The sequence below is a fragment of the Geodermatophilus siccatus genome, from assembly GCF_900103785.1.
Classification (GTDB): Bacteria; Actinomycetota; Actinomycetes; order Mycobacteriales; family Geodermatophilaceae; genus Geodermatophilus; species Geodermatophilus siccatus.
In genome coordinates this window covers 112,157-169,827 of record NZ_FNHE01000003.1, presented here as the reverse complement: position 1 = coordinate 169,827, position 57,671 = coordinate 112,157, and the positions used below count along the sequence as shown (strand labels likewise).

Sequence of the window (57,671 nt, the reverse complement as noted above, 5' to 3'; positions counted from 1 at the left end):
GCACGCGTTCGCACGTTGGTGTCCTCCCCCGTGAGTCTGGCGCTCGATCGCGCACCACGCTTCGTGCGCGGCGCACCGCCGAAGGTAACCGGTCACTGCCTGGAGTCTCGGGATCCGGATGGGGCGGCGCTGGCTCCTACAGTCTGGCGGGCAGCAGTCGGCCAACCCTTGCGCCTCGCGGCGAGCGTGCGCGCTCGGCTCTAAGCGTCAATCGCAGTCAGGCCCTGACTCCTCTGCCTGGGCGCCATACGGGGCGCTCCGCCAGATGAGCAGACACCCGCGCTGCGACCCCCTCAAGACTCGAAAAGACAGGTCGCTCCCATGCCCTCGGCTGCCATGGGCTAGCGAACGGGCACTCGCTCCATCCGAGCCACTCGCGGCAGGAACAGAGGACGTCGAACTTGTCACCGGAGGACAGTCGCGCCCGCGTGACGGAGGTGAGCCCGTCGTCACTCTGGAACTCTCCGCCGAGCCCGAGCAAGATCGCAATCTGCTCGGTCGTGGGCGTCGTCACGGCATCGGTCTACCCCACCGCTTCTCCTCTGCCAACCACTGGCGGGCCGGTAGGGGCTCCCGCTATGCCCGACTGCCCGCCAGACCGACCGTCAAGGCTGAGACTTCTCCACTGCTTCCACGAGCGGTCGCCACAGTGCGTGGACTTCTGTCCCGCATACGATGTGTGCTTCTTGCCGGGCCCTTGTCATCACCACGTACAAGAGACGTGAACCCTTGGGGAAGGGCTCCCTCTCCCGGCCATGCCATTCGTCCTCCTGAAGTAGGAGCAGAGTAACGTCCGCTTCCCGGCCTTTGGTCTGATGAAGGTTCATCACCTGGACTTGCCGGGCGGCCTGGCGATGGCAGTTGAGCAAGGTGTCGTCATGCGCCTGTCCGAGTTGAGCCTCGACGGCAGCGATGCTGCCGGTGCTGACGTTCAGCAGGTTGAGGGCACTGCGAAACTGGGCCGACGCTTGAGTCCAGGTCTCTTGTCCGCGCTCCATACCGACATGGGCGTATGCCTCTCGGACGTGCTGGGCAAGGGCTTCTACGTCTCTTAGGTCCCCGGCGGTGACGAGGTTGTTCGCGAGGTCTTCGATCTGCCGTTCTAGGGCTGGATTGGTTCGGTCAAGCACCTGCTGCGCAAGGTCAGGCAGGGTCTTGCCGCGATAGTTGGCGGTCATGTAGACGGCTAGCGCTCGGCGTGGGGCGGCCTCTTGGCGCCAGGCGTACCGCAGGAGTTCTAGTTGGGCCGAAAGCGCCTCGCCATGCGCCTCGCCGAAGCCGACTTGCTCGTGCCGCACGTCTGCGTCGGTGAGGGCGTCGGATAGGTCGGCCGTTGCATTGTTCGTGTGCGTGAAGATGTTGACCGTTCTGCCTTCGTGCCGTGCTCGGGCGGTCAGGTCAACTATCTCTGCATAACCCTTCGGGCTCCTCTTCCGGGTCACTCGAAGACGCCCTGAGGATGCCGCCGTCGCGACGTATGGGTGTGAGAACTTCCGGCGCAGAGCAGCAGCGGCGGCGGCGGGCAGGACCTGGCTTGGGTCCCGATGACTCTCGGCTGACAGGTCAACACGTTGGGCGCCCGGCAACGCGCACGCGTCAGCGATACGGACCTCCGGATCAATCCTCTTCATGTCAGCGTAGATGCATTGGTTGGCATCGCCGAGCAGCATCCGTGGCGCTGCGGGGGCGATCTCCTGCATGAACTCCCATTCCAGGTCGTTCGTGTCCTGAAACTCGTCGCAGATGACAAGGCAGTAGCGGTCGTCGTAGTGAGCGCCAACGTTTGACAGCGCCAGCAGTTTGCGCGCCGCAGGGATCAGTTGCTGGTAGGTGAGCCCCTGCGGGGCGCCGGGCACCTTGGCGCTGGCGGCGGAGACGACCGACTGCGGCGGCGGGTATCCGTAGTGGGCGCCGAAGTCGTTGATCACCCTCCACGCGAATCCGTCAAAGGTCGCCACGTCGAGGCGCTGGAGCGTGGGGCCGATGACACTGCTGGCCCGATCGATCACCTGAGCGACAGCGGTGCGCGAGAACGACAAGAAGAGGGCTCGCGCCGGAGGTCGTTGTTTCGCTCGCTTGCCACTGAGCAGAGCATCCCGCCTCACCCGGAGGCGTTCCGACTCTGCATCCTCGATGCGCTTCCTAGCCGCAACGGCTGCCGTAGTGGTCTTCCCCGTACCGGCTCCACCCAACACGACTAGCACAGGGTCCGTGGCGTTGATGACCTTGATCTGCTCAGGGGTGGGCGTGTACGTCACTGGCTGTCCGTCGTCTCTAGCGCGGAGACGAGCAGGGTCTTCGCGCCCGAATGTGAGGGATTACTCCCCTGGGCGATCGCGTCCAGAGCACGGCAGGCCAGTGTGGGGAGGAGGCGTGTCTCAGCGACCAAGGCTGACAAGAACTGCTCGTGGTAGCCGTACTTGTGCAGCGCCTTGATGATCGCCGTGAGCGCCTCGGCGTCATTCGTTACCGCAGCCAAGGGATCTGTGAAGCCATAGAGTGGCAGCGTCGAACTCGCTGCACGAAGCGCTAACGAATCGAATCCCATCACGATGGCCGCTTCGATCGCGACGCCGTCAGGCAAGCGAACTACCGCATCGCAGGCTGCCTCGATTGCCTTCAGTTCTGCGTCTGTCTGTGTCGACGACTTGTCGCCATCCACTACGGCAACGACGTGGAATCCCAACTCATGAGCCAGTTGGGCAACTTTGGGAATCTGTGCAGTGCCTCCATCTCCGCCCATGCCCGCAGCAACTAGGCGAACCCCATGAGCAGACATGCGGCGCTGGGCCTTCCGGTGCCGGTCGACAAAGCCGAACGCGGCCACGTCGTGAGGCCCCTCTGTTATAGCAACGCTCGGCGAGGTGACCGCGGCCAACAGTTGCGTATGGAGTTGGCGGAGAGCAATGAGGTCCTTCTTGTCACGGGGACGCCCCAGTTGGTGGTGCTTTCGTGCACCGTCATGCCGCGTCAGGCGCACCAATTCGGCAGGTAAGAAGGCCCGGACCACGTCAGGGCGCCTTGTCGAGAGCCACGCCTGTCCAGCCTTGGAACGAATGATCCCGGCCAGGTGCTCTGCTGTCGGAGCATCCAGTTGATCTCCGAAGTCATCAGACAGAACGACCGCGCCCGGAACCTGTGCCTGAAGGACGGCTTCAGCGGCCGAAATAATGGCAGCGACCGTGCTTCCGTGGCTTATCAGCGGAAGGGTGCCAGCACCATCCAGCCGGAGCGCTGGCTGGACCGCCCGCAGAAGGGCGCTCAAACTGCCGTCCTCCGCGGCGAAACTGACATGCTCCGACGTCGTCTTGAAGTCTCCAAGTCGGCCGCCAAGTGCCGCCGCATCTAGGACTGCGTCTACGGCCTCCGTGACGGTCGGCTCGCTTCCAAGCATGGAAGTCGCGACGGCAACCGAGTCGGCCAGACGCTCAAACGCGGCCAGCGTCTCCGCGGGGTCGCGATCCGACAGGATCCGACGAAGCGCGCCCTCGGCTCGCAACTGAAGCGGCTGGCCAGGCTGCAAAATCACCACAGGAAGTGCTCGACGGACGGCCGCAGGAACTCGAACGAACTGCCCCGATGCAGGATTGCTCCTGACCGGGTAGTAGACGAAGTGATCAAGAGCATCGGTGACAGCGTCATACGTCAAGCGATACGCGAGACGGACACAGAACCTCGCGCTCGGCGCCGGGTCCCCAGTAGCCGCCAGCCCTTGCTCGTCCTGGGGCTCCAAGAACCCGTCGAACAGTTGCTGCACCTCCGGGTCGAGGTCGATCAGCGTCACCTCGACGAGGCACTCATCAGCGCGGTAGACGGTCTCCTCAGGGACCGCGTTAGCGGCAGCACTCTGAAGTTCCGACTCAGCGATGTCGGATGCGTCCGGCTCCGTGGCTTGATGCAAGGCCGAGGCGGGAGCGGCCCCACTGGAGCCCCACTGGTGGAGGTCGCTGAGACGAGGCTGGGCGCGTGTGCTTCCCGCATCCAGTACACAGCGGAGGGCCGCGATGATGTCACTGCGTCCCGACCGAGGAACGCCAGCCAGGACGACATGACCGCGAGGCTTCAGGTCGAGGGACGACCACCCTCGGAAGTCGTGAACCTTAAGTTGCGAGACGCGCACCATCAGGTTCTACGCGGTGTCACCGTCTCAGCGCTCGCTGTTCCGGTGGCGTGTCGCCGCTCGGGGCTTCACCGAGTGACGAGTGACGTACAGCCGCGCGGTGGCAGACGCGCTCGGCGGGCGCCTTGAGCATTGCGGCGGCGCCAGAGACGGTCCCGGTCCCGGAAGCGCCTCACGGCAGGACGACACCTCCCGCGAGAAGCCTCAAGAGGTCCGCATCGAGTCCGACGCCTCGCAGGACGACTCCGTGGACCTGGGAGCCGTGACCGATCACCAGACGGAGCACGGCCGCCGGGAGCGGTGAGGGCTAACCCTCCGGGCGCCGCGTCGTTAGGGCCGTATGCGACAGCAGGCGCCGGCCACGCCGGGCGCCTCGTTAGTCCGGCATCAGGGTCCGAGCCTGCACTTGGAGCGCGTCCCCGATCGCGTAGATGGTCGCGACGGTCGGGTTGGCGGCCCCGCGTTCGATCCGCTGGATGTGTTCGGCCCCAACGCCTGACGCGTGGGAGAGCGCTTCTTGGGTCACCTCTGCATGCTGTCGTGCCTGGCGAACTCGCTCTCCTAGGGCCTTGCTTCTCTCGGGAGACAGCCTGACGTGAGGCGTGGACTTGCGGCCGGGCACGACATGTAACCGTCTGCGGACTCCCAGCCGGTCACCACAGCATTTATGCTGGGTTCGGGTGTTGATCGTCTCCTTGGATCGTTGCTGGGGAGGCGGGCGCTCGCGACCGTGAGGAGGCCCATGCCCCACGCATCGGACGGCTGCACCTGCTGGCGCGCGGCGACGGAGACCGGCGAGAGCCACACGGCTGCTTGGCTAGGTATGCAGGAACGCATCGTCGTGGTCACGAGGGATGGACAGCGAGTGACGGGCCGCCCTGTAGGCCCGATCTGGTTCCGGGACGAGGGTGCGCCAGAGGGGGAGGCACGCCTTCCCGGATTGGATGTCGAGTTGGATGACGGGGCGTACTTCGGCATTCCCCTCGCCGACGTGGTCTCAATAACGCCGCTCGTCTCTCCAGACCCCCTCAAGATCGTGGAATCGGTTGCGCACGTGCTTCGCAACCCCCTTGACGTCGAGGACGGCATGACGGGGTGGACGGCCATCGGTGGGCCTCATGAGGTCGTGCAGATCGAGGTGAAGGTGCGACGCGTGGGGTGCCAGGCCACCACGCCTCCGCCACCTCACTTCCAGATCCTGGCGGAAGACCTTCCACCTCGTTGAGCCGACCCCAGGGTGAGTGGCCGCACCCTGGGGTCACGGGCCTCCTGGAGCGGACCAGGAGGCTGCCCGAGCCGCGGCGACCGCGGGCGGGACCGCCCCGCCCTAGCCAGGACCTGGCCCGAACTGAGCCCATCCCGCGAGTCACCGTGACCCTTGGTCGAGCCGCTTCTTGTTGCCGACGTCCGGAACTTTCCTTGCTACGCAAGGGAAATGTGGGATTCGTACCGGCAGTGCTTGACACAATGGCTGCATAAGGCCGGTACGCGCAATCCGGGCGCATGCCGGAATGGGTTGCCCTTGGCGCAGTGGGTAATGTAGAAGAGCCCCATGGATGCGCCATCACTCGCTCTTCATTGGTCCGGTCCCATGTCTCGCTCAAGACGTGACACTCGCAGGCCCGACAAGGCGCGTGATGGCCTTCCGACCGACCCCGCCGACCGGGCCTGCTGCTCCGAGGACCAGCGACTCGGGCTCCGTTGACCCGCGGCAGCGTCACCGATCATGGAGATGTTTCACACCGACCCCGACGTGCTCCGAGCGTCCCCGACGCTGGGTGATCCGGTCGAAGGCAAGCGGCTTGCGTCCGTCCTGACCGATGCGCTCCTAGTCCCACCGGGGATGCCCTTCTTCATCGGGGATGACGGCTCCTACGACCTCCGGCTCAGCCAGTGGACGCGCTCACTGCCCACGAGCGGAGCGCCAGCGGCGAACACGTGGAAGGCATACGGCAGGGACGTTCTGACGTGGGCGCGCTTCCTCCGAGAAGCGCGAGGCAAGGGCGTCTGGGAGGCGAACGAGGATGACCTTGTCGCCTACTACGCGGCGCGGCGCCTGGTGAAGCCTCCCGACGGCAAGGCCATCTCTTCGACGACCTGGGACCGCGGCATTGCAGCGCTGGACAACCTCTACAACTACGGGAGGCGACAGGGCTGGACCGCCGACTTGCCCTTCCACTACAGAACTGTCCGCTATCGGCTGGCGTCGGGAGGATTTGCGTCCCGACAGGTCAATAGCGCCTATGAATTGAACGGTGACGTCGAGGGGGCCAGGTATCTGACTGTTCCCGAGTACCGCCACTTCAGAGACGTTGGAATGAAGGGGAAGTTGCTCAGTGGCGCCGATGACCCTCGGTCCCGTTTGAGAAACGCCGAGCGGAACGCTCTGATGTGTCAGACGCTAGCGATGACCGGCATGCGGCTACGTGAAGGCGGATCCCTCACAACGGCGGACTTGCCACCGAAGATTCCTGGCATGGTCCAGCGCACGCAGGTTTTCCGGCTCGCTTCGGCCGTCGCCAAGCGCAGGCGGGGGCGTCGCATCCGGCTACCGTGGCGCATCTATCGCGGGCTGCATGAGTACCTCTCCATTGAGCGTGGGAATGCGATCGCGGTCGGGCGTGGGCGCGGGATCTACCTGACGGACGATTGGCTGGCGTGTAAACGCGTGGGGGCTGGCCGCGTTGAGATGAGGAGTGGCGACGGAGGGCTCAAGGTCTACGAGTTGCGGGACCTTGATGTGGACGAACGTCTCCGACTGCTACTCGTCTCCGACACAGGCGAGCCGGTAGAACCGCTGGCCCTCTGGCTCGGCGAGGACGGTGGTCCGATGGCGCTCGACACGTGGGAGGGCATCTTCCAGTCGGCGAGCGCTCGATGTCAGCGACTCGGGCTAGACATCGGAGCAACGCCTCATACCTTGCGGCACACGTTCGCGGTTCACATGCTCAGCCGACTGGTAGAGGCCCACGCGGCGCTGGCTCGGGAGGGAAGGCGTAGCGCGTATGCCCGACACCTGACCGAGCCGTTGAAGAAGTTGCAGAGCATGCTTGGCCACCGACACCCGACCACTACCTTGCGCTACCTCGACACGTTGGCTGAGGCCCAGGAGTACCTCGACGACGCAGTCGAACAGTGGGAATCCTTAGTGGCCGAGAGTGAGGCCGCGTGAGGAGGGCAGTCGAGCGCGGTCGGCGCACGGTTCGATTCAGTCCGGCCGTCGCTGAGGAGCCCGAGTCGGCCCCGAGGGCGCTGGCATTACTGGTCCTCACGGTCCGGCTTCCTGGTCGAGCGGATGTGGTGATCCACTTCACGGACGCTCTCTGTCTGGTGCTGGTCCGCCAACTGGTCGAGGCGCTGGACTCCTTGACAAGGGTGGCCCAACGACTCAAGACCCCCGGCTCTATCGCTCAGTACGCGGTCGGGATTCGCACCTTCGACGCATGGCTAGCGCACGACCAGCCCGACAACGCGTCGATGTCGACCCGCGACCTGACTCCGGCTCATCTAGCGCGATTCGAGAACCACCTACGCGAGGAGGCGTCCTCGTCGTCCGCAAAGAACCCGTACGTCCGAACGAGCCAGGTGGTCACGCTTCTTCGGGAAGTAGGCCGCCTACGGCCGGAGGCGTTGACCGACGAGATGAGGTATCGGCTGCGCTACAACGCCGAGGGCGAAGTCGGTGAGGACGGCCACATCGATCCCTACTCCGAGGCTGTCGGCCAGCGGCTGCGCGCCGCAGCCCAACGGGACATCGTGGCGGCGATTGAGCGGATCACCGTTGAGGGCGCGGCCCTACTCGCGGAGGGCAAGGACCCGGCTCAATACGGGTACGAGAACCGCAGCAACTTGGTGTGGCTGATCCATGAGCGGGGTGTGTTGGGTTGGGCCGGGCTCCGACCGCATGTCCCTGCCAGATGGCACAACACCAACTCCCTCCAACCGCTCAACCAACTTGTCTATCCGACCGGGCAGGACCTCCTGGCCCTCTGGGTCGCGCTCTCGCTGGCATGCGGCCTGGAGATCGAATCCGTCAAGACCCTGAAGGCTGACTGCCTCTCCAACCCGGAGCGCGGCTACGTCACGGTCACTTACCTCAAGCGACGTCGACACGGTCATACGTGGAACACCTTGCGCGTTCGGGACGGCGGCCTTCGGACTCCTGGCGGAATCATCCGGACGGCGTTACGCCTAACCGCCACGGCCCGCAAGCACTGGGAAGAGACCAACACCGACGAAGAGCACCACAACGCCCTATGGATCTACTACGACCGAGGGGCACTGCGGCGAGCCAGGTTCAGTAGTTTCGGCCAGAAGCAGCGCCAACGACGAGCGGCAGGCGAACTCGTCCAGGCCGACGCGATGATGCGCTTTGTCGAGCGACATGGCCTCAGGGACGACGACGGGCGCCCACTGGTCCTGCTATTGCGCAGGCTCCGGAAGACCTGGAAGGCCAGCCATTACCGTGCCGTGGGCGGCGACCCCTCGCTCTGGGTCCAAGGACACAGCGTCGAGGTCGCGGTCAACCACTATGCCGACGTTCCGGCCCTGGAGGCTGCTCACGACCAGGCGGTGGCCGACGGCATCCAGATGCTTATGGACTCGTGCACCGTGCTCACTGTCGAGAAGGAAGCGCGGTTACGTGCTGCCCCGGAAGATGCTGCCGCGGCGCTCGAAGTGAGCAGGCAAGTCGCCGCCGAAATGATGAGCGGCGGACATAACGTCTGGGTCGCGGACTGCAAGGACTTCTTCAACAGCCCGTTTGCTCCAGCAGGCACCGCCTGTCCAGCCGCCGTCTGGGGTTGCTGGGAATGCAGGAACGCGGTCGTGCACAGCGGCAAGTTGCCCGCCGTCTTGGCCTTCGTGAGCATGGCCGAGCACCAGCGCGAGCGCCTCAACGAACGAGAATGGGAGGCCACCTACGGCAGGCCCTACCGCCGCGCCGTCACGCAGATCATCCCTTCATTTCCCGAGTCGCTCGTCATTCAGGCAAAGGCGATAGCAGAGTCCGACGCCAGCGTGCTTCACGTGCCGCCCCTTCTCCCAGATGCAGAAGCCCGCCGTGGCTGACGACTCCTCGAACTGGACGGGGCTCCGGCTCGTCTATGGAGGATGGAAACCTAGCGCTGCGCCGCAGTCGGCTCATGTCCAGCCCGACGCCTATGTGCTCGCTGGCCGCGTTCTCCGCAAGGGCCACGCCACGCCCCTGCCGGTCTTCGGCGACGACTACTGGAACCTGACTCCAGCGTCCCACCGGACCAACTACCCTCACGACTACTTCATTGACTTCACCGAGATCGAGAACCCGCATCACCGGCTCCTCGCCAAGGAGTTCACCTATTCCCGGCTCGTTCGTCGAGAACGGCAGGGCAGGCGGCTGCCCTCGATCGTCTCGGTCTACACCGACCATGGGCGGCTGCGGTTACTCCTGTCATTCCTGGAGCAACGCAGCCTACGGTTGGCTGACCTCACTGAGCAGGACCAGATCGATTTCCTCAACCTCCTAGGAGCGAGGAACCAGCCAGCGACGGTGTTCATCCGCCGTCATCGACTCGCCCTGCTGAAGAGGATCTACGAGCATGGCCACTGGCTCACCCATGACCGGCTCAGTGTCTTCCCCTGGGACGGCCTGTCGCCAAGCGCTGCGGTAGGGGAGCCCAAGCCGGAAGAGAACAGGACCCCGCGTATCCCCAAGGAGGTCATGGAGCCCTACCTGCGCGGGGCGCTCTTCTACGTCCTGACAGCCGCTCCGGACATCCTGGCGGTGACGCACGAGTGCAGACGCCTCGATGAGGTGGACGCCAACCCCCCACGGGACGAGGCCATCGCCGTGCTGGCCAGATGGCTGGAAGCCCGGCAACTAGCGGGGCGCGGACTGCCCATGCTGCCGATGCGGATTGCACGCGCAAAAGGACGCCCCACGCCCGACGAGGGAGGAACACTCAACACGGCTGTCTGTCTCGGCCTGGCGGGGCTTCACAACAGAGTCGGCAGGCGCTCCTACATCGCCGCGATGCTGAACGACGCCACCGCCCGATTGGGTCTTGAACCTGGCGGGCTCGACACCCCCATCACCATTGACCCCGAAACTGGTCAGCCGTGGCGTGCTCGGTTCGACCGCATCAGCGCCTTCCAGGAGCGACGACTTTTAATCGTGGCCTGCTACGTCGTCACCGCGTTCCTCTCTGGCATGCGCGACAGCGAAGTGCAGGCCATGGAGCCGGGATGCTATTTCACCGAGGACCTTGCTGACGGCACCATCAGACACAAGGTCGAGAGCACTGTCTACAAGGGACGGGCTAGTACGGGCCAAAGGGCCACGTGGGTAGTCGTAGAAGAGGTCAGCAAGGCACTGGACATCCTTCAGCGGATCAACCCCAGCGCGACTCTTCTGTTCACCCTCCCAGACCGGAGACAGAACATCCTGGGCAAGCACATCAACGACCTGCTCAACGAGTTTCGCGACCACCTCAATCTCACTCGTCCGCACGACCCAGTTCCCAGCCCTGGCGATGCACCCTGGCGGTTCACCACAAGTCAGTTTCGGCGCACGCTTGCATGGTTCATCTCCGAGCAACCGTTCGGCTTCGTCGCCGGTAAGCGCCAGTTCAAGCACGTGCGAGCGACGACCTTTCAAGGCTATGCCGGAACCAGCGAATCGGGATTTCGCGCCGAGGTCGAGGCCGAGGAGGCGGCTGCGCGCCTTGCGGACATGGAGGACCACTACGACGACATGATCGCCGGGGTGATTCCAAGCCGCGGAGGCCATCAGCGACTCTTCGCCGATCTGGCTGCCATACGAGAAGAACTTGGCGACTTCCCCGGCTACGCGCCGGTCGACGAGCGCCGAAAGAGAGCCATGCTCGCGAACGTCGCGCACAACTACTACGAAGGTCCATTGAACGCCTGCTACTACGAAGAGGCGAATGCACTCTGCCGCCACGATGACGAAACTGCCCCCGTCCTCGTTCGATGCACACCTGGGCGCTGCGCCAACTCGTGCATCACTAGCGCCCATGCACCGGCCTGGAGGCGTATTGAAGCAGACACCATGGTCATGCTCGAACTAAAGGGTCTATCAGCACCGCAACGGGCGATCCTGCACAACGAACTCCGCGAGGCTCAAGCGGTGCTCACAAAGATCGAGGGTGAGGGCGATGCAGATCAGTAGGTCGGCGGCAGAAGCGTTGGCTTCCGCACATGACCGCATCTTCTCTGGAACCGCCAACCAGAATGGCAAGAAGACACTCGCGGCCTGGGCGGACGAAGCAGGAGTTAGCCTATCTACAGTCCACCGCTCCGGTCACCTCAAGGCCGCCTTCCTCGCTCAGGCGGCCGAGTTTTCCAAGGCCATCGAGGAACCGGCGCGGGCCGCGGCCAAAGACAAAGTGGCGGAGTTGGAGCGGAAACTCCGCGAACGGAACGAGCAGCATAACGCAGCGGTGGAAAGCATGAACGTTATGGCTCAGCAGATCCAGGTGCTTGCGCTAGAGAATCAGAGGCTGCGAGAAGCACTACAGAGGGCAAAAGGTGATGTGCTCGTCCCCTTCCGCCAGCCGCGCTCCGGGCGAGCGTCGAAGCCATGACCGCCGAGGAAGTATGAGCGCAGAGGGTTGACGCCATCCAGGCGGGCGCTGCCGCCGGTGTGCCGACTGAAGCGGCTACTGACCCGCCTTGGCGTACGACGGCCACCGACCCGCTGAGCCGCTCGCCGAGGAGAGCGAGGCACAGGGCCTCTGATCCGGACTGGAGGTGCGGGCTTCGGCGGTGACGTGATGACACGCCCGCCAGGCACCCAGATAAATGCCGGGCAGCCCGGAGTTCAGCGCGATCAGCAGGTCGAGGCACTCCTCCTGCCGCACCTCGCCGACGACGATGCGGGAGGGCCGCATCCGCAGCGCCTCCTTCACCAGCCGGCGCAGCGGGATCTCCCCGGCGCCCTCGAGGTTGGGCTGGCGGGTCTGCATCGCCACCACGTCGGGCAGCGGCACCCGCAGCTCGAAGCCAGTCCTACTACACAGGTGTTCCACTCGGACGCGGCGACCGCGGCGGACTCAACTACCTCCGTTGCCACGCAAGGTAAGCACCCCGGCACACTGTGCCCGTGCGCCCTCGCTGGTACCTGCCCAACTCTCAGCCGCGACGAGTCAGCGAGACCACCGTTGAGTTGCCGCGCATGCGAGTCAACGTCAGTGCCGTTTGGGACTTCGCCGAGGAGCTACAGGCACTGACGGGATTGCCCGTCCTGCGTGTGACTGACAGCCAACACCGCCTCATCAGGCGCGGAGAAGAGAGCACCCTCAGCTCCGAGCACCTGGGTCACGTGAGAGTCATGCTAGGCATGCATTGGGTCCCCCAGCCCATCACTCCCTACGCGCCGGAAGGGGGGCACTGGGCTGGTGTGGAGTCTGTCCAGGCTCCGCCGGTGGGAGCTAACGCCTTTCTGACGGCCGACATGCCGGGGAAGGTGGGCACCTGGGGAGCGGCCGAACAAGTACGGGAAATTGCGCCGAGAGTCGATGCTGCTATTGACCGCCTAATCCGGGACAGCGGCTATCGGTTCGGACTTTGGCCGGTCATCGCACTAGGCTGGGCCGTACTCACGGCCGTTGTCGTTAGTGGCACGGCCTATGCTTCAGCCCTCTCCATTCGTAACGGGACCGCATGGTTGATCGCGCCGGTCACCGTCGTCACTGCCACCACCCTCGCCGCCGTGACGACTTGGGCTCAAAAGCTACTGCAGGCCGACCTCGGCCGCCGAAACGGTGTCCTCATCGACGCGACTCCTCGAGACAAGGTCCGCTACGACAGAGAGAACCGCCGCCAGAACGCGAAGTGGGCTGTCATTGGGAGCTTAGTTGGCGGCGTGGTGCTGTTCCTGATCCAGGAGTCACTGAAGCGCCTCATCTAACAGTCGAACCGAGAGACGAATGACAGAGCTAGTGCACCCGTCATTCCCGGGGGATGTGGCAACTCGGGCTAACGAGCCGCAGATAACCGACGGAGCTCTCGATCGAGACGCTGCGCCGGCCAACCGCCGAAGACGTCGAGCGACAGCGTCTGATGCACCAGGCCTGCTGTCAGCAGCGTGCCCTCTCCGGTCGGCCCTCCCACCCGATGTTCGTATGCCGACGCACGGATCATCGTGTTCATGGGGTTGTCAGCGTCGTACGGGAACAGCTCTAGGTAGTTGACCCACGTCCCGCCGAAGAGCCGCCGCAGGCGTCGCCGAACCAGCGTGCGGCGCCAGGCCGGGAGATCGAGCATGACCGAGAGGATCTTCGTGACGGCTTCGGCGTCAGTCGCGACCGGCTGGCCGGGTTCGCGTTCTCGGATCCCCTGCCGAGCCCAGAGCGCCAGTTCCTGCCGTACGGGCTGGACCGCCGCTCGCACCTCTGCACGAGCGGCCACATCCCGGTCCGCTCGAGCCTTCCCCCGCGCAACAGCGCCAGCGGTCACTACGGCCACGATGGCCGCGAGCAGAGCGCTCGCGAGCACCGTCGGGACGTTGATGCCCAAGTCGGTCAGCGGGACGGTGTCGGGCCGCTAGCGCGGACGGTGCGGGTAGATCGGACCACGCCGTGCAGTATGGCTGCAGCGCCGTGAGCCAGTGGCGCCGGGCACGGCGGACCCGGGCGAACAACCTCCAGGCCAGCGGCGTCACTCACGGTGACCGGTGATATGGCGGGGAGAGAGACTGTTCAGTGGCGGGTCCGGGGGTGACTAGGCGCAAAAAGACGCTCAGCCACATCCGACTGCCAGGCTTCCGGGATCCGACGGCCGATCGCTCGCTCGTTGCCCCCGGGCACAGTGGACCTGTCCAAAACAGGAGTAGGCCAGACAGGCACATGCCCTCAGCGAAACTGTCGGACGAATTCAGCAAACCCCGCGCCGGCGCGCAGGAAGACCACAAGTATGGCGAGGGCCACGGCAATATAGATCAGATTCCGCAGAAGGTCGGCCAGGTTGCCAACCAGCTTCACCGCCGGATCGATCCCTCGCCTCGTCGGCAGCGGAGCCGGAAAGCTTGATAACCCTTGCCGCACAAGCCAAGCGCGCAACTGCCGCGTTGCCTCCACGACGTCGATGCAACAGGCAATATTGGCACTGTATTGAAGCGCGGCTCGCGATAGGTCCACTACCTCCGGCCGCGTTCGCTGCTGTAGCTGTGCAACGCGCAGAATCTCGGACAATTTCGCGCAGTCCTCGCGGTAAGAGTCCCTCAGTGATGAGGGCAGGCGCCTAGCTCGCCGGCGCACACAGACATTAAGCAATTTCGCCGCGGGCGTACCGGTGCGCTCCAGCCAGAGCGGCCCGGAATTTGCACCGCGCCTCGAGTCGCTATCCGCTGCCCAGCGAGCCAACGTCAGTTGAGGCGTAAGGCGATCCAACAGCCACAAGACGCCCACCACTGCCAAGACCATGCAGAGCTGAGCCACATACATTGAAGCGAGAATGTTTCCACTGTTGGCTCCTTGGGCGCTGGGGCGCGCCTGCCAAAAGCTTCTCAAGAAAAGCGCAAGCACTGGCGTGAGGGCAACGAATAGCCACATAATGTCCCAGGCTCGCAACGGCATTACTCGCGTCAAGACGCGCCACTGGTGTTGCGCCTCGCCATTCTGAGCCACCCACGGGTCGCGGCCGCTAAGGACAAGTCGATTTCCTCGCCTCGCGGTACGCAGTGTGAGTAATGCATGACCCACTAGGAGAACGGCTGCCGCTAGCGCCCACAGCCCGAAACTGGCCCACGTGGTTATGGTTTGGGCGGCAGCAAAGATCACTATAAGAAACGGAACCAGAAAAGCCCCGAACACTGTCAGCACGGCTGCGGCCGCCCAGCGCGCTATCACAAAAGGGCGTCGATGGCGCCTGCCCTGAGCCTGCGTTGGATCAGGCAAGACATTCTGCAGGATTAACGCCTCAGCCATGTGGGCGGTAGCGGCCACAGGAGCAGTCACTACCATGCCGAGCGCGAACAACCCGAGGGCAGCCAGTGGACCGGATAACAGGGACACAAGCAGAGCATCACAGACGGTACTGACATCCCCGGCATGGCGTTAGAACGCAGGAGCCTGCAACCCGGTTGTCCCGCTGCTGTCGGCGCCGCCGACCTGGGCGAACCCACTTGGGTAGCGGGCCGCGGTGAAGCCGGCGTACCCGTAGCCGACGATCAGCACGCCTAGGCTGGCGGCGTAGGGCTGCTCGAAGTTGAGGAACTTTGGCATGCCGGAGTCCTCCCACAGCAGCGCCTGCCGGTTGTCGTACACGATCACGACGTCCTCGGTGGACCCGCCGCCGAGGTTCGTTGGAATTGCGGTCGACGTCAGCACAGGCAGCCCGTGCAGGTAGCCGACGATCGTCATACCGGCGACCGGGTCGTCGTCGCCGCCGTACGCGCCTGGGGCGGTTGAGGCGGCGGCGCTGGTCGGCCCGTTCGCGATCGGCGAGACGAGGGGGCGGCCGGTGCTGTCGTTCTGCGACAGCAGCCACGCCCACCGCCGCGGGTGCATGGCGATATAGGTCGCAGCGATCCCAGACCCTGCGGCGGCGATGGACGCGATTGCCCCGGCGACCTTCGACATGAACGCGGCCGCGGTGACGGCGGCGCCGAACGCGGTCGAGGTGGCGACGCCGGCGGTGCTGAGGATGCCGAGCATCTGCCCCGACGCACCGGAGCCGTTGACGATCTGGCGCTCAACCTCAGCCGCGTAGGCGGCGGCCAGGTCGCTAATCACCAGGGCGTCGAGCTGCGGGCTGCCGCGCTCAATCGACTGCCGGGACAGAACTTGCTGCCCGGCGATTGTTGCGACCGGCACGGTGATGTTGGCCCACACCTCGTCGGTGTTCAGCACCGCTGAGTGCTCGGTGGCCTGGCTGCCGACCCCGGCGCCGGTGGTGCTCTTGGGCACGATCAGGCTCATGCCCTGCTCGGGCAGCGGCAGCTTCGCGGCGCTGTTCGCGATCGGTCGGCCGGACCGAAGGGCGAGCGCGGCGGCATCGACGAGATACTGCGGGATCACCAGCCCGGCGAACCCGGACGTGCCGACGGCGCGCTGCTCGAGGCTGTCAGCGGCCTCCCGCTGTGAGCGGGCGAGCCGATCACCGGCGCGGGTGTCGCCGAGGAATCGGGAGGTGAACGCGTCCCGGACGAAGGACTCCCCTGACCGCTCGCCGTAGGTGCGCGGCTCGGCGGTGACGCGGGCGCCGCCCATTTGCCGGCGCATCTCGGCGGCGCGGGCGTGCCGCTGCTGGTCGTCTTGGGCGTCCTGTAGCGACGCCTGGTGCTGGTCGAGTTCAGCGTCGATCGCGACGATCGCCGACCGGTCAGCGCGCAGTGACGCGGCCTGCGCGGTGGTGGGCATCCCGGCGCCGATCGCGCCGGTGATCTGCCGGATCGTCCGCTCGTGGATGGCTCGCTGGGCGAGGGCAGCGCGGATCGCCGCCCGGATCTGCTCGGGGTTCACGGGTGGTGGCTCCTGGATGCGGCCGCGCAGCAGCCTGGCTGCGCGGGAACGGGTAGCCCGGCGCCTGGACAGGGCGGGGCGTGCGTCGGCATCACCAGGCCGTCGGCCGGTCCGTAGAGCGGCCACGTGCGCGGCGCTGATCGGGCGAGACGGCCAGGGGCCCGCAGGGCCCGCGGCGGCGCCGTCCGACCGCCGACGGAAGTGTCGCACGGGTGATCACTCACTGCCGAGGTCGTCGGGCACGTGCAGCGCGACGAGGTCGCCGGGGAACGGCCACTCGTCCGCGCCGTGGGCGGCGGCGAGTGTGCGGCAGAGTTCGTCGAGCAGCAGCCGCCGGCGGACGGACACCGCCGGGGGCAGCGGCCGGTCGTCGTCGTCGGCCCACCGGCCGCGCTTGACGTCGGCGATGAGCGCCGACAGCCCGTCGGGGCCGACGTCGCCGACGTCGAGCAGCAGCCGCACCGCGGCCACCCACCCGCCCCAGCTCGCCGCGTCGTACTCGGCCGGGGTCATGGTCACGACCGCACCCCTTCCCAGTCGACAGCGCCGCCCCGGTACTCGTGCAGGGCGCTGACGTACTCGTCGTCGGGCTCGGCATGGACGTCGTCGCCGTAGGTGCCTGCCTGTCCTTCCTGTCCTTCCTGTCCTTCCTTCCTTCCTGGGGAGTCCCCGGGGACACGACCCCCGGGACTGTCCCCGGGACTGTCCCCGGGACTGTCCCCGGGGACAGCCCCGGCAGCGTCTTCCTTGTGCGCCCGCTGCCGGGCCTTCTTGAGCCGCTCGCGGCGCCGGGTGCTCTCCAACGCTTCGAGTTCGTCGCGGCTGGTCTGCGTGGCGGCGAAGTCGACCACCCGCAGCGCGTTGCCGCTGCGCTCGACCAGCCCGGCGCGCACCAACTCGGGCACGTCCGTGGCATGAGCGCGCGGGATCAGGTTGAGGTCCTCGGCGTCGACCTGGCCGTCGGTGCGGTTCGCCACTGACCACTGCAGGATGGATATGAACGTGCGATAGGCCGTGTCCGACAGCCGCAGGAGCCGCCGGTCGTTCAGCCACCGCTCGGGCAGCCGCGTGTCGGTCACGGCTCGATCCGCTCGACGGTGACGTACCGGCCCTCGAGGTGCTCGGCGTAGGTGACGACGTCGTCGACGCGGCTCGCGGGACACATCCACACGCCCGGCATCCGCAGGTCGCGCTGCCTCGGCACGTTCGCCGACTCCAGCAGCCACGCGACCCGGCCGCCGTACAGCCACGCGGTATGCCCGCGGACCTCGATGTGCAGCCGGCGGGTGCTGGCGAACCGGTCGGTGCGGTCCTCGGGTTCGAGGGTGTCGCGGCGTCCGTCGGGCAGCGGCTCGCACCGGCGGGCAGCCCAGCGGCGACGCCGAAGGTCGGGGGCGACCGCCAGTGGCAGGGCCTGCTGTGCCGCGGTCTGTCGGTCCTCGTCGCTACGCTTGGGGCCTGGTGACCGGGGGGTTGCCTGCTGAGGGGCCGGTCCTGCCGCGGGCCGGCCTTCTCGCTTCCTCACTTTGCCTCGCCGCCCGAGGGCCGCAGCAGCAGGGCGAGCCTCGTGCGCTGCTCCTCGGACAACGGCGGAGCCGCGTCGACGAGCTCACGGATTCGCCGCTCGACGGCGGCGACGCTGCGGGCCTTGGCAGCGCGTCGCTGCAGGTCGCGGGCCCGCTCCGGATCGAGGGTGTTGGGCACAGCCGTCCTCCATCACCCTTGCCCAGGGGATGAGGACGGCCGTAATCAGCTCGGGGCGCGCTTGTTCGTAACGCCTTGACGCTATCGCGACGTTGCGGGCGGCGCCTACGGCTGCTGCGGCGGAACGTCGACGTCAGCCACTCCCGAACGGAGCGCGCGGTAGATCACCGCTCCTGCTGCGCTGTTGCGGTGGCACCGGCAATCGCAGCCGTACCAAGCCCGTGACGGCTCGACCCAGTGAGCGATTGTGTTGCGGCCGTCCCCGTCGACGCCTGCCCTCGTGATCACGCGGCGCCGCAACCGGCGGCCGTCGCGGTTACCGCCGAGGTCGCCGACCCACAGCGGCCCGTAGGGGGTTGCATAGATCCCGCCGAGACGGCGCCGACACACGCGACAACGAGCGGTGAGACGGCGGCTTGGCTCCAGGATCCCGGCCGCGTCCGCCTCTCTCGCGTACCGATTGGCGTCAGGCAATGGTGTGCTCATGGTGTCCGCCAGTGGATCTGCACCGTGGCCGGGTCGAGGTGCCGCGCGCCCCGGCCGGGTGGCAGCAGGGAGACGATCAGCAGCGCGTCGACGACCGCCCGGCGCCGGTCGAGGTCGAGCCCGTCCCACACCGCGCGGACATCCCCGGCGGCGAGCAGCTCCCCCAGCACCGACACCCGACCGGCGTCAGCGAGGCGCGCCTGCACTGCCTCGAGAGACTGCTGCGCCCGTTCCGTGCCGCGGGTCAACTGCGCGGCGGTGATTTTCCCGTCGGCGAACAGGTCGGCCAGCTCGTCGAGCCTCGCCCGCAGCGCCGCTGCATCCTCCCGCAGCGCGGTCGCGTTCGAGGATGAATGCGGCGCGGCGAACAGGTCAGCGGCGTCCCGGCGGGACAGCCGCTCAACGACGACCGCAATGACGAGGTCGTCGATCGGCTGCGCTCCGCGGGACAAGTGCCCGCGGGACCGACTGCACCGGTACGTGCGCTGCCCGTGCTGCGTGCGGCCCGTCAGCACAGCGGCGCCGCAGTGGCAGCGCGCCAGCCCGGATAGCAGGTAGCGGCGGGACGTGTCCGGCGTCGTCCGCCGCGTCGGATCGTCGAGCAGCGCGACAGCGGCCCGGTACGTCGCCTCTGGCACGATCGGCGGCCACGCGCCGTGCCGGACCTCCTCGCCGCAGTGCACGACCAGAGCCGCGTTCCGCGGGTTCCGCAGCACGTAGCGCACCCCGTCGGGTCGCCACGCTCCCCCGACGGCGGTGGTGAACCCGGCGGCGTTCCACCGGGCGGCGACCGCCCGCAGACTGCTGCCGGCGAGGACGTCGCGGTACCCGTCGCGGATCAGCGCCGCCTCGCGCTCGCGCAGCACCCTGCCGCCCGGCTCGTAGCCGACGGCGCGGCGGCCACCGGGCGGCGGCATGCCGAGGTCGGCTCGCTGCCGGTTCGCCCGCTTCTGCCGGGCGCTCTTGCGCTCAATCTCGCCGCGGGCCACGGCGCCCTTGATGCGCGCGAACAGCCGCCCGTTGTCGGTTGACAGGTCCGCGTCACCGCCGACGGTCGCGAGCGCGAGCCGGTGCCGGTCGGCGAGGTCGATGAAGTGCTCGAGCTCGACAGGGCGGCGGTGCAGCCGGTCGAGATCCCACGCGACGACGCCGTCGAGATGCCCCGCTTCGACGTCGGCGAGCATCCGCGCGTAGGCGGGACGGAGCCGGCCGCTGCTGGCGCTCGTGTCGTTGTCGACGTATTCGACCGAATCCCAGCCACGATCAGCGCACAGCTTCAGGCAGTCCTCGCGCTGCCGGGCGACCGCGAGCCCCGACCCATCCCGGTCCAACGACTGACGTAGGTACACCCCAACGCGCACGTGCGTCACCGTACGGTCTATGGGAGCTCGAAGACCTCCTCGCAGGTGATCACCCGCTCCCGCGCCGGGATCGCCGCGCACAGGCAGTTCAACAAGGTGGTCTTCCCCGCCTGGGTGCCGCCGGCGACGAGCACGTTCAGCCCGGAGACCACCGCCGCCTCCAGGAACCGCGCCGCCTGCGGGGTCAGCGTGCCCAGCCCGACCAGCTCGTCCAGGGAGTGCGCCTGCAGCACGAACTTGCGGATGTTGACCGCCATGTGCCGCCGGGTGATGTCGGGGATGACCACGTGCAGCCGCGACCCGTCGGGCATCATCGCGTCCACGAACGGCGTTGACATGTCGATCCGCCGCCCCGAGGTGCGCAGCATCCGCTCCACCAGGTCGGCCAGCTCACCGGGCGCCAGGATCGTCGTCGTCAGCTCCGAGCGGCCGCGCCGCGCGACGAACACCCGGCCCGGCTCGTTGACCCAGATCTCCTCGACCTCCGGGTCGTCCAGCCACCGCTGCAGCGGCCCGAACCCGGCCACCCGGTCCAGCACGTCCCGCACCACCGCGTCCGGGTCGCCGATCGGCGGCAGCGCCGAGGTCAGCGACCGCTCGGAGTAGTCGGCCACCACGTCGCGGACCAGCAGGCGCACCGGCCCGGGGTCGGTGAACGGGTCCAGCCCACGGCGGCGGATCAGCTCGCGCACCTCGCCGTCGACGACGTCGAGCGCGCTCGTCGCAGTCGGCACCGAACCCCCGTCTCACCGCCCGACACCGCTCGGGACGACGGGACTGTAGGTGGACGGCGCCGCTCCACGGGACCGGCGTCAGCCGATCTGTGGACAGTCCGCACCCGACCGACCGGCCGGCCCACCGATCGGATGACCCCCGACCGGGGACGACGGAACGGTCGGGACCATCGCGCTCACCGCCGGTCGCGGCTGGAGCAGACCCCGGTAGCGCGAACGGCTGCCCCGGAGTCGGCCGGAGCAGCGGCCCGACACGTATCAGCGCGACTCCTCGGCCCTCCCTCGGGTGGCAGCTCCGCGCGCCCCGCGAGCGGCTGCCGTCCCACGGACCGCACAGCAGGCGGAGGACACGGTGGCCGATCGAGCAGCACAGTCGACCTCTCCCGGCGCGGCGGCGGCAGCGGCCGGCGCACCTCCCCCGGCGCCGGGAGGAGCCGCCGAGGCCGGACCGCCGGTGTCGACGATGAAGCCGACGACCCAGGTGCAGCGCCGGATCTCCCGCACCGCTGCCGTCGCCCGCGCCCTGGCGGCGGTGGCCGCCGCGGGAGCCGGGTGGGTGGCCTACCGGCAGCTCGCTCCCCCGCTGCCGGACCTGGTGCGCATCGGGCTGGGGCTCGACCGGCCCGCCGACCCGGCGCTCCTGCGCGACACGCTCGGGCCGGACGTGCTGCTGGTCCTCGGCTACGGCTCCGCCCTGGCCGTGCTGGGCCGGCTGGCCCGGATGATGACCTGGAGCAGGACGTCCCGGCACCTCGCCGACCTCGGCCTCCTCTGTGCCGCCGCGACCGTGGTCGCCGACCTCACCGAGAACGCCTTCCTGTTCTTCGGCGAACGAGCCGAGTGGTGCTACGCCGCCGCGGGGGCCGCCGCGACGGTGAAGTGGTCCGCAGCCGTCCCCGCAGCGGTCACCGCGCTCATCGGACTGGTCCTGACGTTCGCCCGGGTGATCGGCAACAGCAGGCGCCGACTGCGGCGGTTCGCCGCGATGGACACCAGCGGCATCATCCCGCCACCCCCGCTGGAACCACCCCCGCCGGACAACGTCCCCGAACGGGTCCCCGCGGCGATGCTCGACTCCACCCGGTGGCGCAACGCCTACCGCGTGCCCCCCGACCCGCGAGCGGCCACGCGATCGGCCGAGGACGGCGGGCCGGTGGCGGTGTGCCTGTCCGGCGGGGGCGTGCGCTCGGCCAGCGTCGCGCTCGGCGCGGTCCAGGCGCTGCGGCCGGTGGTCAAGGAGGCCGACTACGTCATCTCCGTGTCCGGCGGCGGCTACACCGCCGGGGCGCTGGTGCAGGCCCTGACCCGTGGCGGCTCGGAGGATCCGCGCACGGACGGCGTCGACCGGAACCCGGACAACGCACTGGCGCCCGGCGGTGTCGTCGAGGACCACCTCCGGCGGCACTCCAGCTACCTGGCCAGCACGGCGGGCAAGCTGGTCCTGGCTCTGGCACTGCTGGCGCGTGGGCTGATCGGGAGCCTGTTCGTCCTCTTCAGCGGGGCCGTCGTCGTCGGTGTGCTGGTCGGCGCCTTCTACGCCGCCGTCCCGGTCACGCGACTCAGCCACGTCGCGGCCGCGGGGAGCGACTCGTCCGTCTCCTACCCGGTGCCGCACGCACCCGCGCTCTATGGCCTCGGGGTCCTCGCCGGGGTCGCGTGCCTGTCCTGGCTGGCCGGGGTGGTCCTCACCAGCTGGCGGGACCAGCGCTCACTCGCGTGCCGGCTCCTCCTGCGCACCGCGCAGGCGGCCGCTGCCCTCGCCGCGGTCGTGGCCGCCTTCGTCCTCGTGGTCCCGGCGATCAGCTACGCGACCTGCTGGCTCTACGCGCGCACGGGGGACAGCAGCGCCATCACCGTGGGCGGGCCGCTCGTCGCCGTCCTGCTCAGCTACCTCGCCACGGTGGCGGCAGCCTTCTGGAAGAAGCCCGGCAGCGTCAGGGAGTTCCGCGAGCGGGGCAAGGCCGCGCGGTCGACGGCGACGACTCCCGCCTCGGTCCTGCGGCTGCTGCTCGTCACGCTCGTGCTCGCCCTGCTCGCCGCCGTCTGGCTGCTGGTCTTCGGCGCCGCCGTCGCCACCCGGGCGGACGCCACGGCGCTGACGGTCGCCCTCGTCGTCGGCGTGCTGTGGGTGGTCGTCGGCGGCTTCGTCGACGAGACCGCGCTGAGCCTGCACCCCTTCTACCGCTCCCGGCTGGCGAGCGCCTTCGCCGTCCGCGCGCGACAGGGGGTCGCCGTCCCCTACCTGCCGTCCGAGCCGACCACGCTGAGCACTCACGGCCGCGTGCACCCCGACGACTGGCGATCGCCCGGACCCCGGTTCGTCTTCGCCGCCGCTGCCAACCTCGTCGACGACGACCGGACCGCTCCCGGGCTCCGGGCGGTCTCCTACGTGATGAGCAGCGACCACATCGGCGGGCCGGACGTCGGCTGGGTCCCGACGTCGGTGGCGATCGAGGCCTGCCCGCAGCAGCTGAAGCGGGACCTGACCGTCCAGGCGGCCGTGGCCATCAGCGGTGCGGCCTTCGCCTCGGCGATGGGCCGGGCCTCGTCCTGGTACGGCAGCCTGCTGGCGATCTCCGGCGCCCGGCTCGGGTCGTGGCTGCCCCACCCGGACTACCTGCTGCTGCGCCAGAACCTCGCGGCCGAGGACGACTGGACCCTGCCGGGGATGCCGCACGTGCGCCGCCTGCCCTACCTCCTGCGGGAGGTGCTGGGCGTCCACCCCTACTTCCAGCGGCTGCTGCACGTCTCCGACGGCGGCCACTACGAGAACCTGGGCCTGGTCGAGGCGCTGCGGCGGAGGTGCCGCACGATCTACGTCATCGACGCCAGTGGCGACGCGCCGCCGACCGCCGGCACGTTCGGTGCGGCCCTGCGCCTGGCGCACGACGAGCTCGGGGTGCGGATCGAGCCGGAGGAGGGGTTCGACCTGTTCGACCTGGTCCCCGGCAGCGGGAAGCCCTTCGAGCCGGAGGACCCGCTGGCCGCGCTCAACGCCCGGCTGTGCAAGCGCGGCGTCGTCACCATGCGGATCACCTACCCGGAGGAGAGCGGGCTCGCCCCGGATCAGCGCACCGGCGTCCTCGTGCTCGCCAAGGCGGTGCTGTGGCCGCAGCTGCCCTACGAGCTCCTGGCGTACGCCGCGTCGAACCCCGTGTTCCCGCACGACAGCACCGCCGACCAGTGGTTCGACGAGGGCAAGTTCTCCTCGTACAAGCGGCTGGGCCACGAGCTCGGGCTCCGCTGCCGTTCCCTCGGCGAGCACACCGGCGACCTGTCCGGGAGCGCGGACGGCGCCGGGGCGCGGGGCCCGACGCCTCCCGCACCGCCGGTCGGGAACGGAGCGGCCGTGGCGTCCGCCGTGTCCGTCGCCGCCACGGTCGCCGGCGGCCGCGACCTGCCGCCGTCACACACGGAGCCGGGGAGCAACGGTCGGCGCAGCCGGGGGTGGTTGCGGACGAGCCGGCTCAACGGCAGCCGGCGCTGACGACCTCCGCCCGGCCTAGGGCTTGCGGGTCGTGGCCTCCGGGTTGACGAACAGGCCGGGCAGCAGCATGTGGATCGCGCCGACCAGGACGTTGTCCCCGGACGAGAGCGCCGTGGCCGACCCCGTCGCCCGTGCCCGCAGCCGGGCTCCCTCCGCGAGGGCGTGGAAGACCTCCGCGACGTCGTGCCAGGTGTACTCCGGGCGCAGCTGCAGACCGAAGCGGCCGGCGAGCCGCTCGTAGAGGACGGTCCAGTAGGCGATCCACTCCTCGTACTGGGCCTTGAGGAACATCTGCACCCGCGGGTGGTTCGGCAGGGCGACCCAGACGACCGTGCGCAGGCCCCACAGCGGGTCGTCCAGGGTCACGGCCATCACCCGCTCGACCATCTGCCGGACGAGGTCGGCGAAGGGCAGGTCCTCGGGGAGTCCCTTGGCCGCCTCGGCCACGTCGTGGATGGTGTGCTCCACGAGAGCCGGCCGCAGCAGGTAGGCGATGAGGTCCTCGGTGTAGCGGCTCTTGTACCGCCAGCGGTCCCGGAACATCCCGACGGTCAGCATCCTCGGGTGCTCCCGGCGGGCGTCCTCGTGCTCCGCGCGCTCGATCAGGCGGGCCTGCGACAGCCCGGCGAACAGGCGGGTGCCGGCGTCGTGGTCGTCCATCAGGTCGGGACCCCGGTGGTCGAGCAGGTCGTCGCAGAGCAGCAGCAGCCCGATGTCGAGGAAGGCGCGCGTCTCCGGGCTGTTGGCGATCTTCGTGCGGGTGACCGGGCGGGCATCGGCTGCGACGTTCGTCAGCACGGCCGACAGGTCGTCCTCGGGCATCGCTTCCCCCGGGTGCCACAGGAGCTGGACCTCCAGCCTAGGACCTCCAGCGCTGGAGGTGTCGCCCTCGCACCCCGGGAAGCGCGTGCCCGGCTCGGTGTCCCCGTGCGTGTCCGCCGTCCCTGATGGGCTTGGACCTGCCGTGCCGGCCCGCTCGACAGTCGTCCCACCAGCGAACGGCCGCCACGGAGGACCGACATGTGCACGCTCCACGACAGCCTCGACGCACTCCCCCAGGACGACCCGGGCCGCGGTGCACAGCGGTGCACCCCGGGCCCGGGCACGGCCGGCCAGCCCGACCCGGCGGCGCTCGTCGAGGCCGCCCGGCGCGGCGAGCCCTGCGCCTGGCAGGGGCTCGTGCAGCGGTTCACCCCGCTCGTCCGCGCGATCACCAGCAGGTACCGGCTCGGCGAGCACGACGCCGAGGACGTCGCCCAGGTGACCTGGCTGCGCCTGGTGGAGCACCTCCACCGGCTCCGCGAGCCGCTCGCGCTGCCCGGCTGGATCGCGACGACCGCTCACCACGAGAGCCTCCGCCTGGCCCGCGGCCGCGCGCGGACGCTGCCGGTCGACCCGCTGGACGACTCCGCCCAGGCGTTCCTCGAGCACGACCCCGACGTCGACGCCGACCTGCTGCAGGCCGAGCAGGTCGAGGCCGTGCGCGAGGGTCTCGCCGACCTGCCGACGGCGCAGCGCGACCTGCTGCTCCTGCTCGTGGCCGACCCCCCGCTCAGCTACCGGGAGATCAGCGCGATGCTGGGGATGCCGATCGGCAGCATCGGCCCGACCCGGGCTCGCACCCTGGCCCGCCTGGAGGCCACGCCGGCGGTCAGCCGCTACCTGGCAGCGGACCGGCGTGGGGTCACCCACCGGCCGTGTGCGGCGTGAGGGTCGCGGGACCGGCAGGTCAGCGCCACGGGGCGAACGCCGCCTTGCCGGTCCCGACGACCCCGGCCAGCTCGGGGCAGTGGCGCCGCACGACGTCGGCCATGCTGCCGCGGGCGACCCAGTCCATCCCCAGCGGGGTGTACACCTCGGGCCGGAAGTCCACGGTGAGGAACCGGTCGCTCTGCAGCCGGCGGGACGCCATGAGCAGGAAGACCCGGAACGCCGTGTCGCTGAACCCGAAGCCGGCGGGCGGGGTCTCGGCGAGGAGGCCGACCACGGTGTCGACGTCGTCGACCGACGGGTACAGCCGCTGCAGCGCGGCGAGGGTCTCCGGGTCGGTCGTGAGCTCCTCGAACCGGCTGATCCGGGGCATGTGCAGCCCGGCCCGGAAGTCGTTGTAGCGCGGCACGCCCCGCCGGCGGGTCCGCACGACGTCCACCACCGCGAGGTCGACGATCTCGCCGTCCCGCTCGAAGTGCCGCAGCGCGTCCGGGAAGTTGTGCAGCGTGATCGCGCCCGGGTGGGCGGTGCCCAGCGAGCGCAGGGAGTTGGCGAGCCCGATCTCGCGGAACACGTCCTGGGTCTTCCGGCCCGAGATGTCGTCGAACCCGAGCTCGCGGACCTCCCCGGTGGCGGAGTCGACGAAGGCGTAGCGGTCGGGGATGAGGGGGTGCATCCGGTAGACCGTCACGAACTCCTCGGTGAGGGAGAACGGGACGCCGGAGTGGTCGGGCCGGGTGCGCGGGATGCCGTGGACGGCGTGCGGGTCCAGCAACCGGAGACCGAGGCGGGTGAGCCACTGGTCCGGCGCGCCCCGCCAGTTGACCGACATCGCGGTGTCGAGGGTCTTCGTGCCGAGGATCGCCGGCGTCCACTCCACCGTGTGGATCTTGGCGATCAGCGCGGAGACGACCAGCCGCGCGGTCTGGTACGTCCGCTCGTCGTCGAGGTGCGGGTACTCCTCCTGGAGGGCGTCGCACACCGCGTTGTGCTCCCGGGCGAACAGGGTCTGCAAGGCGCTGAGACCCAGCCACCAGCTGTCGGAGAACCCGGCCAGCACCACCTCGCCGGGGCCGGTGGGCAGGTGGCCGTCCTCGAGGCGGAGCCGCGCGCCGCGCCCGCCGTCCTCGCGCAGCTGGGCCGCCTTGTCGGGGTCGCTGCCGTAGACCTCCGAGCCGTCCCACCAGTGCGAGACCTGGTTGCGGTCGCCGTCGTCCTCGGCGATGCGCATGACACGCTCGGGGCGGCCGTCGGTCGTGTTGCGCCATCGGCGCTCGCCGGGGAGCGGGAGGTCGATGCTGCGCTCGCCCACCGGGTGGCGGCGGTGCTGCACCCAGTCGTGCACCTGGAACTGGATCCAGGCCGCGGCGAGGACGTTGAGCGAGGGGGCGGGGATGAAGCTCTTCCGCGCCAGGAGCTGGTCGGCGACCTCGACCGGGTCGGGGAGGTCGGACTGGCGGGAGTCGACGGGCATGTTGCGGCCGAACCGGGCCCCTGTGGCACCCATGCCGGGGGACGACAGGTCGTTCCAGCAGCCGTCCGCGGTCCGGTGCGCCACCGCGTCGGCTGGAGGCTCGGCTCCCGGCGTCCGCACCTCGACCCGGGCCGGCAGGTCGGTGTCGATCAGGTTCTCGCGGCGCAGCTGGCGGCGCAGGACCGCCAGGTTCAGCAGGGCCAGCCGGGAGGGCAGGCGGTGCCACGGCCACCGCCGGTTAACGCGGGCGAAGACCCGGCCGACCAGCCCGTTGAGCAGGACCGTCCGTCGCGGTTCCTCGGTCACGAACCGCTGGTGCAGGCGGTGGGCGCTGCCGGCCTCGTAGGCCGCCCGCCGCGCCCGGTTGAGGTTGCCCAGCGGCCGGAACTCGTCGGTGGTGTTCCAGGGGTTGAAGGCCAGCCGGTCGACGCGGTGCTCGACGAGGCGGGCCCGTGCGGTGCCAACGTCCTGGCGGGGCAGGACGAGGCGGGCCACGGACTCGTACCGGACGAACAGCCACCTCCGGGCCGTGTTCTCGACCGGTGTCCGCCGCTCCGAGACGTAGCGCTGCACCTGCAGGTCGAACTCGACGTCGCCGGCCGCCAGCCGGCGGGCGAAGTCGGTGCGCAGCGCGTCCGGGCCGGTGCTCGGCGGGACGGCCGGGGACACCACCGGGTGCAGGCGGTAGCGGACCGGGCCGGCCTCCCCCCAGAGGATCGCCCCGCGGCTGTAGTACCTCTCCCGGGCGAGGCTCTCGGACCGGCGCGTGGAACAGAGGAGGTTCCCGATGATCCGGACGGTGGCGAACGGGCCGACCCTGCGGGGCAGCCGCAGCGCCAGGGACAGCAGCTTCGACACCCTCGACGTCCGTCCCGCCACCGCCGAGGCCATCGCCACGAACTCCCGGGCGTTGGCTGCCGGGGACACGGGCCAGTTGGTCATCAGCAGGTCGTGCACCGCGTCCCCGCCCGCGTGCACCCGCAGCGCGACGCCGCGCAGGTCCGGGGCGCTGTCGGGCTGGGCGGCCCCGTTCGCGTTGGAGAACCGGACGGTGACGGGGAGCTCGGCGCCGGGCCGGAAGCAGCCCCGCTGCAGGTCCTGCGGCAGGTCGCGCCGCACCCGCAGGCAGGCGTCCTCCACGGCCAGCACGGTCTTCGCGTGGAAGGCACGGTCCACGGTCGCCGCGCCACTCGCCCCGCGGTTCCGCTCCTGCACCAGCATGAGCTCGCGGGCCAGCTCCTCGAAGCCCTGCAGCTCGGCCTGCTCGTCCTCGCCGTCGTACCGCTCGTACACCTGGTGTCCCACCGGCATCGTTCCCCCTCGTGGTCGGCGAGCCGTGCCCCGCACCGGGCCACTTTCCTGGAGGAGGCGGGCAGAGCCGAGCTGATACAGCGTCACCAGGCGGTGTTCCGTCAGGGCACCAGGTCACCGCGAGCCCCGTCCCGTCCACGGAGCCGCCCCCGGGTGCGCCGTGCCCCGGCCGGGGAACGGCCACCACGGTCACCGGCTCCGGCCGAGCGCGGTGGTGGTCCCGTCGGGCACCGGGTCCGGTGCGGTGCCCATCGCCCGCCCGGCCTCCCGCGCGGCCGCGGTCGAGGCGAACACCCCGCGCTGCACCGCCGAGAACCCGGCCACGATGTAGACCAGCGGCACGAACACCATGATCGCGATGAACGTGAACTCCACCAGCGCCGACCCGCGCTCCCCGGCGACCGTGACGCCCCGGTGATGCTCTGGTGACGCACGTCACGAGAAGCTCTCACCTCGCATCCATCACCGACCTCTGCGCAGGGACGCCTCCCACCCGATCACCAGCGCCGGCGATGTCCCAGAAGGAAGGCGGCGGTCCCAACCGGGCTCCGCTCGACCATGTGGGGTGTTCATGAATCCGCGCCGTAGTGCCCTTGCCCTTGCCTTGGCGTTGCCCGCCTCGCTGCTCCTCGGCCCCGCCCAGCCGGCCGCCGCCTTCGGCGGCCACACCGTGACCGTCACAGGCGGAATTGTCCTCAACGACGACGAAGGGGACTTCGACAACCCGAGCCAGAGTGGGATCGATTTCACCCGCAAGATGGGGCTCACCCACCTCGCTCCCTCGTCATCGATCTTCGTGTCGTACTGCCACGGTGATGAGGTGCGGGGAGAGTTCACCGTCACGGCAACCCTGCAGGCCAACGACGACGTGGTCTGGCAGCCTCACCTCAAGTTGTACGAAGGCGCGTCCTGCGACACTTCCGATCTGGACGGGGAGCTCTCCGGTCAGTTCCGCACCCTGCCACCGAACTTCCATCAGGAAGCAAGAATCTTCGTCCCGAACTCGGACGAGGGCGGCGACTGGGCCAGCGTGAGATATGACGTGATCCACGACGTCGCCTGACTCGATCCGTGGGTCGGCTCGGGTGGTGATGACCGGATGCCGCCTCCATGGTGCCGCGCAGCGCGAGGGCGATGCGTAACGCGTCGACCACGAGGTCGGAGGTCATCCGGGCGCCGATGGAGTAGCCGACGATCCGCTTCGGAGCAGGCGTACTCGACCGCGCAGGGATAGAGCTTGCCCTCGGCGGTGAGGTGCTCGGTGATGTCGGTCCGCAACAGCTGGTCGGGGTGTTCTGCGGTGAAGTCGCGCAGCACCGTGTCGTCGTGTACCGGCGGGCAGGCTTGCGGCTCAGACCACGCTTGCGTGAGTGCGCCGACCACCGCCGCTGTGAGCTGCACAGCCGGCTGACCCGGTTGCGGGAGGCCGCCCGCCGCGTGCGGCGAGCTGGTCGGCGATGAACCGGTAGCCGAACTCCGGGTCGTCGTGATGGATGTCGATCGCGACGTTGATCAGGAGCGCGTCGTCCGATCCCGTTGGCCGTGCCTCCCGTGTGGTGGTTGACCGCCTTCCTCCGATGGTCTCGACGGCTTTCGTGTCCCCAGCGATGCTTCCAGGAAGGGAGGCAGAAGGGGCACCTTCATCTTCAGTCCGGTGTACCTCCACTTCTCCTGGCGAAGTGGGGTCAACCGCCCACGCTCGTCCCGCTGCCACACACGACCTGCGGAGTCGCGGAACTCGAGATGTGGCAGGGCGGCCTTCACCGACTGAGCACCGATGGTGGCGATCGACACGCCTACGAACTGGAGGCTGACTTCCACCTCCCGCGACACGGACTCCGCGTCCGTCCCGGCCTCTGACGGGAGCTTGCGCTCGGAGGTCGCTTTGGCGAGTACCTGGCCCATTCGGTAGGGCTCCTTGACGCCGGGCACCCAGACGTTGACGTCGTACACCGGGGCGTCACTGGTGTTGCTGACGAACAGGATGCGCTGCTGTCGGCCGCTCTCGTTCCGGCTACTGAAGTGACCCCCGTCGGCTGAACACCTCCAGACTTGGCATCAGTCAAGGAGGGAGGGCCCTTTGGGCCGACGGAGCAAGTACCCCGAGGAGTTCCGGCAGCGGGCAGCGCAGCTGGTCCTGGACAGCCGGCGCAGCGTCCGTGACGTGGCGGGCGAGCTGGGGGTCAACCACGAGACGCTGCGGAACTGGGTCGCGGCCGAGCGCCGTCAGCGGGCCGAAGGGCCGGCCGCGCTCACCGCCGATGAGCGATTCGAGCTGGCCCGGCTGCGGCGCAAGGTCGCCGAGCTGGAGCTCGAGCGGGAGATCCTGAAAAAAGCCGCGGTCTTCTTCGCCCGGGAGACGGGCCGGTGAACCGCGGAGTGCTCTGCGAGTTCATCGCCGCGGAGAAGACCAGCTACGGCGTGCGCCGTCTCTGCCGGGTGTTCGGCATCAGCCCGACCAGCTTCTACGCCTGGGCCGCTCGTCGCGGTGGCCCGACGGCCGCCGAACTCGACGACGCCTACGCCATCGAGGCCGCCCGGGTCGCGTGGGAGGAGCACCGCCGGATCTATGGCGCCCGCCGGCTGACCGCCGAGGTCCGCGACCGTGGCCACGCCTGGAACCGCAAGCGGGTCGCCCGGCTGATGCGCCTGGGCGCCATCGAAGGAGTGCACCGCCGGCGGCGCGGCAAGTACGGCCGCCGGGCCGCCTCGACGGCGACCGCGCCGGACCGGGTCGAGCGCGACTTCACCGCCACCGCGCCCAATCAGCTGTGGGTCGCCGACATCACCTAACTGCGGACCTGGGAGGGCTTCGTCTACCTGGCGGTCGTGGTCGACGCCTTCTCCCGCAAGGTCGTGGGCTGGGCGATGGCCGACCACCTGCGCACCGAGCTCGTCCTCGACGCCGTCGGGATGGCCATCACCACCCGCAAGCCGCTGGCGGGGACAGTGCATCACACCGACCGCGGCAGCCAGTACACCTCCTACGAGTTTGGCAAGGCGCTACGTTCCTCCGGCCTGCTGGCCTCGATGGGCCGGGTCGGCTCGGCGTTCGACAACGCGATGGCCGAATCGGTGTTCGCCACCTTGAAGACCGAGCTGATCTACCGCCGCTCCTGGCCCACCCGCCATGAGCTGGAGATGGAGGTCTTCTCTTACCTCGAAGGCTTCTACAACACCCGCCGCCGGCACTCCCGGCTCGGCAACCTCAGCCCCACCGACTACGAGAACATGCGGCTGGCACAGAACGAGGTGTGCGCCTGACGGGGGTCACTTCATACCGACCCAGGCGGCGATGCTGCTGGCCTGGGCACGCTCCTTGTCGAGGACGCTGCGCCGGTAGGAGAGGGCGGCGACCGTGAACGAGCTGCTGGTCACTATGGTCCCGATCCAGGTTGGGACGTTGCCCCAGTCGAGCCCCAGCCAGCCGCTCACACGAACCCCTGCCGTCGCCAGTCTGGCTGCTGGACGGTACAGGCGTCGTGCGCTGCTTACGGCCCTCGACGTGCCGAATCTGCTAGGTCTCGTTGCTCGCCGGTCCGCCACCCACTCCGGCGTCGTGGGCCGCACCGAGGCTGCTGGAATGGCAGCCGGATCAGCGTAGGCGGGATCAGCCGAGCGAATTCCAGTGCTGCCACCAGCCACTGTGGCAGGGCCACACGGTCACGTCGCTGCCCGCTTTGTCCAGGCACATCGGCACTGTTGAACCGCCGATCACGTCCTGGAGCAAGGACCGCACCTCCGACCACCCATCCGGGGCGGGGGTGATGTTCCACAGCTGGTCAGAGCTCCCCACGCACACGTCCTGCACGATGTTGGCCCCCCTGACCGCCTCGCCTTGGATGGTCAGGCACTTACCCGTGTGCTGGACCTGCAACTGCACCAACGACGACCCACTTGTGGCGACTGGTTGCCACAGCTGGTTGCTTGCGCCCACACAGCGCCAGACCCTCACCTCAGCACCGTTGTAGCGGGCTGCTCCGGTGACATCCAGACACTCAGCCGACTGGCGATTCATCAGTTGGTGGAACCCGGGCAGCACCGTGGCTGACGCCGGGCTCGCCGCACCGAGCGTGGCGGCGACGAGAGCTGCCACCACCAGCATCACCCTCAAGGGTCCTCCAGCGGCACAGGCGCGCTGCCATGGTGTCGGGAATCGCCGGACCTCTCTGTTCGATGACATCGTTTCCTCCTTGGCGGGAGTGGACAGCAACCGCACTCGGGTCGCTGGTCTCGAAAGGACGGAGCGCGGCAGGTCCCAGTGGGAGGCGTCCTCCCAGGCGGCCTGCCCGCGATGTCCGGGTCACGGCAGTCCGTCGGGCAGCGTCAACGCCTACCCGGTGGCCCACGGAGACGTGCAGCGTCTCTCGTGCCATTGCCTCAAGAAGAGGTGTTCGACGGTCGCGTTTCCGCGGCCGGCGCTCGTGGATGTGAAGTCCCATGATGTCCGGCTCGATCCCCTGGATCCGGCCGGAGAGGGGTCACCACGAGGGAATCAAGCCTCCTCGCGAGCCCCATGGCAGTCAAGGCACGTCGTGCGGCAGGCGGACGAGGCGTCTGCCTCGAGACACCGGGAGCTCCACCGACCACGGCAACCAACTCAACGAGTTCCCGCTACGCCCCGGTATGTCGACGACGCTTGAGAGTCGACCGCTTGGCGACGGTCGGGAACTGACCCTCCCGAGACCCTGGCTCGGGTCGCGCCGGGGGAGGAACCGGGGTGTTGTCCGTGGAGGACTGGGCGCAGATCCGCCGACTGTCTCGGGCCGAGGGGTTGCCGATCAAGCGGATCGCGCGGGCGCTGGGGATCTCGGAGGAGCACGGTGGAGGCGGCGCTGCGCAGCGACGGGCCGCTGAGTACGGGGTGTCACCCGACGCCGGGGACGGTTCGGCAGGACACGTGCCCCCGCGGCCTGCTGTTGCGGCCGCGGGGACACGGACGGCGACCCCTCGTCGGATCAGCGCACGGTCACCGCAGGGCCAGGTCCTGGAGCCCCGCCGTGGCCAGCGACTCCCGCAGGCGGGCGAGGATCCGGGCGCGCGTCGGGCCGATGCTGCCGACCGGCATGCCCAGGCGGGCGCCGATCTCCTGGTAGCTGATCGCGGGAGTCGCGAGCAGCAGCTCCATCAGCTGCCGCTGCCGGTCGGGGAGGTCGGCCAGCGCGCGACGGACCAGCTCCTGCTGCTCTCGCCGCAGCGCGGACACCTCGGGCCCGTCCTCGTCGAGGCCGTCGTCCCGGACGCCGCCCCCGGCGCCGCGGTCCTCGTCCCAGTCGGTGAGCTGTTCACGGCCGCCCTGCCGGATCACCTGCAGGCACACCCGCTGGGCGGTCGTCTTCAGCCACCCCGCCACGTGCCCGGGCTCCCTGAGGTCGGCGACGTGCTCGACCAGCCGCAGCCACGTCGTCTGCACCGCGTCCGCGGCCTGCGCCTCGTTGAGCCGGAACCCGCGGACGACCGACCACAGCAGGCCGGCGTACTCGTCGACGATCGCGTCCCAGGCCGCCTGGTCGCCCTCGGCAGCGCGGTGGACCAGCACGGTGACCTCGGCAGGCTCCATGTCCCTGTTCCTCTCGTCCGCTCGGCGCGTCGCGCCGACACGGGAGAGGTTCGAGAGGCCGCGCTAGCGGAGCGCCAGCCGGACGAAGCCGCTGCTCAGAGCGGGGAGAAGCGGGCCTCAGCCGCGGGGGGTCAGCCGCTGCGCGAGCGCGCGGGTGCGCGGCTGGGGCGGCACGCCCAGCTCGCGCAGCATCTGCTGGCAGCGACGCAGGGCGCGGTGCGCGTCGACGAGGTCGCCGTCGGCGAGGTGGACGGCGACGAGCAGCTGGTGGGCGTCCTCGGAGCAGTCGTCGGCCCGGAGGGCCCGCTCGGCGAGGGTCCGGGCCGTCGGGGTGTCCCCCCGCGCGAGCAGCAGGTTGCCGGCCCGGACGGCGCTCGAGACGAACCTGCCGCGCAGCCGGTCGCGCTCCCACTCCAGCCAGGTCCCGCCGGCCACGTCGGCGAGGAGGTCCCCGCCCCACAGCTCGGCCGCCTGCAGGTAGGCGGAGAGTGCCGCCGAGGGCGCGCCCTGGCGCTCCAGCCGGGCGGCCTCGTCCAGGGCCCGCTCGAACTGCAGCACGTCGATCTCCAGCGCGCCGTCGGTCACCAGGTGCAGCACCGGGCCGGCACTCCGGAGGAAGTACGGCGGGTCGAGCTCACCGCGGTCGGGCTCGAGGACGTTCTGCAGGTAGGCGAGGGTCACGCGCAGGTTCCGGCCGGCTGCGGCGTCGTCGAGGTCGGGCCACAACTCCGAGGTGATGGCGGTCCTGGTCGGCCGGTCGTGGGTGAGCAGGTAGCCGAGGAGCTGGCGCACCCGCTCCCGGCGCAGCTCCGGCGCGGCGACGACCACGCCGTCGCGGCGGAGCTCGAGCGGGCCGAGGACGCGCAGGTGCAACCGTGCGGTCGGCACCGCCGGGATCGCGCGCAGCAGCGAGCGGGCGGTGGCCGCGAGGGTCGCGGGTGCCGTCGCGGCCTGGGCCCGCAGGGTCACCCGGGCGGCGGGGCCGAGGTCCTCGACGATCGCCCGTGCGCCGTCCTGACCGGCGGCGACCAGCCCCACGGCCAGCTGCGCCGTCCACGGCACCGGCAGGAGGGCGCGCAGGACCGGCCAGGCGCTGGGCGGGACGGCGCCGGCCGCGGCCGTCGACCCGCGCTCGCGCAGCTCGACGAGCGCCCGGGCCCCGGCGTGCAGGTCGGCGAGGGAGCCGGGCGGCGGGTCGGCGTCCCAGCGTCCCCGGACCTCGGGCAGCAGCACGTAGAGCAGCGGCAGCGCGACCGGGGAGGCCCGCAGCGCACCCGAGAGGCGCCCACCGTTCGACGGGACGATCGACCGCAGGGAGGCCGCCGCCTGCTGCTCGTCCCCCGTCGACAGGGCGTGGAAGACCTCGGCCAGCGTCCGGGCGAGCGGGGCCCAGGCGACCAGGGAGGCGCCGAGGACCGGCCGGTACCTGCCGAGGAGCTCCGCTGCCTCCCCGTGCCGCCCCAGGACGTCGAGCACGGACACCGCACAGGTCACCAGTTCCGGCGAGGTCAGCACCTTGGCCGGCTGCATGTCGGCGAGCAGGTACGGCAGCAGCCGCTCGGCATCCTCCAGGCGCCCCCGCAGGCGGAAGGACTCGAGCAGGAGGCACCGTGAGATGCCGTGCACCGGGGTCGCCGGGTGGGACAGCGACCGGCGGGCGAGCACCTCGCCGGCCGCGGCGTCGCCCAGCCTGAGCAGGACGAGGTGGGCGTGCAGCCAGTCCTGCACCGGGTTCGGCGGTGTCCGGGTCGACAGCCCCGGGGCCGCCAGCGCCGAGCGGACCTCGTCGACCGAGTGCGCCAGCATGCCCTGGAGCAGCGCGACGAACGCCGGGGCGCCGGGGTGCCCCTCCCGTGCCAGCTCCTCCAGCTCCTCCAGCAGGAACTCCAGCCGCCGCCGGTCGTTGCCCCAGAACGCCAGGTGCACCAGCGCGTTCAGGCACGCGTAGCGCACAGCGGGGGCCCCGTGCGCACCCTCGAGCGCCTGCACCAGGAACTCCTCGGCCGCGCTCGGGCTGGCCTGCTCCGCCGCCATGGCGGCCAGCAGCAGCCCCTCGGGGCTCTGCTGCACCTCGGGCGGCAGCCGGTGCAGCCACCCCTCCAGGACGTCGGTCGGCACCAAGGCGGTGCAGCACTCGCAGACCTCGACGACGAGCCGGCGGACGTCCTCCCACGCCCGGGCGTCGAGCAGCAGGCCCATCGCCTCCTGGTACTGCCCGCGGCCGCTCAGGACGGCCGCCGCGGTCCGCCGCGCCTCCGCCACCTGCCCGGAGTCGAGGTGGTGCTGCAGGGCAGCGGCCCACAGCCCGTGCAGCGACCACCACCCCGAGGGCGAGCGCACGACCAGGGGCAGCCCCTCGAGCAGGGACCGCAGGTCCACGTCCTCACCCAGCAGCGCCGCGGCGATCTCATCGTCCGCGCCGCCCACGGCGACCAGCAGCGCGAGCGCGTGGCGGCGCTCCGGTGACAGCTGGGCGAGCAGCTCCTCCCAGACGTACCCGCTGACGGCGAAGGGCCCCGCCGTGGCCGTCAGCTCCGCGAGGGCCGGCCAGCCGCCGACGTCGTCGAGCAGCTCCGGCGGCACGCCGCGGGACTCGGCGAACGCGGCCACCTCGTCCTCGCGGAACTGCAGGTCGGTCTCGCGGAGGACCACGGCGTCGCCGCTGGCCACCAGCCGGGAGACCGACAGCGGCAGCGGCGGGCGGGAGGCGAGGACCAGGTGCCCGTTCCTCGGCAGCTCCCCGACGAGGTGGCGGAGGAACTCCGCAGCCGGCGACCCCGGCAGCACCAGGTGCACGTCGTCGAGGATGAGGGCCACGTGGCGCGGGGCCGCGCTCCACAGCGCCTCGGCCACCGCGACCGCGGCCTGCCGCGGGTCCTCCGGCACCGGGGCGGAGAGCCCGACGGCGGCGAAGGCGCCGGAGGCCAGGACGGACAGCGTGGTGTCGTCCAGCTGGCAGGTCAGCCAGCGGTCCTCCCCCGCGGGCGAGAGGGCGTTCTCGCTGACGGCCTGTCCCAGCAGCGAGGTCTTGCCGAAGCCGGCCGGTGCGACGACCGCGGTGAGGGGGCGCTCGAAGCGGCTCCGCAGGACGTCGAGCAGCCGGGGACGCACGATCAGGTCACGGTTCGCGAGGGGCGGTGCGTACCGGAGCGCCCGGCTCATGAGCCGACTGTAGGCACGGTGCGACCGTCGGCACACCCGCATTCGTTCCGGCTGATGCGCCGCTAGCGATGTGTCCGGCGGGCGGTGTATCAGCACGCGGGGCTCGTGCCTCTGGAGAGTACGGACCCCGTCGGGACCCTGGCCTGGCGTTCTGCGGTCTGCGGGTGTGCGGCCGGGTGCCGGAGGGAGGCGGTCGTGGACGAGAACGACGGGTACCGGTGGGACGACGACCAGCTGATGACGCTCCTGGCCGAGGTGCTGGATCCGGAGGCCGACCGTGCGGAGGCGCCGACGTCCGCCGCGCAGGACCACCGGCCCGCCGAGCTCTCCCTGGAGGACGTCGTCGCCGCGGGGCGGGCCGCGTTCTGCTGGCTCGACGTGGTCGTCACGATGCGGGACCTCGCCCGGCACCTCGGGTCGGCCGCCGGAGCCTCGACCCCCTGCGAGCCCGGCTCCCGGCTCGGCCACTCCCCCACCGGATCGACGACGACCTGAGGGCGCGGGGCGAGCCGCGCTCCGACGTGCGGCCCACTGCGCGGAGTGGGCCGTCGGGGCGAGCGCCGTCAGGCCGGTAGCTCCTCGACGCTCGACGGCTCCCGCTGCTGGACCCCGTTCACCGTGTGCCGGAAGTCGCTGGACCGCTCGTACGCCGCGCGACGGGAACGCATGATCGAGCCCAGGGGGCGGTGGGCCTCCAGCGCGTGCCACGGACTGAACGACAGGACGTCGTCGGCGTAGCGGCGACGGGCGTCGCTGTACGGGTCCTGGGCCGGCAGGTGCAGGACCGCGACCCGGTGGTGCGGGGACAACTCCTCCGGCCAGTGCTTCGAGGCGTCCTCGATCGGCATCCGGCGGACGTCGACGCACAGCTGGGCGCGTACCTCGTACTCGGCGCTGCGGTGGGCGAAGAAGTCCGCGACCAGGTCCCGCAGCGCCGACTCCCCGGCGCGCCTGCCCACGGGCCTGCCGGTGAGCGCCCGCACGTCCTCGGACAGCGGGGCGGCCGAGATCTTGGCGACGTGGTCGCCGTAGCGCAGGGCCGCCATCGAGTGGAAGGTCTCCCCGAGGATGTGGTGGCCCGGCGTGGCCAGGACCTCGGCGATCCGCGGGAGCGGGAACCGGAGGCGGGTGAGCACTCGGGCGACCAGCCTGGTGGACCGCTGCCGCAGGTCGCTCTGGCGGTGCTGCCGCTCGAGCACCTTCTGCAGCTCGACGTACGCACCGACCGTGCCGAAGGGCAGGGTCGGGTGGTTGACCAGGAGGAAGTCCTGCGTGGTGGCACCGTCCTGGACGGCCCGGGGACCGTCCACCCCGATCACCTTGACGGCCATCCCGCGCGGGGCGGGCACCCGGTCGGTACGCAGGTCACCGGGCGAGGTGGAGAAGCGCACGATGACCGGATACGTGCGAGGGGCGGCGAACAGGCCCTGGGCGAGGTGCGCGGGCAGGCCCGGCTCGATGCGCAGCTCGCCGGCGAGGATGCCGTGGCTCTTGGCGTGCGCGTCGCGCAGGCCGTGCCTGTGCTTGGCGGAGACCTGGCGGTTGGCGCGCTCCATCGCCGCGAGGATCCGGCGGACGATCTCCTCCTCGTCCGGGAACGGCTGCTCCAGGTCCGCCCGGTAGCGCACGTAGGGCTGTGCTGTGGTCACGGGTGCCTCCCCGAGTGTCGCGGTCGGTTGCTGAGCAGCGCATGACGGGGACGACCGACCAGGAAGTACTGGCTGCACCTGCTGCTCGGGCGGTGGCCGGACCTGCTCGACTGGCCGCACGATTGCGATGTCCACTGGCAGCACGTGGCCCCGGCCGCCGCGGGGTTGCTGGAGGTCGTTGCATCAGTCGCTCGGGAGCCGGCGGGCGCACATGAGGGTGACCGGCGGGTGGACCAGGGGCGGTGATGGTTGCGGCCGCCCAGTCCGCGCGGACCCGTCCCCAGGGGGCGCGGCACCGGTCAGCGGGTCGCGGTCGAGCCGGTGCGGGTGGAGGTGGCCAGGGGCATGGTGTCCTCGCCGGGGGTGCTCCGGTCGTCGCGCCAGCAGGTGGAGGCGGTGGGCGAGGGCGGTGTGCCGGCGTCCGGAGCGGTTGGCGCGCACGGCCTGGGCGAGGGCGCGGGGTGCGCCGACGAGGACGACGAGCTGCTCGGCGCGGACGACGGCGGTGTGCAGCAGGTCACGCGGCACCTCGCCGGCGCCCACCGAGGGCTGCTGGTCGACGTCCCCGACCAGCGGCAGGTCGGGCACCGAGGACTCATCCACCACGATCAAGTCCGCGTCCAGTGGCCGCTTCCGGGCGCAGGCCTCCGGGTCCCCGGTGTTCCAGGGATCGGCGGGGTCGGGCATGGGGCGGCGCAAGCGGGGTCTTCGCCTCGGCGGCCGAGACGTCGTCAGGAACCTTCCCGCCGTCGGGGCGATCGCGGTCATCAGCGTCTCCGGGCCGTCGCCTCAGGGTGCGGACGTGTCGCCCAGGAACCGCAGAGCGGTGATGCTGGGGACGAAGAAGTACTCGCCGCCGCGCACGGTGACGAAGCGGGGAAGGCCCTTGAGCCGGCGCGGAGGCCGTCCCTGCCAGGTGAAGTTCCCCCCGCCCGGTCCGGAGATCGGATCCGGGTCGTTCTCCAGATCGTCGAAGCGCGGCGCGTTGATCCACTCACGCTGCACGAACTCGTACTGGCGCTCGATGCTGGCGTTGAGGAAGACCCCGACCAGTCCGCGGTCCGCGCCGTCATCGGGTGCTCCGTCACCCAGCTCGGGGCCGTACGGCAGCCCCCGGCGGATGAGCAGGTGCCGGCGCTCGGAGGGCAGACCGTTGCGCGGGTGGGCGCGGCGGACGTGCGCGCCGCGGGGGCAGCGGTAACCGAGCCGGTCGTCGGCGTAGTCGAAGGCGTTGTTGTGTTTCGCGCAGGAGGCCAGGACGGGGTCGTCGGCCCGGTCGGCCCGCGCGAGCGGTGCTCCACTGGGCCAGCGCCCCATCAGCTTCGCAGCCAGGAGGCCCGGGTCGCCCCTGCCCTGCTCGTGTAGGAAGCGGCGGAATGCGGGGACGTCCTGGGACAGCTTGCGGTACACGGCGTAGGTGCCGTTGTGGCCGAGGATGGCGGGGTGGAGCTGGCACACGGCGTCCTGCTCGTCAGGGTGGCCGAGCAGGAACTCCCCCGGCTTCACCGGCGGCCGGCCGGGCGGTGCGTCCTTCTCCAAGCCGCTGCCGCGCAGGACCGGTTGGGAGATGCCATCCCGGAAGCTGAAGTGCTCGCGCTCCGCGTGCGCGCCACCGAGCGCGGCGGCGCCTTCGCAGCCGACCTCCTCGAGGCCGGCCCCGGCTCGCTCGCGGAAGGCCTGCACCCGCTGATCGAGCTCGCCCTCGTCGTGCGCTGAGAGCATCAGCATCGCGTGCACGCCGCGGGTGGCGAAGGGCGGCTCAGGCTCCCAGTTGTCGGGGAGGTCGTCGCCGACGTCGCCCAGGTGCTCGGCAGCACGCGCGGCCATGCCCTCGCGGAAGTCCGCCGGAAAGCTCTCCAGGGACTCCGTCGGCAGGCCCAGCGCCTCCAGGCCCGGGTGGGCCAATGCCACGTTCGCGCACCACGACGGTGCGGCGTCCCACTCCTCCGCCGTGGTGACCGGATCGGCCATGCCGGCCAGCCATGCACGTGCGGCCGGCACGTCGGTGAACCGGTAGAACAGGTACGCGGCGTGGGGCATGCGGTACCCGCGCAGCACGAAGCCCTGGATGTCGCTGCGGTCCAGCACTGTCGTCTCGCCCTGCACGAGGTCCTCCGTTACTCGCTCGCTGCGTCGAACACGTCGAGCAAGTGCCGCTTCAGCCGCAGCGCGCTGTTCACCTGGCGGACGGTCGCCCTGGGGTAGGCCCGGTAGTAGACCTCCGGCGTCAGCTCGTGTGTCTTGATGTACTCCTTGAACGCCGGGATGTCGGTGGCGCCGCCTTCCGGCCATCCCACGCAGTTGTCGTAGATGAGCTGGAAGGATTCCGTTGCCTTCTTGGCGAAGTCCTCGATGTACTCGTCCCACGTGCCGTCGTAGTCGCTGGCGAACAGCAAGCCTCCCTCGTCCCCGTAGTCGGGCAGGATCACCCACCGGGCGGAGTGGACGGTGCCGATCTCATCGAGGGGGCCGCGCTCGCCTGCGGCGATCCGCGCGGCGACCGTCGCCAGGACCTGCTGCAGTCGCTCCCGCCGACCCGGCTTGATGTGCACGAGTGCAGTGAACGACTGCGTGCCCTCGCTCAACGGTACGGGCGCCGGGTCCTCGGACAGGTCGGCCGTTCGCGGAGTCGCGGTCACGGGGTGCTCCTCTCGGGACAGCGGTCGGGTGCGACGTTCTCCCCCTCCTCTGGACGCGGGTGCGCCCTCGCGGGGTCTCCAGGCGGTCTCCCTGTGCCGCGCCCGAGCAGGACGGGGAGGGCCAGCTGCCCCGTCGGGTGAGCGGCTGAGGCGCGGATCCGAGTGCCGCCAGGGTCCACGCCGACGTGCTCGGCGCGGAACCCGTGGATCGCCGGCCGGGCGTCGTCCGCGCGGCGGTGCCACCCAGATGACAGCTGCTGCTTCGGATTCCCTCCTGAAGCCCGGTCCGGCTCTGGCCGCCCGGGTGCGGTGGCTCGACCCAGCGACACGTCGACCCCTCCTCTCCAGCGCGACCTGCTCCCGCGGTCGGTCGGGAGCCGTGCACGGCGGGCGCAGTGTCGCGGGCAGCCCGTCACCGCAGCGTCACCACACCGGTGATGTCCTCGGTCATGGTGCAGGGCAGTGATCGCCGGGAATCCCGGTTCGGGTCATGACGCGATCAGCGACAGACTGACCGACGGTAGGACCGGGCGAGGCGCCTCAGGGATAGCGGTAGCCCATGTCCTTGAAGTCGGGCTCGACGTCGGTACTAGGGCCGCGCCGGTTCAAGTACGCCCCGAGGCGCGGCGGTCGGTACGACCGATCCTGCTGGTGGCGCAGAACCGCAGTCGAGGCCACGCTCTCGGTCCGTGCGTGACGGTTGCCGATCTCGCGGTGGTGCTTGAGGGACGCCAGGTAGAGGCCGGTGCGGGACTCCCGGAGTCGGCCGTCGTACGTCGGCGCCAAGCGGGGACGGTTGTCGTCGGGCGGATCTTCTGACGGCAGCGGGGGGAAGGCGTCCTGGTTGAACACCAGGCCGCACTCTTTGGCTCGCTGGACCATCCACAGCAGTGCGATGTCGGACAGGGAGGTGTCTGCGTAGCCGCCCCCGACTCCGCAGTGCACGCCGGAGAACCAGACCTGCTCGAGTCGCTGGTCGGCAGGGTGCACGTCACCGTCATGCGGCTCCCAGAGCGTGGGCTGGAAGGGGCCGCGCTTCTCGTCGATGGCAAGAGCGTGGAAGGCGTTCTTCACCTTGGAGCTGAGCTTGGTGTCGTGGAAGGCCCAGCGCTTGTTCAGCCACCCCAGGCCCCGGACCGGGATGCCCAGGGCCCCGACGGTGTCCCAGACGCCGATGAAGGTGATGTCGGGCTCGTAGGAGTACGAGCGACGGAACAGTTCGGACTCGGTGCCGCGGGGATGGGCGCCTCGATCCCGGTACAGCTCGTAGGCCTCGTCGACACGGGAGGCGTGCTGCCGTTTGAGCACGCCGCAGTTGCGCACGAACCCGACCGTGCTCCGCGCGGTGAAGGCGCCTCGGCTGAAGCCGAAGAAGAACAGCTCGTCGCCCTCGTCGTAGTTGTCGACGATGGTCCGGTAGGCCTCCTTCACGTTGCGCGACAGGCCGACCCCGAACGCGCCACCGCGGATCCGTTCACCGCGTGCGGTGCCGACGCCGCGCAGGTAGTAGACGCACTGCACCCAGTTGCCAGTGCCGTTCTTCGCCACTTCCAAGGCCACCTTGGTGACGTTGGTGGGGCAGGGACGTCCCTCCGCGGCCTGGTCCGGCGTGTTCCAGGTGCCGTCGCAGCAGATCACCAGACGCTTGGGCATGGCCCCTCCCTCGGCAGAGAGTCCATCCTGGCGTCGGCCGCGTCACCGCCACGTCACCGCGGCCGCAGTGCCTCTGGCGCCCGTGGAACACCGATCCCGACCGAACAGGCCGACCCCGACCACCCACAGGGTGGTGGGGGACGATCTCGTGGTGACCCGGGGCACCGAGTACCTCTTCACGCGGGAGATGGAGGCGCAGCGCGAGCTCGTTGAGGACGCCCCCGACCGGTCCCCGACTGCGGCGGCCCCTCAGGACCGGTCGACCCCCGGGAGCCGCCACCCACCGCTGGGTGCGCTCTCACGGCCCACGATGCCGACTGGCTCAGTCAGCACCGGAGAGGCCTGGCAGCCGCGACGGGCTAGCCTGCCGGCGTGCCTGGCTGGGAGGACGTGCGCGCCCTCGCCCTCGACCTCCCGGAGGTCGGCGAGCGGACCTCGCGCGGTCATCCCGAGTGGCGGGTGCGCGACCGGCTGTTCGTCTGGGAGCGGCCGCTGCGCAGGGCCGACCTCACCCACCTGGGCGACCGGGCACCGGACGCGCCGCCGCTCGGCGCGTGGGTGCCCGACCTCGGCGCGAAGGAGGCGCTCCTGACCGACGACCCGGACACCTACCTGACGACGCCGCACTTCGACGGTCACCCGATCGTGCTCGCCCAACTGGACCGCATCGACCCCGGCGAACTCACGGAGCTGGTCACGGAGGCATGGCTGGCCCGGGCGCCCCGGCGGCTGGCGCGCGCGTGGCTCGACGACGCCCCGCCGGCCCGGTGAACCGGCCGACCGCCGGCACCGGTCGGCTGGACCGCTCCGGGTACGAACTGGAGTTCGCCGAGGACTTCACCGGCACGGAGGTCGACGCGCACCGGTGGATGGCCCACTACCTGCCACAGTGGACGACCCCCGAGCGGTCGGCGGCCCGGTACGACCTGGTCCCCGGGGTCCTCCGTCTCCGCATCGACGCCGACCAGCCCGCCTGGCGCCCTGACGACGGCGAGCTGCGCGTGTCCAACCTCCAGACCGGGTCGTTCTCCGGCGAGGTGGGGTCCGACCGCGGGACACACCGTCACCGACCCGACCTCCGCGTCGCGACCGCCGTCCCCACCCGCCAGCTGTACACGCCCAGCAGCGGGCTGGTCGAAGCGCGGCTGCGGGCCACTCCGGACCCGACCTGCATGCTCGCGGTGTGGCTCGTGGGCCTGGAGGAGGCCGCACCGGACCAGTCCGGGGAGATTTGCATCGCCGAGCTGTACGGCCACACCGTCGGCCCGGACGGCTCGACGGTGCGCCTGGGCGTCAAGGCCCACCACGACCCCCGGCTCGGGACGGACATGGCCGACGTCCCCCTCGATCTCGACGCCACCGACTGGCACTCCTATGCCGCGGCGTGGGACGCCGGTGAGACGCGGTTGTACGTCGACGACGAGCTCGTCCGGGTGGTCCCGCAGGGCCTCGCCTACCCGCTGGTGCTCATGGTCGATCTGTTCGAGTTCCCCGCCGGGGCCGACCGGGACCCGGCGGCCTATCCGAAGGTCGCCGAGGTCGGCCCGATCCGTGGGTACCGACCGAACTCCGACCGGTAGGGACGACGGGTCACCTTGGACGTGTCGGGCGCCGGCCCCGGGTGGTGTCGGCCGCTCGTGACTGGTCGGGTGCCCGGCCGAGCCCCGCCGACCGGTCCGGTGACCGGCCGGCTGCGCCTGCCCGACCGGAACGACGCCCCATGGCCGACCATCGCCTCTGCCCCGCTGAGGGAGGGCCCGTGCTCAGGCGGGGTGGACCGTCAGGTGCGGCGGCTGCGCCGCCGTCCGGGCGGCGACGCGGTAGCGCTCGATGAGCTGGGCGGACTCAGGACTCCAGCAGCGCCTCCGCCACGGACCCGCCGATCCGCTCCGAGTACTCGGCCGTCATGTGCACCCCGTCGGCGAAGACCGGCGTGCCACCGACGAACGGCGGGCAGAGGTCGTCGACGCAGAACCAGCGCTGCGGGTCGACCGCCGTCGCGCCGGTCGCCTCCGCGACCTCGGCCTCGATCGACAGCGAGGCCAGGTAGGACCGGCTGGGCGACTCGGCGCAGTCGGCGGGCTCGCTGAGCCCGTTGGCGCACGACTGCAGGTTGCCCGTCTCCGGCGGCGCCCCGAGGACGACGACCCGGGCACCGGAGGCCTGGATCTGCCGGACCATCGAGGTCAGCCCGTCGCGGAAGACCGCCGTCCGGTCCAGTGCGGGGTCGGCGAGCTCGGCGTCGTAGGCGTTGCTGAGCACGACCAGGTCCGGGCTGTTCTGCGCGATCCAGCCCAGTGCCCACTGCCGGTGGTCGGAGCACTCGGTGAACGGTTGCCCGCCGACCAGCGTCATCTCCAGCACGTTGGGGCAGCGGCCCATCGACAGCGTCTGCACCGACCAGCCCTGCGGGGTCAGGCCCGAGACGATCCCGGGCAGCCACGCGCCGGCGATGGAGTCACCGAGCACGACGGCCCGCTGCGGCGCGGCCGGGTCGCCGTAGACGCACTCGGCCACGTTGTCCGGGCGCACGTCGAAGCAGCCCTCCGACCACTGGGTGCGCAGGTAGTCGGGCAGGTCGTCGAGGCTCGGCGAGAGGTCGGTGGGCCAGGTGAGGGCGACCGACGCCGCGCGGATCTCGCGGGTCAGCGGGTCCTCGGCCGTGCCGCCGTCCTCCGCGGCCGCGCGCGCCTCGGCCTCGGCCCGCAGAGCGGCGTCGGCCGCGGCCACGGCCCGGGCGTCGAGCTGCCCGGGCGGGGAGACGAGCAGCAGCCCGGCGGTGAGCACGATCGCCGTGGCCGCCGAGCCGCCGGCGACCGCCCGGGCCCGTCGGAAGACGCCCGGAGCCGCCGGGTGCCGGGTGCGGCGCTGCGCTCGCGGGAGCAGCCACCGCGAGTGCAGCACCGGCTGCTCCACCACGTGGAACGAGATCGTGGCCAGCGACAGCGACAGTGCGAGGACGACGGCGTGGTAGACCACCGACTCCGGGTCCAGCACGGCGGCGAGGACGACGACCACCGGCCAGTGCCACAGGTAGAGCGAGTAGGAGATCCGGCCGAGGAACCGCGCCGGCGCGCTGCCCAACGCCCACCGCACCCCCGGCCCGCCGGGTGCCGCCCCGAAGGCGACGAGCAGCGCCGTCGACAGCACCGGCAGTGCCGCGGCGGACCCCGGGAACGGTGTGGTCGCGGTGATGAGGAACGCCGAGGCGACGACGCCGGCCAGACCCGCCCAGGCGAGCACGGCCTGCAGCCGCGCCGGGAGCCGGTGCAGCCCCGCGGCGGTGACGGCGACCAGCGCGCCGACCCCCAGCTCCCAGGCGCGGGTGAACGTGGAGAAGTAGGCGGTCTCCGGCGCGGTGCTCGTCGCGTGCAGGGACCAGGCGAACGACGCCGCCGTCACCGCCAGCACCGCCAGCCCGAGGACGGCGGTGCGTCCCCGCCGCCGGCCGACCGTGAGCGCGAAGACGGCGAGGACCAGCACCGGCCAGAGCAGGTAGAACTGCTCCTCGACCGCGAGGGACCAGAAGTGCTGGAACGGTGAGGGCGCCGCGTCGGTCTGGAAGTAGTCGGTGCCCTGCCGGGCGAAGTTGACGTTGGCGCCGAAGAACAGCGCCCACAGGCCGTCGGTGACGGTGTTCCGGAAGCGGCCGTCGACGAAGAGCACCCAGGCGGCCAGCGTGGTGACGACCAGCGTCGTCACCGCCGCGGGCATCAGCCGGCGGGCCCGGCGCACGTAGAAGGCGCGGAAGGAGATCCGCCCCGTCCGCTGCCGCTCCCGGACCAGCAGGCCGGTGATGAGGAAGCCGGAGATGACGAAGAAGACGTCGACGCCGACGAACCCGCCCGACGGCCAGCCGAACACGTGGTCGAGCAGGACGAGACCGACGGCTACAGCCCGCAGGCCCTCGACGTCGTGCCGGAAGCGGTGCTCCGGGACCGCGGGTCGTGCGGCTCCCCCGCGGACCGCCGTCCGCTCGACCGGCACAGCTGTCGCCGTCATCCTGCTCCCCCGTGTCGTCCCGCCGTCCCGGCGGCAGCCCGCGGGCCGCGCTCGGCAGGCCCTCGGACGCAGTCGACCAAGCCGGCACCGCGCCGGGGAAGCGTCAGGCGGGAGGTCTGACCCGCTGGAGGGAGGGGCCCGTGTTCAGGCGCGGCGGACGGTCAGGTGCGGCGGCTGCGCCAACGTCCGGGCCACCACGCAGTAGCGCTCGGTCAGCTGGCCCAGCTTCGCGAGGGTGGCGTCGTCGGCGTCGGTGTCCAGCTCGGCGTCGACGGTGATCGTCCCCATCCCCACCGGTGTCTCCTTGGAGACGCCGAGCGTCCCGCGGGCGTCCATCTCGCCGCGCGCGGTCAGCCGGGCCGAGCGGATGTCCACGCCCATCGACGTGGCCACGCTGCGCATCGTCACCCCCGCGCACGCCAGCAGCGCCTGTAGCAGCATGTCGCCGGAGCAGGCGTCGCTGCCGTCGCCGCCGGTCGAGGTGTGCAGCCCGGCGCGGGCTGGCCCGGCCCAGGTCTGCACGGTGCAGGTGACGCCCGGCTCGGCGAAGGCGGCCTCGGCGTGCATGCTCACGCAGGCCGAGGCCGGGTCGTCGCGGTACTGCTGCTTGAGCGGTGCCTGCAGGTCGCGCAGCGCTGCGGCGTCCATCCCGGCCTCCCCTGTCGTCGAGGTCCCCATGCTCGCGGCCGGGCGGGGCACTCGCCACGTGGGCGGTCGGCTCAGTCGCCGGCGGCCTCGTCCAGGACGCCGCAGAGGTCCACGACGTCGGCCTCGAGCCGCAGTCCGTCCACGGCCGTGGACTCCCCGGTCGCCGGATCGACCGTCAGGCGCAGCAGGATGGTGCCCTCCTGGACGTACATCAGGTGCGGCAGGCCGGCCTCGTCCGCGGCCGCCCGCTCGACGTCGTTGCCGGCCCAGAGCACCAACGGCCCGTCGAGCTCGGCGACCACCTCGCTGCCGTCGGAGGACACCAGGTCCCAGCTGCGACCCCAGACGTCCAGCTCGTCGATGGTGGCACCGTCGGACTGCCGGGTGAGGTCGACCGTCCGGCTCCCGCGGAACTCGAGGAACGTGCTGCCGTCGTCCAGGACCTGCTGCCGCACCTCCGCCTCGCGGACGTCCCCTCCGGCGACCGTGACGACCGATCCGCAGGCCTCCACGTCGACCGGCTCGTAGAACTCCTCCGGGACGGGGACCCAGCCCTCGTCGTCCCCGGGTGGCTGGGCGTCCGCCGCGGAGGCCACGCCTCCGGACAGGACCATCACCGCCGCCGCCGTTCCCACCAGGACTCGTCGCACCGCGACCACCTCCTCGCCGAGTCGGTCCCTCGGCGGCGCAGCGTAGGGAGGGGTGCGGCAGCCCGCGCCGGTCGTAGGACCGTGTGGACAGGGACCCCCGCGTTCCGTCCCCGACGGTGCGGCGGCGGCTACCCGCCGGTGCCGGTCGTCGGCCGTCGCTCACCGGCGGGGGCGGACCCCACGGCGCACGACCGCTCCCGTGGGGTCGACCCCGGGGGTCAGCATCCGGCCGGTCGGGGGGAGGCATCCCGTCGATCGGGGGGACAGCTCCATTCAACGGTCGAGTCGTCGGCTGGATCCTGGTCACGCAGGAACGGAACGGCACTCCGATCCACCGCGGAGGCAGTGCCGACCCGAGCGATCAGGGATCGCTCACCACATCTCCCACCACGAGCAGGGCCGATCCTGCCCTGCCCCGGACGACCTGGAGGAACCATGGCCCTCTCCAAGCGACACCTGGTCCTGGCCGCCACCGCGACCACCCTGGGCATCGGCGGCGTGCTGCTGCCGGGCGCGAGCGCGATGGCTGCCACCACGGCCGACCAGAGCGTCGCCGTCGCGGCGCCGGCGTCCGACAGCACCAGCACGACGACCGAGGCCGCCTCCGCGCAACCGGACACGATCTGCTACTACGAGTGGTACGTGGACGCCTGGGGGAACTGGTACTACGTCTGGGTCTGCGCGTGAGGGGTCTCCCGGCCCATGGACACGCCGGCGGCGTAGCCCCTGGCTGACGAGTCCCGGCGCGCCCGGGGCTGCACCCCGCGGGATGACCGAGCGGAGGGGTGCACCGCGGTGCTCGTGCTCTGCGTGCGAGGGGCACGCAGAGCACGAGCACCGCCCCTGAGGGTCGGGACGGCTCAGTCGTCGCGCTCGCCGCGCCCGGAGTCGTCTCGCGCGTCACCGGGGTCGGCGGCGACCTCGTCGAGGACGGCGCACAGGTCCACCTCGTCCTCCTCCGCCACGTCGGCGCGCAGCGTGTCCGCGGCGAGCGACTCCCCGGTCGCCGGGTCGACCTCGAGGCGCAGCAGGACCGTCCCCTCCTCGTAGTGGAGGAAGTACGGCTGGCCGGCCTCGTCGGCGTCCGCCCGCTCGACGTCGTTCACGGCCCAGACGAGTGATGGGCCCTCGAGCTCGACGAGCACCTCGGTCCCGTCGGCCGAGACCAGCTCCCAGGTGTCGCCAGAGATGTCGAGCTCGTCGATCGTCGCGCCGTCGGACCGGCGGGTGATGTCGACCGACTGGCCGCCGCGGTACTCGGTGAAGGTGGACCCGTCGTCGAGGACCTCGATCCGCACCTCGGCCTCGCGGACGTCGCCGCCGGTGACCGTCACCGTCGAGCCGCAGATGTCCAGGTCGAAGGGCGCCCAGTACTCCTCGGGCACGGGCGCCCAGCCGTCGTCCCCGCCCGCCGCCGGGTCCTCGGCCGCGGAGACCGCACCCCCGGACAGGACCACCGCCGCTGCCGCCGTCCCCGCCAGCACCTTCCGCATGACGCCTCCTCGTCGAGCCGGACACAGGCGGCGCAGCGTAGGGAGGACCCGCAGGTGGGCGCGCGTGTCGCACCCCGCCGACGCGGAACCCGCGCGTTCCGTGCCCCGCTGTGCGTCCGCGGCTACCGCCCGGCGGCGTCAGCGGTCCGGCCCTCCCTCACTGCGAGCGGCCCGCCCGGCGCCACTCCTGCGGCGGGACGCCGTGCGCGGCGCGGAACCGCCGGATCAGGTAACCCGCGTCGGCGTAGCCCACCCGGCCGGCCACCGCCTGCACCGTCAGGTCGGTCTCGGCGAGGAGCCGCCGGGCCTCGGCGAGTCGCCGTTCGGTGATCCACTGCTGCACCGTCCGCCCCGTGCGCCGGCCGACCACCGTCGTCAGGTGCCCCGCCGACAGCCCCACCGCGTCGGCCACCTCGCGCAACGAGATCGGCTCGGCGTACCGGCGCTCGATGACGTCGAAGACCGCGGCCAGCAGCGGGTCGTCGCGCAGCCGCAGGGAGCCCGGGACGTCGGCCGCCAGCCGGGCCAGCTCCACCAGCAGCAGGGTCAGCCGGGCCAGCGCGGCCTCGGCGTACCCCTCCCGCCGCTCCTCCAGCTCGCGGTCCAGCTCGGCGAACCGCCGTGCCCACGCGGGCTGGTCCGCCTCGGGCACCGACAGCCGCTGGACCCCGCCGGCCCGGTGGCCGACGAACGGGAACAGCAGCGGGTGTGCCCGCCAGGACCCGAACGAGCCGGGGCTGCGCCGCTCCACCGCGTCCGGCGGGAAGAGGGCCGACCACACCGCCGCCTCGGCCGCATCCCCGCTCCACTCCGGGGTCACCACCTCCCCCGGAGCGACCACGAGGAGGTCCCCGGTGGTGACCTCCCACCACCGGCCGTCCAGGCACAGCCGCCCGGCACCCCGCTCGACCAGGCTCAGCACGAGGAAGTCGTGCGCGTGCGCCCCGTGCAGCGGGCCCCCGGCGGGGCCGCGGGTCCCCTCGTGGCGGGTGACGGTCACCGGCGGCCGCCCCGCGACCCGCTCGTACCCGTAGACCGGCGCACCGTCGACCCGACGGCCGGTCAGCGGCCGGCCGACGGGCCGCCGAGGTCCCGAAGATGGTCCCATCGCGACCGATGTCCCGCCCTTGTCGTCACGCCCGTGGCCGCCGAGAGTAGCGGTGACGACCGGAACATCGTGCACGACGGAGGAGATCGGCATGGGTGGCACGACCGGCAGCACGGGCACGCGGACGGCGGTGACCGGCGGCGAGCGCGATTTCCTGCCCGGGATGCGGCACGCGTGGCTGCTGCCCCTCTACGACCCGTTGAACCGGCTGCTCGGCGTGCGGCGGATCCGCCGGCAGCTGCTCGACCAGGCCGGCCTCCGGCCCGGCCAGCGGGTGCTGGAGATCGGGTGCGGCACCGGCGACCTGCTGCTCGCGGCCAAGCGGGACCAGCCCGCGGCGGTCGTCGTCGGACTCGACCCCGACCTCGCCGCACTCGCCCGCGCCCACCGCAAGGCCCGCCGCCGCGGGCTGACCGTCCAGCTCGACCGCGGCCACGCCGAGGAGCTGCCCTACGCCGACGACAGCGTGGACGTCGTCCTCTCCTCGTTCATGCTGCACCACGTGCCGGACGGCGAGCGGGACGCGGCGATGCGCGAGGTGCTCCGGGTGCTGCGCCCCGGGGGTGCGCTGCACCTGGTGGACGTCGGTGGGTCCGGCGGCTCCGGTCACCGGCACCGGTTCACCCGGGAGCACGCCGTCGACGACGTCCCGGACCTGCTCCGCCGGGCCGGCTTCGCCGAGGTCGTGGAGACCGGCTCCGACGTGCACCGCTGGGTCGGCCGGTACACCCTCTACCGCGCGACCACCTGAGGGGACCGGCCCCGTCAGCGGCCGGCCAGCTCCACGACCGCGTCGACGAGCGCGTCGCCGTCGAGCAGCACGCGGTCGTTGTGGTCGGCGCCGGGGACCTCCACCAGCCGGTGCAGGCCGGCCGCCGCCGCGGCGACGGCGCGGCTCTGCGCCGGCGGCACGATCGAGTCGGCTCCCCCCAGCACCACCGTGGTCGGCACCCGGATCGTCGCGACCCGCTCCGCCACCGGGTACCGGTCGCGCAGCAGCGCGCGCACCGGCAGGAACGGGTAGTGCTCGGCGCCGACGGCGGCGAGGTCGACGAACGGCGAGCGCAGCACCAGCCCGGCCGGCGGGTGCTCGGTCGCCAGCTCGGTGACGACGGCCGCGCCCAGGCTCTCGCCCAGGTAGAGCACCCGGTCCGGCGGCACCCCGGCCTCCTCCAGCAGGTGGGCGCGGGCGGCGCGCACGTCCCGCGCCAGCCCGTCCTCGCTGGGACTGCCGGGGTTGCCGCCGTAGCCGCGGTAGTCGAACAGCAGCACCGCCAGCCCCCGCCCGGCCAGCGCCGCGGCCAGCGGCGCCCGCAGCCCGCGGTGCCCGCCGTTTCCGTTGGCCACCAGCACGGCGGGTGCCCCCGGGGCGGGGCCGGGCACGAACCACGCCCCCAGCCGCAGCCCGTCGGAGGTCTCCAGGACGACGTCCCGGGCGCCGGGCAGCACCGCGGCCGCCGCGGGCACCGGGCCGTCGTCGGGGAAGTAGACGAGCCGCCGCTGCAGCCCCCACAGCAGACCGCTCAGCACGACCAGGACGACGGCGAGGACGACTCCCGCGCGGACCAGGCGCCGCACCGGGCCCCGCGTGACCACCTCACCTGCGGCCGGGCAGCACCGCGTCGACCAGGTGCGGACCCGGGGCGGCCAGCGCCGCGCGCAGCTGCTCGGCCAGCTCCTCGGCGGTCGTGGCCCGGGTCGCGGGCACGCCCATGCCGGTGGCCAGCGCGACGAAGTCCAGCGACGGCCCGCCCAGGTGCAGCAGCTCGCCGGCGCGCTTGCCGTCCTCGGCCGCACCCACCCGCGACAGCTCGTGCTCCAGGATCGCGTAGGAGCCGTTGTCGCAGACGACGACGGTGACGTCGAGCTGCTCGCGGGCCATCGTCCACAGCGCCTGGATGGTGTACATCGCGCTGCCGTCGGCCTGCAGCGCGAGCACCGGCCGGTCCGGGCAGGCCACCGCGGCGCCCACGGCCATGGGCAGCCCGTCGCCGATCGCACCGCCGGTCAGCCCCAGCCAGTCGTGCCGAGGCGCGCCGGCGGTCAGCTCGGCCAGCCCGACGCCGGAGGTCAGCACCTCGTCGACCACGACCGCCCGCTCCGGCAGCAGCGCCCCGACGACGGCCGACATCGCCCGCGGCGTCAGCTCGCCGGTCGGCAGCTCGGGCCGCGAGGCCTCCAGCACCTCCGCGCGCACGCCCGGTGCGGCGACCTCGGCCAGCGCCCGCACCGCCGCGACGCCGTCCTCACCGGGCGCGGACAGCACGTGCACCGTGCAGTCCTCGGGCACCGGCGTCCCGGGCACGCCCGGGTAGCCGAAGAAGTGCACCGGCGAGGTGGCCCCGGCCAGCACGAGGTGGCGGGTGCCGGCCAGCGCGGCGATCGCCATCTCCGGCGGGTAGGGCAGCTTGGGGAGGTCGGGCAGACCGGCGCCGCGCACCGCCCGCGCCGAGAACGTCTCGGCCACCAGCCGCGCGCCGGTGCCCGCGGCGACCTGCCCGGCGGCCAGCAGCGCCTCCTCGCTGGCGACGACGTCCCCGCCGAGGAACAGCACGGTGGGCTCGCCGGAGCGCAGCACCGCGGCCACGTCGTCCACCACCGACGGCGCCACCTGCGGTGCCGGGCGCACCGACAGCGGCCCGGCCGGCTCGGCGCCGTCCTCCCACGAGACGTCGGCCGGCAGCACCAGCGTGGCGATCCCGCGCCGGGCCGACTCGGCGACCGCCTCGGCGGCGTCGGCGGCGACGTCGGCCGGCGACAGCGAGCGCCGCAGCCAGCCCGACACCGCGCCGGCCAGGGCGTCGAGGTCGGACTCCAGCGGCGCGTCCAGCCGCTTGTGCGAGCGGGCGTGGTCGCCGACCACGTTGACCACCGGTGCGCGGCCGCGGCGGGCGTTGTGCAGGTTGGCCAGGCCGTTGGCCAACCCCGGGCCGAGGTGCAGCAGCGTGGCCGCCGGCTTCCCGGCCATGCGCGCGTAGCCGTCCGCGGCGCCGGTCGCGACGCCCTCGAACAGCGTCAGGACGCCGCGCATCTCGGGGACGTCGTCGAGTGCCGCGACGAAGTGCATCTCCGACGTGCCGGGGTTGGCGAAGCAGACGTCGACCCCGGCGGAGACCAGCGTGCGGATGAGTGCCTGGGCGCCGTTCACCGGGCGGCGTGCACCTCGTCCAGCTCGTAGTGCGTCATGGTCACGCCGCCGGTGGCGAAGTTGGCGACGTCGTCGGCGGCCGCCTTCCCCTCCGCGGAGTTGAACGCGGCGCCCATCTCCTGCTCGGACTCGAAGTCCAGCTCCGCCACCAGGTACGGCGCGGGCTGCGACGGGTCCAGCGGCTGCGGGTGGCCGAGGGTGTACCGGACCAGGCCGGGCATCGTCGTGGCCAGCGGGACGTGCGTGTCGCGGTAGTACGCGTCGAACGCCGCCGGGTCGTCGGGCTGTCCGTAGCTGACGACGAGCCTGTGCACCATTGCCACACCTCCGCACCGCGCCGGGCTCCGCTGCCCGGGACCGCCCCCACCCTGGCAGGACAGGACGACCTGCCGCCACCGCGGGACCCCGACCTCAGAAGGTGAGCACCAGCCGTCCGCGGACGCCGCCGCGCGCCAGCCGCCGGTGCGCTTCGGCGGCCTGCTCGGCGGGCAGCGTGTCGGCCACGCGGAGGGTCAGCACGCCGTCCTCGGCCTGCTGGCGCAGCCGGTCCAGCGCCGCCCGGTCCTCCGCCACCCGCCGCACCAGCGTCGGGTGCACCCGCAGTCCGCGCTCGCCGGTGCCCCGGTAGCCGCGCACGGTCGCCACCGCGCCGCCGTCGCGCACCGCGGGCAGCACCAGCGCGTCCTGCACCGCGCCGTCGGCCAGCCCGTCGACGCCCTCGGGGAACTGCTCACGGATCCGCGCGGCGACGTCGTCCCCCCGGCGGACGACCACGTCGGCGCCCAGCTCGCGCACCAGCTGCTCGTCGGCCTCGGACGCGTCGGCGACCACGGTCAGCCCGTCGGCCTTGCCCAGCTGGACGACGTAACCGCCGAACGCCCCGGCCGCGCCGGTCACCGCCAGCACCTGGCCCGGCTGCAGCCCCATGTAGTCGAGCGCCAGCCGCGCGGTGAGCCCGTTCATCGGCAGGGTCGAGGCCTCGGCGTCGGTGCTGCCGGCCGGCGACCGGACCACCGAGGCGGCCGGCAGCACCAGGTCCTCGCGGTAGGCGCCGTGCGCGCCCGAGGGGACGACGACCGCCATCACCCGGTCGCCCACCTGCAGGTCGGTGTCGGTGTCCGGGCCGATCTCGGCGAGCACCCCGGCGGCGTCCATCCCCGGCACGTAGGGGAACTGCTGCACCGGGTCCCGCCCGGCGTAGGCGCCCTCGCGCAGGTGCGTGTCGGTCGGGCTGACCGCCGCCGCGGTCACCCGCAGCCGCACCTGCCCCGGCCCCAGGGGTTCCGGCGGGACGTCGACGACGTGCAGGGCCTCCGGCCCACCGAACTCGGTCACCCCGACGGCTCTCATGCCCGAGAGCCTCGTCGACGCCGGCCGGCCGTGTCCCGCGGGGTGCCGCAGGCGTGTCGGGAATGGCGCGCGCCTCCCGGTCGCTGGACAGTCGGAGCACCGCACGCCCGCCCCCGACCCGAGAGGCCGAGCATGCCCACGCTGCTGCCGTCCCGCCCCGTCTCGCTCGACCCGGCCCCGCGCCGGCGGCGTCGCCTCCGCCCGAAGCTGGTGGCGGCCGGGATCGGCCTGGCGCTGCTCGTGCCCGCCGGCTTCCAGGTGGCCGACTGGCTGCCCGACCGGCCGTTCGGCCAGGACGTCGTCGACACCAGCACTCCTCCGCTGATGCTGGCCCTCGAGGACCTCTCCGAGTACCACGCCGCGACCGGCACCTTCCAGGTCGTCGTCGAGCGCGAGGTGGACACCCGCTACGTCCCCTCGGTGATCAGCGGCGAGTCGGTGAGCTTCCTGGCCACCGGCACCGCCGACGCGTACGTCGACTTCGCGGGCCTGGACGCCGGCCGGGTCGCCCTCTCCCCCGACGGCACCTCGGCGACCATCGCGCTGCCCGCCCCGCGGCTGGGCGAGGTGCGCATCGACCCAACGGCCAGCCGCGTGCTCGACCGCGACCGCGGGCTGGTCGAGCGGGTCGGGGACGCCCTCGGCGACAACCCGGTCGACGACAGCGAGCTGTACGCGCTGGCCCAGGACCGGCTGGCCACCGCGGCCGCGCAGAGCGACCTGCGCGAGCGCGCCGAGGCCAACACCCGCGACATGCTGACCGGCCTGGCCCGCTCGCTCGGCGTCCAGCAGGTCGAGGTCACCTTCGACGAGCCCGCCGACGAGGAGGGCTGAAGAAGGACCCCCTGCCCCCACCGCTCGCACGCTCGCGGCGGGACCCTGCAGGGGGCCTGCGCCGGACACACCGCGGCCCCGGCGTCCCCTCCGCGGAGGGGACGCCGGGGCCGCGGTCGTGAGGGGCCTCAGCGCTTGAGCGCGTACTCCTTGAGCAGGCCCCGGCTGATGATCGTCTTCTGGATCTCGCTGGTGCCCTCGCCGATGAGCAGGAACGGCGCCTCGCGCATGAGCCGCTCGATCTCGTACTCCTTGGAGTAGCCGTAGCCACCGTGGATCCGGAAGGACTGCGTGGTGACCTCGGCGCAGTACTCGCTGGCCAGCAGCTTGGCCATGCCGGCCTCGACGTCGTTGCGCTGGCCGGCGTCCTTGAGCCGGGCAGCCCGGACCATCATCGCGTGCGCGGCCTCGACCTTGGTCGCCATCTCGGCGAGCTGGAAGGCGATCGCCTGGTGCTGGGCGATCGGCTTGCCGAAGGTCTCCCGCTGCTGGGCGTAGGCGATGGCCAGCTCGAAGGCGCGGATCGAGATGCCGCAGGCGCGCGCGGCCACGTTGACCCGGCCGACCTCGACGCCGTCCATCATCTGGGCGAAGCCCTTCCCGGGCACCCCGCCGAGGATCGCGTCGGCGCCGATCCGGAAGCCGTCGAACACCAGCTCGGTGGTGTCGACGCCCTTGTAGCCCATCTTGTCGATCTTGCCGGGGATGGTGAGCCCGGGGACGACCTCGCCGAAGCCGGCCGGCTTCTCGACCAGGAAGGTCGTCAGGTTCTGGTGCGCCTTCTCCGCACCCTCGTCGGTGCGCACCAGCGCGGCGACCAGGGTGGAGGACCCGCCGTTGGTCAGCCACATCTTCTGGCCGTCGATGACGTAGTCGCCGTCGGCCTGCTCCACCGCCCTGGTCCGGATGCCCGCGACGTCGGAG

53 protein-coding genes and 1 pseudogene (1 of these 54 cut by a window edge) are annotated in these 57,671 nt (G+C 71.3%); 18 read left to right on the top strand and 36 right to left on the bottom strand.

The features are described from left to right. Positions 1-605 precede the first annotated feature (605 nt). The 3 genes from BLS21_RS06685 to BLS21_RS26415 form a co-directional block, all read right to left on the bottom strand. Positions 606-2,258 (bottom strand): UvrD-helicase domain-containing protein, encoded by a 1,653-nt coding sequence (locus BLS21_RS06685; RefSeq protein ID WP_091215520.1) that lies wholly within the window; start codon positions 2,256-2,258, stop codon positions 606-608. Further along, on the bottom strand, positions 2,255-3,784 hold the full coding sequence (locus BLS21_RS06680) for a hypothetical protein (RefSeq protein WP_175479466.1): 1,530 nt from the start codon (positions 3,782-3,784) through the stop codon (positions 2,255-2,257). Before BLS21_RS06680 ends, BLS21_RS06685 begins: the two co-directional genes overlap by 4 nt. A 712-nt stretch (positions 3,785-4,496) precedes the next feature. Beyond that, positions 4,497-4,742 carry a helix-turn-helix domain-containing protein gene (locus BLS21_RS26415; RefSeq protein ID WP_175479465.1) on the bottom strand — a complete coding sequence of 82 codons (246 nt, stop codon included), beginning with the start codon at positions 4,740-4,742 and terminating at the stop codon, positions 4,497-4,499. A 120-nt stretch (positions 4,743-4,862) separates the two neighbouring features. Here BLS21_RS26415 and BLS21_RS06665 point away from each other — a divergent pair, with 120 nt between their 5' ends. From BLS21_RS06665 to BLS21_RS24535, 5 genes are all read left to right on the top strand, one after another. Further along, on the top strand, positions 4,863-5,345 hold the full coding sequence (locus BLS21_RS06665; RefSeq protein ID WP_175479464.1) for a hypothetical protein: 483 nt from the start codon (positions 4,863-4,865) through the stop codon (positions 5,343-5,345). 501 nt (positions 5,346-5,846) lie between these two features. Further along, positions 5,847-7,292: a tyrosine-type recombinase/integrase gene (locus BLS21_RS06660; RefSeq protein WP_091215508.1), complete on the top strand. Its 1,446-nt coding sequence runs from the start codon at positions 5,847-5,849 to the stop codon at positions 7,290-7,292. Between the two features lie 128 nt (positions 7,293-7,420). After that, a complete protein-coding gene (locus BLS21_RS06655; RefSeq protein WP_139177040.1) occupies positions 7,421-9,190 on the top strand; it encodes a hypothetical protein in 1,770 nt (589 codons plus the stop codon). Continuing rightward, positions 9,183-11,291, top strand: coding sequence for a hypothetical protein (locus BLS21_RS06650; protein ID WP_139177039.1), 2,109 nt, complete (start codon positions 9,183-9,185; stop codon positions 11,289-11,291). The genes BLS21_RS06655 and BLS21_RS06650 overlap by 8 nt, the downstream gene beginning before the upstream one ends. Then, positions 11,278-11,706 (top strand): hypothetical protein, encoded by a 429-nt coding sequence (locus BLS21_RS24535; protein ID WP_139177038.1) that lies wholly within the window; start codon positions 11,278-11,280, stop codon positions 11,704-11,706. The genes BLS21_RS06650 and BLS21_RS24535 overlap by 14 nt, the downstream gene beginning before the upstream one ends. A 75-nt stretch (positions 11,707-11,781) precedes the next feature. Here BLS21_RS24535 and BLS21_RS25795 read toward each other — a convergent pair whose 3' ends face one another. After that, on the bottom strand, positions 11,782-12,111 hold the full coding sequence (locus BLS21_RS25795) for an ATPase, T2SS/T4P/T4SS family (protein ID WP_245700116.1): 330 nt from the start codon (positions 12,109-12,111) through the stop codon (positions 11,782-11,784). 434 nt (positions 12,112-12,545) lie between these two features. Between BLS21_RS25795 and BLS21_RS06640 the strand changes: the two genes are divergently transcribed. Continuing rightward, positions 12,546-13,031, top strand: a complete 486-nt coding sequence (locus BLS21_RS06640) for a hypothetical protein (RefSeq protein ID WP_139177037.1) — start codon at positions 12,546-12,548, stop codon at positions 13,029-13,031. A 68-nt stretch (positions 13,032-13,099) separates the two neighbouring features. On the opposite strand, the gene BLS21_RS06635 is transcribed toward BLS21_RS06640, so the two are convergent. The 9 genes from BLS21_RS06635 to BLS21_RS06600 all read right to left on the bottom strand — a co-directional run bounded on the left by BLS21_RS06635 (position 13,100) and on the right by BLS21_RS06600 (position 20,869). Next, a complete protein-coding gene (locus tag BLS21_RS06635; RefSeq protein ID WP_139177036.1) occupies positions 13,100-13,639 on the bottom strand; it encodes a hypothetical protein in 540 nt (179 codons plus the stop codon). A gap of 335 nt (positions 13,640-13,974) precedes the next feature. Then, on the bottom strand, positions 13,975-14,199 hold the full coding sequence (locus tag BLS21_RS24525) for a hypothetical protein (RefSeq protein ID WP_139177035.1): 225 nt from the start codon (positions 14,197-14,199) through the stop codon (positions 13,975-13,977). 978 nt (positions 14,200-15,177) lie between these two features. Continuing rightward, entirely contained in the window at positions 15,178-16,584 is a 1,407-nt protein-coding gene (locus BLS21_RS06630; protein WP_091215495.1) for a phage major capsid protein, read from the bottom strand. Positions 16,585-16,800: 216 nt separating this feature from the next. Beyond that, positions 16,801-17,103 (bottom strand): hypothetical protein, encoded by a 303-nt coding sequence (locus tag BLS21_RS06625; protein WP_139177034.1) that lies wholly within the window; start codon positions 17,101-17,103, stop codon positions 16,801-16,803. Next, positions 17,100-17,663, bottom strand: a complete 564-nt coding sequence (locus tag BLS21_RS06620; protein WP_091215490.1) for a hypothetical protein — start codon at positions 17,661-17,663, stop codon at positions 17,100-17,102. The genes BLS21_RS06625 and BLS21_RS06620 overlap by 4 nt, the downstream gene beginning before the upstream one ends. Then, entirely contained in the window at positions 17,660-17,788 is a 129-nt protein-coding gene (locus BLS21_RS26160) for a hypothetical protein (RefSeq protein ID WP_281241914.1), read from the bottom strand. The genes BLS21_RS06620 and BLS21_RS26160 overlap by 4 nt, the downstream gene beginning before the upstream one ends. Before the next feature lie 317 nt (positions 17,789-18,105). Further along, entirely contained in the window at positions 18,106-18,288 is a 183-nt protein-coding gene (locus BLS21_RS06610; protein WP_091215485.1) for a hypothetical protein, read from the bottom strand. 482 nt (positions 18,289-18,770) lie between these two features. After that, the gene (locus BLS21_RS06605; protein WP_217636025.1) at positions 18,771-20,216 is read right to left on the bottom strand and encodes a recombinase family protein; all 1,446 of its coding nucleotides are present in this window, start codon (positions 20,214-20,216) and stop codon (positions 18,771-18,773) included. Then, on the bottom strand, positions 20,153-20,869 hold the full coding sequence (locus BLS21_RS06600) for a TadA family conjugal transfer-associated ATPase (protein WP_245700114.1): 717 nt from the start codon (positions 20,867-20,869) through the stop codon (positions 20,153-20,155). Before BLS21_RS06600 ends, BLS21_RS06605 begins: the two co-directional genes overlap by 64 nt. A 463-nt stretch (positions 20,870-21,332) precedes the next feature. Between BLS21_RS06600 and BLS21_RS06595 the strand changes: the two genes are divergently transcribed. Continuing rightward, positions 21,333-24,356, top strand: a complete 3,024-nt coding sequence (locus tag BLS21_RS06595; protein WP_091215483.1) for a patatin-like phospholipase family protein — start codon at positions 21,333-21,335, stop codon at positions 24,354-24,356. Between the two features lie 15 nt (positions 24,357-24,371). On the opposite strand, the gene BLS21_RS06590 is transcribed toward BLS21_RS06595, so the two are convergent. After that, positions 24,372-25,178, bottom strand: a complete 807-nt coding sequence (locus BLS21_RS06590; protein WP_091215480.1) for a hypothetical protein — start codon at positions 25,176-25,178, stop codon at positions 24,372-24,374. A gap of 198 nt (positions 25,179-25,376) precedes the next feature. Here BLS21_RS06590 and BLS21_RS06585 point away from each other — a divergent pair, with 198 nt between their 5' ends. Beyond that, positions 25,377-26,066, top strand: a complete 690-nt coding sequence (locus BLS21_RS06585; protein ID WP_091215478.1) for an RNA polymerase sigma factor — start codon at positions 25,377-25,379, stop codon at positions 26,064-26,066. A gap of 19 nt (positions 26,067-26,085) precedes the next feature. On the opposite strand, the gene BLS21_RS06580 is transcribed toward BLS21_RS06585, so the two are convergent. Beyond that, on the bottom strand, positions 26,086-28,851 hold the full coding sequence (locus BLS21_RS06580) for a peroxidase family protein (RefSeq protein WP_091215475.1): 2,766 nt from the start codon (positions 28,849-28,851) through the stop codon (positions 26,086-26,088). Between the two features lie 189 nt (positions 28,852-29,040). Next, positions 29,041-29,226, bottom strand: coding sequence for a hypothetical protein (locus BLS21_RS06575; RefSeq protein ID WP_091215472.1), 186 nt, complete (start codon positions 29,224-29,226; stop codon positions 29,041-29,043). A 190-nt stretch (positions 29,227-29,416) separates the two neighbouring features. Between BLS21_RS06575 and BLS21_RS06570 the strand changes: the two genes are divergently transcribed. Continuing rightward, positions 29,417-29,914 carry a hypothetical protein gene (locus BLS21_RS06570; protein ID WP_091215470.1) on the top strand — a complete coding sequence of 166 codons (498 nt, stop codon included), beginning with the start codon at positions 29,417-29,419 and terminating at the stop codon, positions 29,912-29,914. Between the two features lie 55 nt (positions 29,915-29,969). Here the strand turns inward: BLS21_RS06570 and BLS21_RS25790 are convergent. Further along, a pseudogene (locus tag BLS21_RS25790) lies at positions 29,970-30,376 on the bottom strand (transposase); the annotation flags it as partial. Beyond that, positions 30,364-30,804 (bottom strand): hypothetical protein, encoded by a 441-nt coding sequence (locus tag BLS21_RS06565; protein WP_091215467.1) that lies wholly within the window; start codon positions 30,802-30,804, stop codon positions 30,364-30,366. The pseudogene BLS21_RS25790 and the gene BLS21_RS06565, both read right to left, overlap by 13 nt. Before the next feature lie 127 nt (positions 30,805-30,931). On the opposite strand from BLS21_RS06565, the gene BLS21_RS06560 reads away from it, so the two are divergent. From BLS21_RS06560 to BLS21_RS06550, 3 genes are read left to right on the top strand one after another with little or no spacing between them, the layout of a single operon-like run. Further along, entirely contained in the window at positions 30,932-31,222 is a 291-nt protein-coding gene (locus BLS21_RS06560; protein ID WP_091215463.1) for a transposase, read from the top strand. Beyond that, complete coding sequence (locus BLS21_RS06555; RefSeq protein ID WP_175479463.1) at positions 31,219-31,644, top strand: IS3 family transposase; 426 nt, start codon at positions 31,219-31,221, stop codon at positions 31,642-31,644. The genes BLS21_RS06560 and BLS21_RS06555 overlap by 4 nt, the downstream gene beginning before the upstream one ends. Then, positions 31,645-32,115, top strand: a complete 471-nt coding sequence (locus tag BLS21_RS06550) for an IS3 family transposase (RefSeq protein WP_091215457.1) — start codon at positions 31,645-31,647, stop codon at positions 32,113-32,115. A gap of 346 nt (positions 32,116-32,461) precedes the next feature. Here the strand turns inward: BLS21_RS06550 and BLS21_RS06545 are convergent, their stop codons facing one another. From BLS21_RS06545 to BLS21_RS06535, 3 genes are all read right to left on the bottom strand, one after another. Beyond that, complete coding sequence (locus tag BLS21_RS06545; protein ID WP_245700183.1) at positions 32,462-32,956, bottom strand: RICIN domain-containing protein; 495 nt, start codon at positions 32,954-32,956, stop codon at positions 32,462-32,464. Between the two features lie 864 nt (positions 32,957-33,820). Further along, the gene (locus BLS21_RS06540; protein WP_091215452.1) at positions 33,821-34,411 is read right to left on the bottom strand and encodes an RNA polymerase sigma factor; all 591 of its coding nucleotides are present in this window, start codon (positions 34,409-34,411) and stop codon (positions 33,821-33,823) included. A gap of 117 nt (positions 34,412-34,528) precedes the next feature. Next, a complete protein-coding gene (locus BLS21_RS06535; protein ID WP_091215450.1) occupies positions 34,529-37,573 on the bottom strand; it encodes a BTAD domain-containing putative transcriptional regulator in 3,045 nt (1,014 codons plus the stop codon). Between the two features lie 195 nt (positions 37,574-37,768). On the opposite strand from BLS21_RS06535, the gene BLS21_RS06530 reads away from it, so the two are divergent. Then, positions 37,769-38,068, top strand: a complete 300-nt coding sequence (locus tag BLS21_RS06530) for a hypothetical protein (RefSeq protein ID WP_091215447.1) — start codon at positions 37,769-37,771, stop codon at positions 38,066-38,068. Between the two features lie 68 nt (positions 38,069-38,136). Here BLS21_RS06530 and BLS21_RS06525 read toward each other — a convergent pair whose 3' ends face one another. From BLS21_RS06525 to BLS21_RS06510, 5 genes are all read right to left on the bottom strand, one after another. Continuing rightward, positions 38,137-39,222 (bottom strand): catalase family protein, encoded by a 1,086-nt coding sequence (locus BLS21_RS06525; RefSeq protein WP_091215444.1) that lies wholly within the window; start codon positions 39,220-39,222, stop codon positions 38,137-38,139. 183 nt (positions 39,223-39,405) lie between these two features. After that, the gene (locus BLS21_RS06520) at positions 39,406-39,909 is read right to left on the bottom strand and encodes a DEAD/DEAH box helicase family protein (RefSeq protein WP_091215441.1); all 504 of its coding nucleotides are present in this window, start codon (positions 39,907-39,909) and stop codon (positions 39,406-39,408) included. A gap of 102 nt (positions 39,910-40,011) precedes the next feature. Continuing rightward, positions 40,012-41,328, bottom strand: coding sequence for a Dyp-type peroxidase (locus BLS21_RS06515; RefSeq protein WP_175479460.1), 1,317 nt, complete (start codon positions 41,326-41,328; stop codon positions 40,012-40,014). Positions 41,329-41,339: 11 nt separating this feature from the next. After that, complete coding sequence (locus BLS21_RS25055) at positions 41,340-41,774, bottom strand: hypothetical protein (RefSeq protein WP_175479459.1); 435 nt, start codon at positions 41,772-41,774, stop codon at positions 41,340-41,342. A gap of 627 nt (positions 41,775-42,401) precedes the next feature. Beyond that, a complete protein-coding gene (locus tag BLS21_RS06510; protein ID WP_091215434.1) occupies positions 42,402-43,514 on the bottom strand; it encodes a DUF2235 domain-containing protein in 1,113 nt (370 codons plus the stop codon). A gap of 372 nt (positions 43,515-43,886) precedes the next feature. On the opposite strand from BLS21_RS06510, the gene BLS21_RS06505 reads away from it, so the two are divergent. Beyond that, a complete protein-coding gene (locus BLS21_RS06505) occupies positions 43,887-44,285 on the top strand; it encodes an MmcQ/YjbR family DNA-binding protein (protein WP_091215431.1) in 399 nt (132 codons plus the stop codon). Then, positions 44,282-45,094 carry a glycoside hydrolase family 16 protein gene (locus tag BLS21_RS06500; RefSeq protein ID WP_217636024.1) on the top strand — a complete coding sequence of 271 codons (813 nt, stop codon included), beginning with the start codon at positions 44,282-44,284 and terminating at the stop codon, positions 45,092-45,094. Before BLS21_RS06505 ends, BLS21_RS06500 begins: the two co-directional genes overlap by 4 nt. A gap of 265 nt (positions 45,095-45,359) precedes the next feature. On the opposite strand, the gene BLS21_RS06495 is transcribed toward BLS21_RS06500, so the two are convergent. From BLS21_RS06495 to BLS21_RS06485, 3 genes are all read right to left on the bottom strand, one after another. After that, complete coding sequence (locus tag BLS21_RS06495; protein ID WP_091215429.1) at positions 45,360-47,516, bottom strand: acyltransferase family protein; 2,157 nt, start codon at positions 47,514-47,516, stop codon at positions 45,360-45,362. A 144-nt stretch (positions 47,517-47,660) separates the two neighbouring features. Then, entirely contained in the window at positions 47,661-48,164 is a 504-nt protein-coding gene (locus BLS21_RS06490; protein WP_091215426.1) for an OsmC family protein, read from the bottom strand. Positions 48,165-48,235: 71 nt separating this feature from the next. Then, positions 48,236-48,814 (bottom strand): hypothetical protein, encoded by a 579-nt coding sequence (locus tag BLS21_RS06485; RefSeq protein ID WP_139177033.1) that lies wholly within the window; start codon positions 48,812-48,814, stop codon positions 48,236-48,238. 435 nt (positions 48,815-49,249) lie between these two features. On the opposite strand from BLS21_RS06485, the gene BLS21_RS06480 reads away from it, so the two are divergent. Continuing rightward, entirely contained in the window at positions 49,250-49,501 is a 252-nt protein-coding gene (locus tag BLS21_RS06480) for a hypothetical protein (protein WP_091215421.1), read from the top strand. Between the two features lie 173 nt (positions 49,502-49,674). On the opposite strand, the gene BLS21_RS06475 is transcribed toward BLS21_RS06480, so the two are convergent. Together BLS21_RS06475 and BLS21_RS06470 are read right to left on the bottom strand one after the other, a co-directional pair. Then, the gene (locus BLS21_RS06475) at positions 49,675-50,307 is read right to left on the bottom strand and encodes a hypothetical protein (protein WP_091215419.1); all 633 of its coding nucleotides are present in this window, start codon (positions 50,305-50,307) and stop codon (positions 49,675-49,677) included. A gap of 157 nt (positions 50,308-50,464) precedes the next feature. Next, positions 50,465-51,508, bottom strand: coding sequence for an AraC family transcriptional regulator (locus tag BLS21_RS06470; protein WP_217636022.1), 1,044 nt, complete (start codon positions 51,506-51,508; stop codon positions 50,465-50,467). Between BLS21_RS06470 and BLS21_RS06465 the strand changes: the two genes are divergently transcribed. Then, complete coding sequence (locus BLS21_RS06465; RefSeq protein ID WP_091215411.1) at positions 51,507-52,166, top strand: class I SAM-dependent methyltransferase; 660 nt, start codon at positions 51,507-51,509, stop codon at positions 52,164-52,166. The two genes, BLS21_RS06470 and BLS21_RS06465, sit on opposite strands and share 2 nt — an antisense overlap. Positions 52,167-52,180: 14 nt before the next feature. Here BLS21_RS06465 and BLS21_RS06460 read toward each other — a convergent pair whose 3' ends face one another. The 4 genes from BLS21_RS06460 to BLS21_RS06445 form a co-directional block, all read right to left on the bottom strand. Continuing rightward, positions 52,181-53,011 (bottom strand): alpha/beta hydrolase, encoded by an 831-nt coding sequence (locus BLS21_RS06460; protein ID WP_245700111.1) that lies wholly within the window; start codon positions 53,009-53,011, stop codon positions 52,181-52,183. A gap of 1 nt (position 53,012) precedes the next feature. Next, positions 53,013-54,563: an acetolactate synthase large subunit gene (locus BLS21_RS06455; RefSeq protein ID WP_091215408.1), complete on the bottom strand. Its 1,551-nt coding sequence runs from the start codon at positions 54,561-54,563 to the stop codon at positions 53,013-53,015. Then, complete coding sequence (locus BLS21_RS06450) at positions 54,560-54,880, bottom strand: EthD family reductase (RefSeq protein WP_091215407.1); 321 nt, start codon at positions 54,878-54,880, stop codon at positions 54,560-54,562. The genes BLS21_RS06455 and BLS21_RS06450 overlap by 4 nt, the downstream gene beginning before the upstream one ends. A 94-nt stretch (positions 54,881-54,974) precedes the next feature. After that, a complete protein-coding gene (locus BLS21_RS06445) occupies positions 54,975-55,913 on the bottom strand; it encodes an NADP-dependent oxidoreductase (RefSeq protein ID WP_091215404.1) in 939 nt (312 codons plus the stop codon). Between the two features lie 132 nt (positions 55,914-56,045). Between BLS21_RS06445 and BLS21_RS06440 the strand changes: the two genes are divergently transcribed. Beyond that, positions 56,046-56,747, top strand: a complete 702-nt coding sequence (locus BLS21_RS06440; protein WP_091215402.1) for a DUF4230 domain-containing protein — start codon at positions 56,046-56,048, stop codon at positions 56,745-56,747. Between the two features lie 128 nt (positions 56,748-56,875). On the opposite strand, the gene BLS21_RS06435 is transcribed toward BLS21_RS06440, so the two are convergent. After that, positions 56,876-57,671, bottom strand: the 3' portion of a protein-coding gene (locus BLS21_RS06435; RefSeq protein ID WP_091215398.1) for an acyl-CoA dehydrogenase family protein. It continues 404 nt past the right edge of the window; only the last 796 of its 1,200 coding nucleotides appear in the window; its start codon lies off the right edge, out of view — the gene reads right to left on this strand; the stop codon is at positions 56,876-56,878.

What these genes read in the sequence shown, in the direction of transcription:
- BLS21_RS06665 (WP_175479464.1), top strand. Translation starts at nt 4,863, where the DNA reads ATGCCCCACGCATCGGACGGCTGCACCTGCTGGCGCGCGGCGACGGAG.
- BLS21_RS06660 (WP_091215508.1), top strand. Translation starts at nt 5,847, where the DNA reads ATGGAGATGTTTCACACCGACCCCGACGTGCTCCGAGCGTCCCCGACG.
- BLS21_RS24535 (WP_139177038.1), top strand. Translation starts at nt 11,278, where the DNA reads ATGCAGATCAGTAGGTCGGCGGCAGAAGCGTTGGCTTCCGCACATGAC.
- BLS21_RS06595 (WP_091215483.1), top strand. Translation starts at nt 21,333, where the DNA reads ATGAAGCCGACGACCCAGGTGCAGCGCCGGATCTCCCGCACCGCTGCC.
- BLS21_RS06590 (WP_091215480.1), bottom strand. Translation starts at nt 25,178, where the DNA reads ATGCCCGAGGACGACCTGTCGGCCGTGCTGACGAACGTCGCAGCCGAT.
- BLS21_RS06585 (WP_091215478.1), top strand. Translation starts at nt 25,377, where the DNA reads ATGTGCACGCTCCACGACAGCCTCGACGCACTCCCCCAGGACGACCCG.
- BLS21_RS06580 (WP_091215475.1), bottom strand. Translation starts at nt 28,851, where the DNA reads ATGCCGGTGGGACACCAGGTGTACGAGCGGTACGACGGCGAGGACGAG.
- BLS21_RS06545 (WP_245700183.1), bottom strand. Translation starts at nt 32,956, where the DNA reads ATGCTGGTGGTGGCAGCTCTCGTCGCCGCCACGCTCGGTGCGGCGAGC.
- BLS21_RS06540 (WP_091215452.1), bottom strand. Translation starts at nt 34,411, where the DNA reads ATGGAGCCTGCCGAGGTCACCGTGCTGGTCCACCGCGCTGCCGAGGGC.
- BLS21_RS06535 (WP_091215450.1), bottom strand. Translation starts at nt 37,573, where the DNA reads ATGAGCCGGGCGCTCCGGTACGCACCGCCCCTCGCGAACCGTGACCTG.
- BLS21_RS06520 (WP_091215441.1), bottom strand. Translation starts at nt 39,909, where the DNA reads ATGCCCGACCCCGCCGATCCCTGGAACACCGGGGACCCGGAGGCCTGC.
- BLS21_RS06510 (WP_091215434.1), bottom strand. Translation starts at nt 43,514, where the DNA reads ATGCCCAAGCGTCTGGTGATCTGCTGCGACGGCACCTGGAACACGCCG.
- BLS21_RS06495 (WP_091215429.1), bottom strand. Translation starts at nt 47,516, where the DNA reads ATGACGGCGACAGCTGTGCCGGTCGAGCGGACGGCGGTCCGCGGGGGA.
- BLS21_RS06490 (WP_091215426.1), bottom strand. Translation starts at nt 48,164, where the DNA reads ATGGACGCCGCAGCGCTGCGCGACCTGCAGGCACCGCTCAAGCAGCAG.
- BLS21_RS06480 (WP_091215421.1), top strand. Translation starts at nt 49,250, where the DNA reads ATGGCCCTCTCCAAGCGACACCTGGTCCTGGCCGCCACCGCGACCACC.
- BLS21_RS06475 (WP_091215419.1), bottom strand. Translation starts at nt 50,307, where the DNA reads ATGCGGAAGGTGCTGGCGGGGACGGCGGCAGCGGCGGTGGTCCTGTCC.
- BLS21_RS06465 (WP_091215411.1), top strand. Translation starts at nt 51,507, where the DNA reads ATGGGTGGCACGACCGGCAGCACGGGCACGCGGACGGCGGTGACCGGC.
- BLS21_RS06470 (WP_217636022.1), bottom strand. Translation starts at nt 51,508, where the DNA reads ATGCCGATCTCCTCCGTCGTGCACGATGTTCCGGTCGTCACCGCTACT.
- BLS21_RS06450 (WP_091215407.1), bottom strand. Translation starts at nt 54,880, where the DNA reads ATGGTGCACAGGCTCGTCGTCAGCTACGGACAGCCCGACGACCCGGCG.
- BLS21_RS06445 (WP_091215404.1), bottom strand. Translation starts at nt 55,913, where the DNA reads ATGAGAGCCGTCGGGGTGACCGAGTTCGGTGGGCCGGAGGCCCTGCAC.
- BLS21_RS06440 (WP_091215402.1), top strand. Translation starts at nt 56,046, where the DNA reads ATGCCCACGCTGCTGCCGTCCCGCCCCGTCTCGCTCGACCCGGCCCCG.